General features: G+C 63.0%; 50 protein-coding genes, 1 tRNA gene and 1 pseudogene (2 of these 52 running past the window's edge). 32 read left to right on the top strand and 20 right to left on the bottom strand.

The features are described from left to right. Both E0H22_RS12425 and E0H22_RS12430 read right to left on the bottom strand, forming a co-directional pair. Positions 1–58, bottom strand: partial view of a fatty acid desaturase gene (locus tag E0H22_RS12425; RefSeq protein ID WP_233025932.1) — the 5' portion only. The gene continues 890 nt to the left of window position 1, outside the view; 58 of the gene's 948 nt are visible here — the first part of the coding sequence; it begins with the start codon at positions 56–58; its stop codon lies beyond the left edge, outside the window. Further along, positions 55–1,071, bottom strand: a complete 1,017-nt coding sequence (locus E0H22_RS12430) for an alpha/beta fold hydrolase (protein ID WP_233025933.1) — start codon at positions 1,069–1,071, stop codon at positions 55–57. Before E0H22_RS12430 ends, E0H22_RS12425 begins: the two co-directional genes overlap by 4 nt. A gap of 290 nt (positions 1,072–1,361) precedes the next feature. Between E0H22_RS12430 and E0H22_RS12435 the strand changes: the two genes are divergently transcribed. After that, the gene (locus tag E0H22_RS12435) at positions 1,362–2,186 is read left to right on the top strand and encodes an alpha/beta fold hydrolase (protein WP_233025934.1); all 825 of its coding nucleotides are present in this window, start codon (positions 1,362–1,364) and stop codon (positions 2,184–2,186) included. 107 nt (positions 2,187–2,293) lie between these two features. On the opposite strand, the gene E0H22_RS12440 is transcribed toward E0H22_RS12435, so the two are convergent. The 3 genes from E0H22_RS12440 to purM form a co-directional block, all read right to left on the bottom strand. Continuing rightward, on the bottom strand, positions 2,294–4,753 hold the full coding sequence (locus E0H22_RS12440; RefSeq protein ID WP_233025935.1) for a caspase family protein: 2,460 nt from the start codon (positions 4,751–4,753) through the stop codon (positions 2,294–2,296). Positions 4,754–4,962: 209 nt separating this feature from the next. After that, positions 4,963–5,613 carry a phosphoribosylglycinamide formyltransferase gene (purN, locus tag E0H22_RS12445; protein ID WP_233025936.1) on the bottom strand — a complete coding sequence of 217 codons (651 nt, stop codon included), beginning with the start codon at positions 5,611–5,613 and terminating at the stop codon, positions 4,963–4,965. 8 nt (positions 5,614–5,621) lie between these two features. Then, positions 5,622–6,695 (bottom strand): phosphoribosylformylglycinamidine cyclo-ligase, encoded by a 1,074-nt coding sequence (gene purM, locus E0H22_RS12450; RefSeq protein ID WP_233025937.1) that lies wholly within the window; start codon positions 6,693–6,695, stop codon positions 5,622–5,624. Positions 6,696–6,862: 167 nt separating this feature from the next. Here purM and E0H22_RS12455 point away from each other — a divergent pair, with 167 nt between their 5' ends. From E0H22_RS12455 to E0H22_RS12475, 5 genes are all read left to right on the top strand, one after another. Then, complete coding sequence (locus E0H22_RS12455) at positions 6,863–7,417, top strand: CDP-alcohol phosphatidyltransferase family protein (protein ID WP_233025938.1); 555 nt, start codon at positions 6,863–6,865, stop codon at positions 7,415–7,417. 29 nt (positions 7,418–7,446) lie between these two features. After that, positions 7,447–8,124, top strand: coding sequence for a P-loop NTPase family protein (locus E0H22_RS12460; RefSeq protein WP_233025939.1), 678 nt, complete (start codon positions 7,447–7,449; stop codon positions 8,122–8,124). A gap of 162 nt (positions 8,125–8,286) precedes the next feature. After that, complete coding sequence (locus E0H22_RS12465; protein ID WP_233025940.1) at positions 8,287–10,485, top strand: RNA degradosome polyphosphate kinase; 2,199 nt, start codon at positions 8,287–8,289, stop codon at positions 10,483–10,485. A 12-nt stretch (positions 10,486–10,497) separates the two neighbouring features. Next, positions 10,498–12,003 (top strand): exopolyphosphatase, encoded by a 1,506-nt coding sequence (ppx, locus tag E0H22_RS12470; RefSeq protein ID WP_233025941.1) that lies wholly within the window; start codon positions 10,498–10,500, stop codon positions 12,001–12,003. A gap of 206 nt (positions 12,004–12,209) precedes the next feature. Further along, positions 12,210–12,503 (top strand): hypothetical protein, encoded by a 294-nt coding sequence (locus E0H22_RS12475; RefSeq protein ID WP_233025942.1) that lies wholly within the window; start codon positions 12,210–12,212, stop codon positions 12,501–12,503. Between the two features lie 169 nt (positions 12,504–12,672). Here E0H22_RS12475 and rnd read toward each other — a convergent pair whose 3' ends face one another. The 3 genes from rnd to E0H22_RS12490 all read right to left on the bottom strand — a co-directional run bounded on the left by rnd (position 12,673) and on the right by E0H22_RS12490 (position 17,170). Then, positions 12,673–13,821: a ribonuclease D gene (gene rnd / locus E0H22_RS12480; RefSeq protein WP_233025943.1), complete on the bottom strand. Its 1,149-nt coding sequence runs from the start codon at positions 13,819–13,821 to the stop codon at positions 12,673–12,675. Between the two features lie 100 nt (positions 13,822–13,921). Continuing rightward, positions 13,922–15,397, bottom strand: a complete 1,476-nt coding sequence (locus E0H22_RS12485; RefSeq protein WP_233025944.1) for a protein adenylyltransferase SelO — start codon at positions 15,395–15,397, stop codon at positions 13,922–13,924. Between the two features lie 90 nt (positions 15,398–15,487). Further along, positions 15,488–17,170, bottom strand: coding sequence for a methyl-accepting chemotaxis protein (locus tag E0H22_RS12490; protein ID WP_233025945.1), 1,683 nt, complete (start codon positions 17,168–17,170; stop codon positions 15,488–15,490). A 449-nt stretch (positions 17,171–17,619) separates the two neighbouring features. On the opposite strand from E0H22_RS12490, the gene aspS reads away from it, so the two are divergent. Beyond that, positions 17,620–19,392, top strand: a complete 1,773-nt coding sequence (aspS, locus tag E0H22_RS12495) for an aspartate--tRNA ligase (protein WP_233025946.1) — start codon at positions 17,620–17,622, stop codon at positions 19,390–19,392. 144 nt (positions 19,393–19,536) lie between these two features. Here aspS and E0H22_RS12500 read toward each other — a convergent pair whose 3' ends face one another. Next, on the bottom strand, positions 19,537–21,516 hold the full coding sequence (locus E0H22_RS12500; RefSeq protein WP_233025947.1) for a hypothetical protein: 1,980 nt from the start codon (positions 21,514–21,516) through the stop codon (positions 19,537–19,539). A gap of 334 nt (positions 21,517–21,850) precedes the next feature. Between E0H22_RS12500 and E0H22_RS12505 the strand changes: the two genes are divergently transcribed. Both E0H22_RS12505 and E0H22_RS12510 read left to right on the top strand, forming a co-directional pair. After that, positions 21,851–24,160 (top strand): NADP-dependent malic enzyme, encoded by a 2,310-nt coding sequence (locus E0H22_RS12505; RefSeq protein WP_233025948.1) that lies wholly within the window; start codon positions 21,851–21,853, stop codon positions 24,158–24,160. Between the two features lie 140 nt (positions 24,161–24,300). Then, positions 24,301–24,753, top strand: coding sequence for a DoxX family protein (locus E0H22_RS12510; protein ID WP_233025949.1), 453 nt, complete (start codon positions 24,301–24,303; stop codon positions 24,751–24,753). A 120-nt stretch (positions 24,754–24,873) separates the two neighbouring features. On the opposite strand, the gene E0H22_RS12515 is transcribed toward E0H22_RS12510, so the two are convergent. Together E0H22_RS12515 and E0H22_RS12520 are read right to left on the bottom strand one after the other, a co-directional pair. Further along, positions 24,874–25,428 carry a dihydrofolate reductase gene (locus tag E0H22_RS12515; protein ID WP_233025950.1) on the bottom strand — a complete coding sequence of 185 codons (555 nt, stop codon included), beginning with the start codon at positions 25,426–25,428 and terminating at the stop codon, positions 24,874–24,876. Between the two features lie 14 nt (positions 25,429–25,442). Next, positions 25,443–26,354 (bottom strand): polysaccharide deacetylase family protein, encoded by a 912-nt coding sequence (locus tag E0H22_RS12520; RefSeq protein ID WP_233025951.1) that lies wholly within the window; start codon positions 26,352–26,354, stop codon positions 25,443–25,445. Positions 26,355–27,285: 931 nt separating this feature from the next. Between E0H22_RS12520 and glyA the strand changes: the two genes are divergently transcribed. From glyA to E0H22_RS12580, 12 genes are all read left to right on the top strand, one after another. Continuing rightward, positions 27,286–28,575: a serine hydroxymethyltransferase gene (gene glyA, locus E0H22_RS12525; protein WP_233025952.1), complete on the top strand. Its 1,290-nt coding sequence runs from the start codon at positions 27,286–27,288 to the stop codon at positions 28,573–28,575. A gap of 135 nt (positions 28,576–28,710) precedes the next feature. Beyond that, positions 28,711–29,208, top strand: coding sequence for a transcriptional regulator NrdR (nrdR, locus tag E0H22_RS12530; protein WP_233025953.1), 498 nt, complete (start codon positions 28,711–28,713; stop codon positions 29,206–29,208). Then, positions 29,205–30,365 (top strand): bifunctional diaminohydroxyphosphoribosylaminopyrimidine deaminase/5-amino-6-(5-phosphoribosylamino)uracil reductase RibD, encoded by a 1,161-nt coding sequence (gene ribD, locus E0H22_RS12535; protein WP_233025954.1) that lies wholly within the window; start codon positions 29,205–29,207, stop codon positions 30,363–30,365. The genes nrdR and ribD overlap by 4 nt, the downstream gene beginning before the upstream one ends. Positions 30,366–30,517: 152 nt before the next feature. Next, positions 30,518–31,129 (top strand): riboflavin synthase, encoded by a 612-nt coding sequence (locus E0H22_RS12540; protein ID WP_233025955.1) that lies wholly within the window; start codon positions 30,518–30,520, stop codon positions 31,127–31,129. A 172-nt stretch (positions 31,130–31,301) separates the two neighbouring features. Continuing rightward, positions 31,302–31,793: a 6,7-dimethyl-8-ribityllumazine synthase gene (gene ribH / locus E0H22_RS12545; RefSeq protein WP_233025956.1), complete on the top strand. Its 492-nt coding sequence runs from the start codon at positions 31,302–31,304 to the stop codon at positions 31,791–31,793. A 6-nt stretch (positions 31,794–31,799) separates the two neighbouring features. Beyond that, the gene (gene nusB / locus E0H22_RS12550; protein ID WP_233025957.1) at positions 31,800–32,291 is read left to right on the top strand and encodes a transcription antitermination factor NusB; all 492 of its coding nucleotides are present in this window, start codon (positions 31,800–31,802) and stop codon (positions 32,289–32,291) included. 179 nt (positions 32,292–32,470) lie between these two features. After that, on the top strand, positions 32,471–33,433 hold the full coding sequence (thiL, locus tag E0H22_RS12555; protein WP_233025958.1) for a thiamine-phosphate kinase: 963 nt from the start codon (positions 32,471–32,473) through the stop codon (positions 33,431–33,433). A gap of 244 nt (positions 33,434–33,677) precedes the next feature. After that, on the top strand, positions 33,678–35,798 hold the full coding sequence (locus E0H22_RS12560; protein ID WP_233025959.1) for a sodium-translocating pyrophosphatase: 2,121 nt from the start codon (positions 33,678–33,680) through the stop codon (positions 35,796–35,798). Positions 35,799–35,977: 179 nt separating this feature from the next. Beyond that, the gene (locus E0H22_RS12565; RefSeq protein ID WP_233025960.1) at positions 35,978–36,403 is read left to right on the top strand and encodes a hypothetical protein; all 426 of its coding nucleotides are present in this window, start codon (positions 35,978–35,980) and stop codon (positions 36,401–36,403) included. Between the two features lie 28 nt (positions 36,404–36,431). Further along, positions 36,432–36,965: a hypothetical protein gene (locus E0H22_RS12570; RefSeq protein WP_233025961.1), complete on the top strand. Its 534-nt coding sequence runs from the start codon at positions 36,432–36,434 to the stop codon at positions 36,963–36,965. Positions 36,966–36,986: 21 nt separating this feature from the next. Beyond that, positions 36,987–37,811, top strand: a complete 825-nt coding sequence (locus E0H22_RS12575; RefSeq protein ID WP_233025962.1) for an arylamine N-acetyltransferase family protein — start codon at positions 36,987–36,989, stop codon at positions 37,809–37,811. A gap of 66 nt (positions 37,812–37,877) precedes the next feature. Continuing rightward, complete coding sequence (locus E0H22_RS12580) at positions 37,878–38,033, top strand: hypothetical protein (protein WP_233025963.1); 156 nt, start codon at positions 37,878–37,880, stop codon at positions 38,031–38,033. A 66-nt stretch (positions 38,034–38,099) separates the two neighbouring features. On the opposite strand, the gene E0H22_RS12585 is transcribed toward E0H22_RS12580, so the two are convergent. Next, on the bottom strand, positions 38,100–39,107 hold the full coding sequence (locus E0H22_RS12585) for a Bug family tripartite tricarboxylate transporter substrate binding protein (protein WP_233025964.1): 1,008 nt from the start codon (positions 39,105–39,107) through the stop codon (positions 38,100–38,102). A 231-nt stretch (positions 39,108–39,338) separates the two neighbouring features. Then, complete coding sequence (locus E0H22_RS12590) at positions 39,339–39,809, bottom strand: outer membrane protein assembly factor BamE (protein ID WP_233025965.1); 471 nt, start codon at positions 39,807–39,809, stop codon at positions 39,339–39,341. Between the two features lie 123 nt (positions 39,810–39,932). On the opposite strand from E0H22_RS12590, the gene E0H22_RS12595 reads away from it, so the two are divergent. From E0H22_RS12595 to E0H22_RS12625, 7 genes and pseudogenes are all read left to right on the top strand, one after another. Then, positions 39,933–40,475: a ubiquinol-cytochrome C chaperone family protein gene (locus tag E0H22_RS12595; RefSeq protein ID WP_233025966.1), complete on the top strand. Its 543-nt coding sequence runs from the start codon at positions 39,933–39,935 to the stop codon at positions 40,473–40,475. Further along, positions 40,472–41,071, top strand: coding sequence for a YceD family protein (locus E0H22_RS12600; protein ID WP_233025967.1), 600 nt, complete (start codon positions 40,472–40,474; stop codon positions 41,069–41,071). The genes E0H22_RS12595 and E0H22_RS12600 overlap by 4 nt, the downstream gene beginning before the upstream one ends. 245 nt (positions 41,072–41,316) lie before the next feature. Next, a complete protein-coding gene (gene plsX / locus E0H22_RS12605; protein WP_233025968.1) occupies positions 41,317–42,378 on the top strand; it encodes a phosphate acyltransferase PlsX in 1,062 nt (353 codons plus the stop codon). Beyond that, on the top strand, positions 42,375–43,346 hold the full coding sequence (locus E0H22_RS12610; protein WP_283818824.1) for a beta-ketoacyl-ACP synthase III: 972 nt from the start codon (positions 42,375–42,377) through the stop codon (positions 43,344–43,346). Before plsX ends, E0H22_RS12610 begins: the two co-directional genes overlap by 4 nt. Positions 43,347–43,482: 136 nt before the next feature. Beyond that, complete coding sequence (locus tag E0H22_RS12615; RefSeq protein ID WP_233025969.1) at positions 43,483–43,818, top strand: integration host factor subunit alpha; 336 nt, start codon at positions 43,483–43,485, stop codon at positions 43,816–43,818. A 38-nt stretch (positions 43,819–43,856) separates the two neighbouring features. Beyond that, positions 43,857–44,145: pseudogene (locus tag E0H22_RS12620) on the top strand (MerR family transcriptional regulator); the annotation flags it as partial. A 747-nt stretch (positions 44,146–44,892) separates the two neighbouring features. Next, positions 44,893–44,970: transfer RNA gene (locus E0H22_RS12625), tRNA-Pro, on the top strand. A 286-nt stretch (positions 44,971–45,256) separates the two neighbouring features. On the opposite strand, the gene E0H22_RS12630 is transcribed toward E0H22_RS12625, so the two are convergent. Next, positions 45,257–45,427 carry a hypothetical protein gene (locus E0H22_RS12630; RefSeq protein WP_233025970.1) on the bottom strand — a complete coding sequence of 57 codons (171 nt, stop codon included), beginning with the start codon at positions 45,425–45,427 and terminating at the stop codon, positions 45,257–45,259. Positions 45,428–45,577: 150 nt separating this feature from the next. Here E0H22_RS12630 and E0H22_RS12635 point away from each other — a divergent pair, with 150 nt between their 5' ends. Beyond that, positions 45,578–45,820, top strand: a complete 243-nt coding sequence (locus tag E0H22_RS12635) for a hypothetical protein (protein ID WP_233025971.1) — start codon at positions 45,578–45,580, stop codon at positions 45,818–45,820. Positions 45,821–45,886: 66 nt separating this feature from the next. On the opposite strand, the gene E0H22_RS12640 is transcribed toward E0H22_RS12635, so the two are convergent. From E0H22_RS12640 to E0H22_RS12655, 4 genes are all read right to left on the bottom strand, one after another. Then, the gene (locus E0H22_RS12640; RefSeq protein ID WP_233025972.1) at positions 45,887–46,819 is read right to left on the bottom strand and encodes a glycosyltransferase family 2 protein; all 933 of its coding nucleotides are present in this window, start codon (positions 46,817–46,819) and stop codon (positions 45,887–45,889) included. Then, positions 46,816–48,093: an O-antigen ligase family protein gene (locus tag E0H22_RS12645; RefSeq protein WP_233025973.1), complete on the bottom strand. Its 1,278-nt coding sequence runs from the start codon at positions 48,091–48,093 to the stop codon at positions 46,816–46,818. Before E0H22_RS12645 ends, E0H22_RS12640 begins: the two co-directional genes overlap by 4 nt. Before the next feature lie 178 nt (positions 48,094–48,271). Next, a complete protein-coding gene (locus E0H22_RS12650) occupies positions 48,272–49,810 on the bottom strand; it encodes an undecaprenyl-phosphate glucose phosphotransferase (RefSeq protein ID WP_233025974.1) in 1,539 nt (512 codons plus the stop codon). Between the two features lie 107 nt (positions 49,811–49,917). Next, positions 49,918–51,048: a glycosyltransferase family 4 protein gene (locus tag E0H22_RS12655; RefSeq protein ID WP_233025975.1), complete on the bottom strand. Its 1,131-nt coding sequence runs from the start codon at positions 51,046–51,048 to the stop codon at positions 49,918–49,920. A 225-nt stretch (positions 51,049–51,273) separates the two neighbouring features. On the opposite strand from E0H22_RS12655, the gene E0H22_RS12660 reads away from it, so the two are divergent. Next, positions 51,274–53,655 carry a GumC family protein gene (locus E0H22_RS12660; protein ID WP_233025976.1) on the top strand — a complete coding sequence of 794 codons (2,382 nt, stop codon included), beginning with the start codon at positions 51,274–51,276 and terminating at the stop codon, positions 53,653–53,655. A gap of 25 nt (positions 53,656–53,680) precedes the next feature. Here E0H22_RS12660 and E0H22_RS12665 read toward each other — a convergent pair whose 3' ends face one another. Further along, complete coding sequence (locus tag E0H22_RS12665; RefSeq protein WP_233025977.1) at positions 53,681–54,865, bottom strand: GNAT family N-acetyltransferase; 1,185 nt, start codon at positions 54,863–54,865, stop codon at positions 53,681–53,683. A 106-nt stretch (positions 54,866–54,971) separates the two neighbouring features. Here E0H22_RS12665 and E0H22_RS12670 point away from each other — a divergent pair, with 106 nt between their 5' ends. Then, positions 54,972–55,979: a polysaccharide deacetylase family protein gene (locus tag E0H22_RS12670; protein ID WP_233025978.1), complete on the top strand. Its 1,008-nt coding sequence runs from the start codon at positions 54,972–54,974 to the stop codon at positions 55,977–55,979. Positions 55,980–56,067: 88 nt separating this feature from the next. On the opposite strand, the gene E0H22_RS12675 is transcribed toward E0H22_RS12670, so the two are convergent. Further along, positions 56,068–56,283 carry a DUF2842 domain-containing protein gene (locus E0H22_RS12675; RefSeq protein WP_233026337.1) on the bottom strand — a complete coding sequence of 72 codons (216 nt, stop codon included), beginning with the start codon at positions 56,281–56,283 and terminating at the stop codon, positions 56,068–56,070. Positions 56,284–56,419: 136 nt separating this feature from the next. Here E0H22_RS12675 and E0H22_RS12680 point away from each other — a divergent pair, with 136 nt between their 5' ends. After that, a protein-coding gene (locus E0H22_RS12680) for a COX15/CtaA family protein (RefSeq protein ID WP_233025979.1) crosses the window boundary here: on the top strand, positions 56,420–57,294 show its 5' portion. It continues 217 nt past the right edge of the window; 875 of the gene's 1,092 nt are visible here — the first part of the coding sequence; its start codon is at positions 56,420–56,422; its stop codon lies beyond the right edge, outside the window.

The raw sequence follows: 57,294 nt of genomic DNA on the forward strand, positions 1-57,294 counted from the left end.
GCTGTGCGGGCGTCAGCGCGCGAGCAGGTCTGTCGTGATGGGTGTCGATGCTGCTCATGAGTTCAGGAAAGCCTTGATCCTGGCATTCAGGAACGCCTTGTCGGCAGGATTCTTGATCGGATTGCCTGCACGATGGCCATGCAGGGACGGGATCGGGGAGAGTTCGGCCGTGCGGGCATTGACCAGCAGTGGCAGCTCGGCCTCGTTGTCGCCGACCTGGAAATAATCGTCCGTTGCGCCGGGCATCAGCAGGACCGGGGCCTTGATCGCGGCCATGGCTTTCGCAAAGTCGCCGCCGAACTCGGCGCATTTGCTGATGTCGCCATTCTGCCAGGTCCACAACTGCGCCAGGATATTGTTGGCGTCGCGATGCGCGAAGGCGACGTCCCAGGAACGGCTGAGATAGTCTTCCAGCGAGGTGAATCCGATCTCGCGCCACAGTTCGTCGCGATAGAAGCCGTGGGACATCGCCCAGCCCGCATAGACACGGCCCATGGCGCGCAGACCCCTGGCCGGACGGGTGACGAAACGGCCATCGACGAAGGCCGGATCGGCCGTCAGGGCGGCGCGGACGCTTTCCAGAAACACGGCGTTGAACGGCGAGCAACGCGCGCTGCCGCAGACCACGGCAGCGCGCCCGACCATGTCCGGATAGCGCGCAGCCCAGTGATAAGCCTGCATGCCACCCATCGACCAGCCATAAACCATGGCGAGGCGGGAAATGCCGAAATGCTCGGTCACGAGACGATGCTGAACCGCGTTGGCATCGTGATAGCTGATCTCGGGATAATCGTTGCCCGGTGTGTTCGACGGCGAAGACGACAGGCCGTTGCCGAACAGGTTCGGAATGATGATGAAATAGCGATCGGGATCGAGCGCGGCGCCGGACTCAATCAACCACTCGATGTCGGTGTGCTGTGCTGCAAAGGAGGTCGGATAAAGAATGGCGTTGGATCTGTCGTTGTTCAGCCGGCCATAGGTCTTGTAGGCGAGCTTCAATCCAAAGGCTGTGCCGGATTGCAGTGTGACGGTGCCGGCGTCGAAGACGTCATAGTCGTGTGATGCGCTCATGCGATGAAAATCCGCGCCGATGTCCCGCGCTTGCGCGTCCGGCAATTGAGGTTCGTCATTAAGTGTACTATAAGTACAATAAATTGAAGGTGACAATCCCAAACTGGAGAGTGGGCGCTGCAATTGTGGGCAGCGATGTGCCCGTTCTTTGCGCCGATCATCGGACGGATGTTCAAGGCGCCGTCAAATGCGTAATGTACTGCAAGATGCAGTGACGAGGCGCTCGCCGTAATTCGGTCCTGAGGCAGAGTATTGTCTCTCGCAGTTTCCCACTGGCCAAGGAGCCTCAGATGCCGACGATCACCACCAAGGACGGGACGGAAATCTTCTACAAGGACTGGGGCTCCGGGCAGCCGATCGTCTTTCATCACGGCTGGCCGTTGAGCGCAGATGACTGGGATGCCCAGATGATGTTCTTTCTGAACAACGGCTACCGGGTCGTCGCTCATGACCGCCGCGGTCACGGACGTTCGACCCAGACTGCCACCGGCAATGAGATGGACACCTATGCAGCCGATGTGATCGAACTCGCCGAAGCGCTGGATCTGAAAGACGCCGTGCATATCGGCCACTCCACCGGCGGCGGCGAGGTGGCGCGTTATGTGGCACGCGCGACGAAGGGCCGGGTGGCGAAGGCGGTGCTCATCGGAGCGGTGCCGCCGATCATGGTGAAGACCGCGAACAATCCGGGCGGCCTGCCGATCGAGGTGTTCGACGGCTTCCGCTCTGCGCTGGTGGCCAACCGCGCGCAGTTCTTCGTCGATGTCCCAGCTGGGCCATTTTATGGTTTCAATCGCGCCGGCTCGAAGGTCTCGCAGGGAGTGATCGACAACTGGTGGCGTCAAGGCATGATGGGGGGCGCCAAGGCGCATTACGATTGCATCAAGGCATTTTCCGAGACCGACTTCACCGAGGACCTGAAGACGATCGATGTGCCCGTGCTTGTCATGCATGGCGATGACGACCAGATCGTGCCGATCGCGGATTCGGCCGAGCTGTCGATCAAGCTCCTCAAGCACGGCACGCTGAAAGTCTATCCGGGCTTCCCGCACGGCATGTGCACGACCCATGCGGATGTCATCAATCCTGATCTGCTCGCCTTCGTGCGGAGTTGATCCGGAGCAGTTGTGAGGATGGCGCTCGGCGGTGAAGGCCGAGCGCCACTGTCAGAATGCGGGCGTCAAACCGCTGACGTCCGGGGTGCGGATGTTCCGCGGAGCGATCACTTGCATTGCTGTCCAGGCGCCGGATGGCACGGCTTGCTCGGCGGCGGCGCCGCGCGTGTCACGGGAGCGGGCCGCGGCGGAGCGGCCATCATCGGTCGTGCTGCTGCTACGGGACGTGCCGGTGGCGCTGAAGCCATCGGGCGCGCGGGTGGCGGCATCGGGCGCGCAGGCGGCGGCGCTGGACGGGCGACCGCTTGACGCTGAACCGGGCGTGCGACCGGCGGCGCATTCGTGTGTGCCGATGCAGTCGATGCAGCCGGGCGCTGCTGCGGCGGAGAAACAGGCCGCGCATTGACGCTTGCCGCAGGACGACGGCTGGTGTCATTGCGCGGGGGCTGCGGAGCGCCAGGCGCCGAGGATGCGTGTGAGGGCGTTTGTTGCACCACGGGGTGTTCCGGCGCAGTGGGTTTGTTGCCAGTCAAGGCGGGTTTTGTCGGTGTCTGCTGCGTGGCGGTGGAGCGATCGCCGGCCGTGGGGTGCGTTCCCTGAGCATTCGACGACGCCTTCTGCCCCGGTTGTGGTGGTGCCGCAGCGTTACTGGCGGGGGGCTGCGGAGCGGAATGTCCCGGAGGCTGGGCGTGATCGGTGCCCGGTGGCTTGTTATTTGCGGGCAGCGGTTGCCCGCCGGGAGCGCCGGGCAACGCCGTTCCGAGGGGCTTCGGAGCATTGGGTGTGTTGGCGGTCTGGCCGGCCGGCAGCTGGCCGCCTTGCGTCGTTGCTGCTGCCGGATTTGCATTGGGGCGGGTCGGCGGCTGCAGTGGCTGCGTCGGCTGAGTCAGATTTGCTTTTCGTGCCGCCGATGACGGCAGCGTCGGCGCGAGCAGTGCAGCGCCAGCCGCGGCTCCCGCGACGGCGTGGGAGACTGAGGGCGACGGTCCCGTCGTTGTCGGCGGCGCGCTTGGCGCACCTGGGGCGTTGGGGGCCGCATTGGCAGGCGGTGCTCCCGCGCCGGCCGCCACAGGTGATGGCGCCAGCGCCTGCGCCGGGGTCACGGTTTGCGGTGCGCCGCCCGGACTGGTGATCGTCACCATCTTGGTGTTGTTGTTGATAACCACCGTGTTGTGGATGTTGTTATAGATGATGTTCGGCGGCGGCGGCGCCACATAGGGCGGCGGGCTGTAATAGACCGGCAACGGCACATAGTCGGGGACCGGCAGCACGAATGCGGCGAACACCGGTGGCGGCGGCGCGAGCACGACGAAATCGGGCGGTGGCGGCGGCAACAGGATCACAGGTGGAGGCGGTGGGGGCGCGAAAGCGTAAACGGGATCGTCGAAGACGAGGACCGGCCTCCGGAAATAGACCTCTTCCTCGACCGGCGGCGGTGCGATGTCGTAGCTGATGGCCGTGAAGGTCGGCGGCGGATCGAAGGCAGCCGCGAGCACCGCGAGACGGCGCCGGGCGTCGGCGACATGGGGACCACCGGGATAACGCCGCAGATAGGACCAATAGGCGGGCGGCGTATCGACATTGCGGGTCCGCCGCCAGGTCAGGGCCTCGCGGCGCGCGGCGACGATGGCCCGGACACGCTTGGCCATCACATCGTTCGGATAGGCATCCAGGAAATCGAGATAGCCTTGCATGGTGTCGCGTTCGAGCGCGACGACATAGGCATCCTGGGCACCGAGATCGCGGATCGGCCGGGTTCGGATCGAGGCTACCCGATCGTTGGATGGCGGTGGCGCGGGTGCATCGGCGGCGCGATCGAAGAACACGATCGGCGCTTCCACTTTCGATGCGTGCCACGGGATCTCGCCGCCCTTGGTGGCTTCATTGACGCGCAAGCGCGTTCGCTCGAACACGTCGCCAAGGGAGAGCCCGCCGGTGCGGATCATTTCGGCCAGGGCTTGCGCATAGGCGCCATACGGGCCTTGCTCCGCCGGAGCCACGGTGCCGGGTGCAGCATTGAAGGCGATCAGCATATTCTTGTCGGGCTCGACCAGCGCCAGCCCGCTGGCCAATGCTTCGCCGGACTTCGCGAACGGGCTCGCGCGCGCTGCATCCAGGACGACAATGCCGGCTTTGACCTTCACTGCGGATAGCGGCCGGATGTAATCGGACAAGCGCAGCGCCTCGAGCGGCAGGTCGGTGTCGTGCGCGAGCTTGGCATCGACTGGGACAAAGTAGTTCTCGCCCTCGAGCTGAACACCGTGTCCGCCGAGATAAACGAAGGCGACCGTATCCGGCCCGGAGGCGTTCACTTTGTCGAGAAATTCACGAAAGGTGCGGCGTAACGTGTCTTGATCGAGATCGCGCGCGCCGGTGACGTCGAAGCCCGCCGCCTGCAAGGTCTGAGCGATCAGGCCTGCATCATTGGCGGTCGTCGGCAATGCACCCGATGGATAGGCGGCGTTGCCAATCACGAGGGCGACGCGTTTCTCGACCGGCTGTGCATGGGTCGGCGAGAGTGTCGCCGCTGCGATGAATGTGAGCGCGAGGAAGGCAAGAGCACGCATGATGGCTGCACCAATTCTTGCTGGATGTATTCGCAGTCCAATCGATCTGTGCTGAATAATCGCTGAACGATTACGTCAGAAATACAGCAGCGGCGGTTTTCACCCTGGTCGCCGGGCCCGGGATCAGGCCGCAATCGACCGATCGCCAGAGTTTGACGTGAAGAGACGCCGCGGATCGTATCCGGTCGATATGATTGCTGGGAGCCCGCTCAGATTACCAGCGGTGCGATCAGGCTGTCTTCTGCATCGACGCCGGCGCTGCTCGTCGTGACATCGCCCTTGATATCGATCCCGCCCGTTGCCAGCAGCCGCAGAGCTTGCGGATAGATCTGGTGCTCGACGCCGAGCACACGCGCCGCAAGTGTTTCGGCAGTATCGTCACTGGCAACAGGCACGGCGCCCTGCATCACAATGGGGCCGGCATCGGTTTCCGGAATCACGAAATGCACTGTCGCGCCGGAAATCTTCACGCCGGCGCGCAAAGCCTGGCCGTGTGGATCAAGCCCAGGGAAGGACGGCAGCAACGACGGATGGATGTTGAGCATCCGGCCATACCAGTGCTGGACGAATTCTGCAGTGAACAGCCGCATGAAGCCGGCAAGGCAGATCAGTTCGATGCCATGTTCCTCGAGCGCGGCACTCAGCAGTTTTTCGAATCCAGCGCGGTCCTTGCCGAATGGTTTGCTCTCGATCACCAGGGTCTTGATGCCGTTCGCCTGCGCATTGGCGAGGCCTGGTGCGTCGGCGCGGTTCGAGATCACGAGCGCGATTGTGGCCGGAAAACCACCGGCCGAGGCGGCCTCGATGAGTGCGGACATATTCGAGCCGCGGCCCGAAATCAGAATGGCGACGCGGCGCATCGTGTGTCTCACAGTTTCAGGTCGAGGTGCCCGTCATATACGACGCGTTCGTCGCCCCTGGCTTCGATCACGTCGCCGAGCAGCGCAACGGTCTCGCCACTCTCGCGCAGGATATCCATCACCTGCTGCACAGCCTCGCGCTTGACGATGGCGATCATGCCGATGCCGCAATTGAAGGTGCGCAGGAGCTCTAGCTCGGCGATGTCGCCTTCCGCAGCGAGCCACTTGAAGACAGGCAGCACGTTGAGGGCAGGCAGATCGATGCGGACGCCAAGGTCCTTTGGCAGCACGCGCGGAATGTTGTCGGTAAAACCGCCGCCGGTGATGTGGGCGAGTCCCTTCACGGCACCGGTCTTCCGGATCGCGCGCAGGCAGGATTTGACATAGAGCCGGGTCGGCGTCAGCAGCGCGCCGCCGAGCGTCATCACCGGCGAGAACGGCGCCTTATCGGCATAGGAAAGGCCGGTGCGCTCGACGATCTTGCGAACCAGCGAGAAGCCGTTGGAATGCACGCCCGAGGAGGCCATGCCAATGACGGCATCGCCGGCGGAAATGTCCTTGGTCGGCAGCAGGGTGCCGCGCTCGGCGGCGCCGACCGAGAATCCGGCCAGGTCGTAATCGCCGTCCCTGTAGAGGCCCGGCATTTCCGCGGTTTCGCCGCCGATCAGAGCGCAACCGGATTCGCTGCAGCCTTTGGCGATACCGGCAACGATCGAGGCGGTGGCTTCGGGATCGAGCTTACCGCAGGCGAAGTAGTCGAGGAAGAACAGCGGTTCGGCGCCCTGGACCACGAGGTCGTTGACCGACATGGCGACGAGGTCGATGCCGATACCGTCATGGACACCAGCCTCGATGGCGATCTTCACCTTGGTGCCGACGCCGTCGGTGGCCGCCACCAGCACCGGATCCTTGAAGCCGGCCGCTTTCAGGTCGAACAGCCCGCCAAACCCGCCGATTTCGGCGTCGGCGCCGGGGCGGGCGGTGGCACGCACCAACGGCTTGATGAGGTCGACCAGCCGGTTGCCTGCATCGATATCGACGCCTGCATCCGCGTAAGTGAGGCCTTTTTTCTGGTCGGTCATGCCCGGTATCCTGGCGAAGTGCGAAATTGTGAATTTTCCGCTGGTTACGTCGTAATTTGGCCCCGCGCAATGGCTCGTAAACGCTATCCCGGCTACTATCTAGGCGTTATGCCGGTCAGGGCCGCGGTGCTCGGATTCTGGCACGGGCCGGAGCCGGAACAAGCCAGTTGAGTATCCCCAATATCATTACCTTGGGCCGCATTCTGCTGGTTCCCATCGTCGTCTGGGCGATCGCATCCGGCCAGATGGAGGTGGCATTTGCCGTCTTCGTGATCGCGGGCGTCAGCGATGCCGTGGACGGTTTTCTTGCCAAGCGCTTCAACATGGCCAGCGAACTCGGGGCTTTGCTCGATCCGCTGGCTGACAAGGCCCTTCTGGTCTCGATCTACGTCTCCCTGGGGATATGGGGGGCAGTGCCGCGCTGGCTGGTGATTCTGGTGGTGTCGCGGGATATCATGATCGTGGGCGCGGTGATCGTCTCCTGGCTGTTCGGCAAGCCGATTCCGATGAAGCCGCTGATGGTCTCGAAACTCAATACGGTAGCTCAGGTGGCGTTCGCCGCGCTGGTCCTTGCGGCGCTCGGATTTGGTTTCAATTCGTCACCTTACAATTTGATTTTAATGGGTTTTGTTACCGTCCTGTCGCTCGCCTCCGTCGGCCTTTACCTGGTCGAGTGGGTACGGCACATGAGCACGATCGAGGCGGGCGAGCGCCCTGAGTGACTGCCGGCTCGCCGGCCTGGAGTATTTGCGTGTCTGTCCGCGTTCAACCTCGTCAACTGGCATTTGCGCTGCCCCATGCGGAAAGCCTGTCGCGCGACGATTTTCTTGAGGGGTCGGCCAATGCCGAAGCGCTCGGGCTGATCGATAGCTGGCCGGACTGGCCGAACCGGGTCATGCTGCTGGCTGGGCCGGAAGGTTCCGGCAAAAGCCATCTCGCCTCGATCTGGGCCGAACAGGCTGGAGCGCGTTCGACCATGGCGCATGCCCTGACGGCCGCCACCGTGCCCGGCGCGCTGGCGACCGGTGCGCTGGTGGTGGAAGACCTGACCCCGGACCATTTCGATGAACGGGCGCTGTTCCATCTGCTCAATCTTGCGCGCGAAGATGGTGCTTATGTGCTGATCACGACCCGGATTGTTCCGGTGGCGATGGAGATCGGGCTGCGCGATCTGCGTTCGCGCTTGCGCGCCGTGCCGGTGGTGCAGCTCAATGCGCCCGATGATCTCCTGTTTCGCGCGCTGATCGTTAAATTCTGCGCCGATCGCCAGATGAGCATCGACGAGACCGTCGTCAGTTACATCTCAAGCCGGATCGAGCGATCTTTTGCTGCCGCGCGCCGGACTGTCGAGCTGCTCGACAGCGAGGCGCTGCGGCTTCGGCGTCCCGTCACCCGGGCGCTTGCTGCCGAACTATTGCGCGAATCGTGAGTTTCATATCGGCTATGCGGCTTCGCACCGCAGCGCATATCATGCCTTGACGGCGGCCTGTGTCAGTTTCTGAATGTCATCGAACTGTCATTTAACTAACACATTGTCCGCTGCGTTTAGCTGATACCGCCACATTGCTCGAACTGGATGGATTGCGACCTGATGGACTCCGCGGAAGAGATTGCCATTGAAGAGAAAAAGGGCGAGTCAAAGCCTGTCGAAGCCATCGCATCAGGACCGGAACGTTTCATCAATCGCGAGCTCTCCTGGCTGCACTTCAATCGTCGCGTGCTGGAGGAATCCGTCAATCCAGGCCATCCCGCGCTGGAACGCGTCCGCTTCCTGTCGATCTCGGCAAATAATCTCGATGAATTCTTCATGGTGCGCGTCGCGGGGCTGAAGGCCCAGGTGCGCGAGGGGATCACCGAGCGCAGCCCGGACGGGCTGACACCGGCGGAGCAGCTGGTGCTGATCAACCATTCGGTATCCAAGCTTGCCAACGATCAGCAGGCCATCTGGCGCGAGCAGCGCAGCATGCTTGCCGATGCCAGTATCGTCCTGCTCGATGGAAAGGACGTCACCAGGGCCGAGCGCAGCTGGATTGAGGATCACTTTCTCCACAACATCTTCCCGCTGCTGACCCCATTGGCGATCGATCCCGCGCATCCGTTTCCGTTCATTCCGAACCTCGGCTTCACCATCGCGCTGCATTTGACGCGTGTGGCCGATGGCAAGACGATGAACGCGCTGATCCGCATGCCCGGCAAGATCGACCGTTTCATCCGTCTGCCCAATCCGGGTAAGGAGGGTGAGGTTCGCTTGATCACCCTGGAACAGGCGACGAGCCTGTTCATCGGGCGTCTTTTCCCCGGCTATGTCGTTCAAGGGCAGGGCGCATTCCGCATCATTCGCGACAGCGAGCTGGAAGTCGAAGAAGAGGCCGAAGATCTCGTTCGCCTGTTCGAATCGGCGCTCAAGCGTCGCCGTCGAGGCTCGGTCATCCGGCTTGAGATCGAAGCGGCTATGCCGGTGGAATTGCGCGCCTCGGTGCAGCGTGCCCTGGCAACCTCCGATGACGAAATTCTTCTGGTCGATGGTATTCTGGCCATGAACGAGGTTTCGCAGCTCACACGTCTCGATCGCCCGGATCTGGAATTTGTTCCCTATGTGCCGCGCCATCCCGAGCGTGTGCGCGATCACGGCGGCGATATCTTCGCGGCGATCCGGCAGAAGGATCTCGTCGTCCATCACCCCTATGAGTCCTTTGACGTCGTCGTCCAGTTCCTGCAGCAGGCGGCGCGCGATCCCGACGTCGTCGCCATCAAGCAGACACTGTACCGCACCTCCAACAATTCGCCGATCGTTCGCACGCTGGTCGAGGCGGCCGAAGCCGGCAAGTCGGTGACTGCCCTGGTTGAGCTGCGTGCGCGTTTCGACGAAGAGGCAAATATCCGCTGGGCTCGCGACCTCGAACGGGCCGGCGTGCAGGTGGTCTATGGTTTCCTCGAACTCAAGACGCACGCGAAACTGTCGCTCGTGGTGCGTCGTGAGGGCGGGGCGCTGACGACTTATGTTCATACCGGTACCGGCAACTATCATCCGGTTACAGCGCGCATCTACACCGATCTGTCCTTCTTCACGTCGGACCCGATCATCGGTCGCGACGTCGCGCGCGTCTTCAACTACATCACCGGTTATGCGGAGCCGAGCGACATCGAGAAGATGGCGGTGTCGCCGCTCACATTGCGCAAGCAGATGATCGGTCACATCAAAGCCGAGGCGGAATTCGCACGTGCCGGCAAGCCCGGCGCGATCTGGCTGAAGATGAATGCGCTGGTCGATCCGGGTATCATTGATGCGCTCTACGAGGCCTCGAAAGCCGGCGTTTCGATCGAACTCGTCGTGCGCGGTATCTGCTGCCTGCGCCCTGGCGTGCCCGGACTATCGGAGAACATCCGGGTCAAATCGATCATCGGCCGTTTCCTTGAACATTGCCGCATCTATTGTTTCGGTATGGGCCATGGCCTGCCGAGTCCGAAGGCAGCCGTTTATATCTCGTCCGCTGACATGATGCCGCGCAATCTTGATCGCCGCGTCGAGGTGCTGTGCCCGCTGCAGAATCCGACCGTGCATACGCAGGTTCTCGAACAGATCATGGTGGCCAATCTCAAGGATACCGAACAGAGTTGGCAATTGTTGCCGGATGGATCGTCAACGCGTATGAAGGCAACGAAGGGTGAGGAACCCTTCAATGTGCACAACTACTTCATGACGAATCCGAGTTTGTCCGGCCGTGGAAAGTCGCTTGAGAAATCATCGCCGCGGCGGCTTACACGCCGTTCCGAACGGCACCAGTCGTAAGGAAACGCTGACGTGGTAGCGCGCACGCGCCAACGCGCCTCCAGCGTTGCGGTCATCGATATCGGCTCGAACTCGGTTCGTCTCGTCGTCTATGAATCCCTGGCTCGCAGCCTCGTCACTATCTTCAACGAGAAGGCGCTGTGCGGTCTCGGCCGCGAGGTGCAGAGCACCGGACTGCTTGCCAGAGATGCCGTCGACAAGGCATTGATGGCGCTGCGTCGCTTTCGCGCGTTGTGCAGGATCATGAAAGTCGGACGCGTCTACGCCATCGCGACGGCGGCAGCGCGCGATGCTAGCAATGGCCCTGAGTTCATCGCCGCGGCGGAGAAGATCTGCGGCTGCGAAATCCAGATCATCTCGGGTCCACGTGAAGCAAAACTTTCCGCGCTCGGTGTGATTTCCGGCGTGCACAAGCCGAACGGCCTCGTCGGCGATATGGGTGGCGGTTCGCTCGAACTCATCGATGTACGCGGCAATTCATTGCGGCAGGGCATCACGCTGCCGCTGGGCGGTCTTGCTTTGCAGGATGCTTCGAAGAATTCGCCGAAGCGCGCCGAACGCATCGTCACCAAGGCCTTGGCCGATCTCGAGCAACTGACGGCCTGTGCCGGCCGCAATTTCTATGCGGTGGGAGGCACATGGCGCGCGCTCGCGCGGCTTCACATCCTGCAGAGTGGCTATCCGCTCAAGGTGATGCACGGCTACACGATCCCAGCTGCCGATGCGCTTAGCTTCGTGCGCCGCGTACGTCGTTTTGCGGCGGCCAATGTGCTCGCCGATATCGAGACCATCACCGAGGCGCGGCAACCGCTCCTGGTCTATGCCGCGCTACTGCTCGAGCATATCATTCGTATCGGCAAACCGAAGGCGATCGTGTTCTCGACCTATGGCGTGCGCGAGGGCCTGTTTTACGAGATGCTGTCGCCGGCGCAACGTGCGGAGGACGGTTTGCTCGGCGCGGCCGAGGTCATGAACAGGCTTTATTCTCGCTCGGCGCGCCATGCGCTGGAGCTGAGCGACTGGAGCGATCGTTTCGTTCGTATCGCCAAGCTGCCGGAGACGGACGACGATCGGCGGCTTCGCCGGGCCGCCTGTCTACTCTCGGATATCGGCTGGCGCGTGCATCCCGATCACCGCGGCGAGCAGACGCTGCATCTCATCACCAACGGCAATTTCGGCTCGATCGACCATCACGGCCGTGCTTTCCTCGCACTGTCCGTCTATTACCGCTATGCCGGCTTCAGTGCCGAGAACGAGCCGCCGGAAATCGTGCGCGCGTTGGTGACGCCGGCTCAGGTGGAGCGCGCCCGCGTGCTTGGAGCGCTGTTTCGCGTGGCGCATCTGATTTCTGCAGCGCAGCCGGGCGTTCTGCCAGCTGCACATTTCACCGTACAGGACCGCAAGATGATGCTCGTCTTCGAGCATCGTCTTGTCGATCTGGTTGCCGACCGCGTCGGCAGCCGCTTCAAACAGCTCGCGCGACTGGTGGGCAAGTCCGGATCGATCGTACGGCGATAAGCCTTCAGATAGTGAGCAGTTTTGCACGCTTTGACGAGGCGGCTTCGCGCTCGGCTCGTCAGGTAGCAGTTTCCGTGACAGGTTTTGATAGTAAGGCCGACTGCACCGCGGCGTGACTCCGGGTTGCCGTCCGTATAAGATTCGCGAGTGCGGCCGTTTTGGTCCACGCGGCAAGTGCATGCGATTTTCGGACCAGGAGAGTCGAAATGTCAGCCCTTCTCATGAACCTCATTGTTCAACTCATAGGCGGAGCGATCGGCGGCAACGTGGCCGGTCGTACATCGACGTCCCTCGATCTTGGCGCTATTGGCAATACGATCGCGGGCGCAATAGGCGGTGGCGTTGGCGGTCAGATTCTCGGAATGCTGATTCCGATGCTTTCAAATGCATCGGCGACTACCGATATCGGCTCGTTGATCGGTCAACTTGCCGGCGGCGGTGTCGCAGGCGGCGTGTTGACGGCCATCATCGGAGCAATCAGGAACAAATCGACAGCCTAACCCGATCCGCGTTGCGTTTGGTCGGCGAGCACGGGAGGCAACGCGGTGCGCAAGCGAAGGGTAGGCTTGCCGCCCATGCCGCCCTTCGAGGCTTTGCTGAGCAGTCTGCGATGTTGCAAAAGCTGGCCGGAGAACATTGCGCCGCGTGGGCGACGGGGTCTGAAATGCGCTAGCCGCGATTGACCCCGATCACGCGGCCTTTCTCCATCGCCAGTGCGAGACGGCCATGTTTGAGCGCAAGCGCCGCCTCGCCGAACAATTCGCGGCGCCAGCCATGCAGGGCGCCGACATCGGCATTGTCATCGCCGGCAATCTGTTCGAGATCGTCCACGGTCGCAATCACCTTGCTGGCAACGGCGTGACGTTCGGACGTCATGCGCAGAAGCACTTTCAGCAGCTCAACGGTGGCGGCGCCGTTACCGTTGCCACGCGGCTTTTCCAGCTTCGGTAACGTATGGGGATCGCGGCCGATGCCGCGCTGCACGGCGGCGATGATGTCGCTGCCCCATTTCGAGCGTTCGAAACCTTTCGGCAACGAGCGGAGATTGGCGAGCTTCTCCAGCGTGGTTGGCGCATGGGTGGCGATATCGCCGACGGCGTCGTCCTTGAGCACACGCGAGCGCGGCACGTCGCGGCTCTGTGCTTCCTGCTCGCGCCAGGCGGCGACTTCCATCAGCACCGCAAGTTCTTTCGGCTTCCGCACACGCGTCTTCAGGCGCTCCCAGGCCCGCTCGGGGTGGAAGTCATAAGTCTTCGGCGAAGTGAGGATTTTCATTTCCTCGCTCACCCAGTCGCTGCGCTTGCGTTTCTTCAGATCGGCGTCGAGCTTGGCGAACACGTCGCGCAGATGCGTCACGTCAGATACTGCGTAGTGCAATTGCTCGTCGGTCAGCGGGCGGCGCGACCAGTCGGTGAAACGATGGGTCTTGTCGGGGCGGTGGCCGGTGACGCGCTCGACGAGCTGGTCGTAGGCGATGCTGTCGCCATAGCCGAGCACCATGGCCGCGACCTGCGTGTCGAAGATCGGATGCGGCACCACGCCACTGCGGTGGACCATGATCTCGATATCCTGCCGCGCCGCATGGAAGACCTTCAGCACCGCTTCGTTGTTCATCAGCGCGAAGAACGGCGCGAGATCGATGCCTTCGGCGAGAGTGTCAACGACCACGGCATCGTCGGCGCTGGCCATCTGCACGACGCAGAGAAGGGGATAGTAGGTGGTCTCGCGAAGGAATTCCGTATCGACGGTGATGACGGGATGCTGGGCGAGGCGCTCACAGGCTGCAGCGAGTTGGTCGGTGGTGGTGATCAGTTCCATGGACGGTCCATAACGCGTATCCCATGGCGTTCGTCCCAAAACGCTGGTGTGTCAAGGGAATCCAGCAGATCCGGGGTCTGCCGGAGTATAAATATGGTTATTAGGTACCGCAAAATGTGCGTAACACACGCTCATCCGGCGCCGGCGGACTGCCATATTCCGCCATCTGGGGTTGATCTTCATAAGGTTTTGCCAGCACGGAGACGAGTTCCTCGAACGGAGCGAAGTCGTTGGCAAGGGCCGCCTGAATGGCCGCCTCGATCCGATGATTGCGGGGGATGAAGGCCGGATTGACGGCATTCATGGCCTTGGCGCGGGTAGCGCCGTCCTGGGATTCCCGGCTGAGTCGCTGTCGCCATTGCACTGCCCAGCCGTCGAAGGCGGCGGGATCGGTAAACTCCGCGCGCACGTCGCCATCGTCTTCCGGATCTACGGCAGCAGTGCCAAGACGGCGGAAGGTGTTGGTGAAGTCCGCCTGGTTGGCGGTCATGAGTGCCAGCAGGTCCTGCACCAGCGCGTCGTCATCGGGCTGTGCGGTGAACAGGCCGATCTTTTTGCGAAGGCCACTCTGATAGGCATCGTTGAAAATATCCGTGAACGCGCCGAGCGAATTCTGCGCGATGTCGATCGCGGCTTTCTCGTCGCTGTCGATCAGCGGCAGCAGCGTCTCGGCAAAGCGGGTCAGATTCCACAGCGCGATCCGCGGCTGGTTGGCATAGGCATAGCGGCCCATCTCGTCGATCGAGCTATAGACTGTCGCCGGATTGTACTCGTCCATGAAAGCGCATGGGCCGTAATCGATGGTCTCGCCCGCGATCGAGCAATTGTCAGTGTTCATCACGCCATGGATGAAGCCGACATGCAGCCAACGGGCGACGAGCTCCGCCTGACGCGTGATCACCGCATCGAGCAATGCGCGATAGGGATGCTCGGCCTTTGCGAGGTCGGGATAGTGCCGGTTGATGACATGATCGGCGAGGTGTTTCAGCGCGTCGATATCCTGGCGCGCTGCGAAGAACTGGAATGTGCCGACGCGGATATGGCTCGATGCCACACGCGTCAGAACCGCGCCGGGCAGCATGGTCTCGCGCTGCACTTGCTCGCCTGACGTGACTGCCGCGAGCGAGCGCGTGGTCGGAATGCCGAGCGCATACATCGCCTCGCTGACGATATATTCGCGCAGCACCGGGCCGAGCGCCGCGCGGCCGTCGCCGCGGCGTGAGAACGGCGTCGGACCCGAGCCTTTGAGCTGTACGTCGCGGCGGATGCCGTTCCGGTCGATGACTTCGCCGAGCAGAATGGCACGGCCGTCGCCGAGCTGGGCGACGAAATGGCCGAACTGGTGCCCGGCATAGGCCATGGCGATGGGATCGGCGCCATCGGGCACGCGCTTGCCCGCGAGAACTTCCACGCCTTCGGCGCTGGCGAGCCAGTCGGGGTCGAGACCGAGCTGCTCGGCAAGGACCGTGTTGAGCTTAATCAGCCGCGGTGCCTGCACCGGCGTCGGCGCAACCCGGGCGAAGAAATGGGCGGGCAGCGCTGTGTAGCTGTTGTCGAAGGGAAAGTGGACTTTCATGGCCTCAAGATAGGCCAGAGTGAGGGATTGGCAACCGCGCCATTTGCGTCGGTGTCGTCACCCGCTTTCGCGGGTGACGACAAATCGGTGCTACGCCACGCGAACCGTGTCGAGGAATTTGTCGACTTCGCCCTTCAGGCGATTGCTCTCCAGCGACAGTGACTGCGCTGCAGCAAGAACTTGCGTGGAAGCTGAGCCGGTTTCGCTGGCGCCGCGATTGACCTCAGTAACCTCGTTGGCGACCTGGCCGCTGAGATGTGCGGACTGCTGGACATTGCGCGCGATCTCCTGTGTCGCGGCGCCTTGCTCTTCGACAGCCGCGGCGATGGCCGACGAAACCTCCGAGATCAGCGTGATGGTCGCGCCGATCTCCTTGATGGTCTCGACGGTTTCCGAACTGGCGGCCTGCATGCCCGCGATCTGTGTCGAGATCTCGTCGGTGGCCTTTGCCGTCTGCGAGGCGAGGGCCTTCACTTCGGCCGCGACCACGGCAAAGCCACGTCCGGCTTCACCAGCACGCGCCGCTTCGATGGTTGCGTTGAGCGCCAGCAGGTTGGTCTGTTCGGCCACCGCAGTGATCAGTTTCACCACATCGTCGATACGTGCAGTGGCTTCGGTCAATTTGCCGATGCTGAGATTGGTTTTTTCGGCCTGCTGCACGGCTGTCGCCGCGATGCGGTTGGACTCCTGCACCTGGCGGCCGATCTCGTTGACCGACGAGGTGATTTCCTCGGTGGCGGCAGCCACCGACTGAACGTTCTCCGACACGGTACGCGAAGCTGATGCGGCCGAGCCGGACAGGGTCATGGTCACATCCGACGTTCGGGTCAACGTTGTGGCGGAAGCTTCCAGTTCGGTAGAGGCCGAGGATAACGAGTGCACGAGTTCTCCGATCATCGCCTCGAAATGCCGGGTTGCATTGTTGATCGTTTCGGAGCGGGCCGCCTTGGCCCTTGCTTCCCCAATCGCCGCCTCATCCGCGGAGCGCTTGGCGATCAGCGCATTCTTGAAGATTTGCAGCGCGCTGGCGATGCGGCCGATTTCCGTGCTCTCGCCCTGATGCGGAATGCCGACATCGAGGTCTCCATCGGTGAGCTTTCCCATCGGATTGAGGATCGACGAGATGCCGCCCGCGATGTCGCGCATCAGATAGGCGGCAGCACCGATGCCGGCGATCACGGCTGCTGCGAGAATGCCGATCATCAGCCAGATCGACTTAGCGTAGGTGGCGTCGGCATGCCCACTGGCGGCGCTCGCCCCCGTATCGTTCAAGTCGGTGAGCCTGGCGAGCGTCGCATCCATGGCGCGACCGACCGAAACGACCTTCTTGGCATTGACATCCTTGGCGGCGGCCACGTCGCCCTTGTTCACCAGCGCCTGTACGTCGCTCGCCCCGGCGATGAAATCCTTCCATTCCTTGTCGAGCTGTTGGGCGAGCTCGCGTTCTGCCGGCGACGACACCAGAGGAAGGTAATTTTTGTAAGCCTTGTCGAAGTCGGCTTTGCGGGCGGCGAGGTTCTTGTCGATATCCGGGCGATCGGCGGGGTCGGTGACGATCAAATGGTCGCGTAAGACGGCGCGGAAACGGGCCGACTGGATGCGCATTTCGCCGATCCAGCGAATGCTGGGCAGCCAATTGTCCTTGATGTCGTGGGTCGCGGCGTTCATGGCGCCCATCTGGACGAAGGAGAGACCGCCGATACCCGCCATCGCAGCGAACAGGAAGGCGACAATGACGAAGAGCTTGGTGCTGATGGAATATTTGGCGAGCACGGACGATTTCCCCGGCGTTGGCCGCGCACCTCGGCTGGCCGTCACGGCAATGGAGGAAACGCAGCAGACAATGAATGCAGCAAGTTCCAGCTGAAGAGCCTGCCTTCAAAACGGGCAGGTTTCATGCGGCAGAGACTGAGGGCAGCCGGTCAACGTTCGGTAAACTTTTATGCAAGCTTGCGATAAGTTGTTGAAGTTGGTGCGGAAATACCGCAGCCAACATTTGTTCGACACACAGGTCGATGCTTGGGCGTGTCGTTGAATTTTTATGCATCCTAGGGATGTCGGATACCCAATGTGCCTGCCACATGTCGGGCTTCCGCATTGGTTCGCTCTCGTCCGGTCGCCGCCATTCGGTTGCCGCGCATGGTACGGTCGGGTAAACCCTGCGCTTCGCGCAAAGGCGCGACAGCCGATTCTGACCTTATTACGCACTTTCCAGGACAATCATGCATCGCTACCGGTCTCACACCTGCGGCGCGCTCCGCGACAGCCATATCGATCAGACCGTGCGCCTGTCCGGCTGGTGCCATCGTATCCGCGACCATGGCGGCGTGCTGTTCATCGACCTGCGCGATCATTACGGTTTGACCCAGTGCGTCGCCGATCCGGATTCGCCCGCCTTCAAGACCGCCGAGACGCTGCGCTCGGAATGGGTCGTGCGCATCGACGGCAAGGTCCGTCGCCGTCCGGAAGGAACCGACAATCCGGAACTGCCGACCGGCGCCGTCGAAATCTATATCAGTGACATCGAAGTGCTCGGCCCCGCTGCTGAACTGCCGTTGCCGGTGTTCGGCGATCAGGACTATCCGGAAGACATCCGCCTGAAATACAGGTTCTTGGATCTGCGTCGCGAGAAGCTGCATCAGAACATCATGACGCGCGGCGCTATCATCGACAGCATGCGCCGCCGCATGAAGGAGGGGGGCTTCTTCGAATTCCAGACGCCGATCCTGACGGCCTCGTCGCCGGAAGGCGCGCGCGACTTCCTGGTGCCCAGCCGCATCCATCCCGGCAAGTTCTACGCGCTGCCGCAGGCGCCGCAGCAGTACAAGCAGCTCTTGATGATGTCGGGCTTCGACCGCTACTTCCAGATCGCGCCATGCTTCCGCGACGAGGACCCGCGCGCCGATCGTCTCCCGGGTGAATTCTACCAGCTCGATCTCGAAATGAGCTTCATCGAGCAGGAGGACGTGTTTGCCGCGATGGAGCCGGTCATCACCGGCATCTTCGAGGAATTCGCCAATGGCAAGCCGGTCAGCAAGAACTGGCCGCGCATTCCCTATGCCGAAGCGATCCGGAAGTATGGCAGCGACAAGCCGGACCTGCGCAATCCGCTGGAGATGCAGGATGTCTCCGAGCACTTCCGCGGTTCAGGCTTCAAGGTCTTTGCGCGGATGCTCGAGGATCCGAAGAACCAGGTCTGGGCCATTCCAGGCCCGACCGGCGGCAGCCGTGCATTCTGCGACCGGATGAATTCCTGGGCGCAGGGCGAAGGTCAGCCGGGCCTCGGCTACATCATGTGGCGCGAGAACAATGAAGGCGCTGGTCCGCTCGCGAACAATATCGGCGCGGAGCGCACTGAAGCAATCCGCGCGGCACTCGGCATGAAGGCCGGCGATGCCGCCTTCTTCGTCGCTGGTGATCCCGAGAAGTTCTACAAGTTCGCCGGTCTCGCTCGTAACAAAGTGGCCGACGATCTGAACCTCGCCGACAAGGAGCAGTTCAAGCTCGCCTGGATCGTCGACTTCCCGATGTACGAGTACAACGAGGACGACAAGAAGGTCGACTTCTCGCACAACCCGTTCTCGATGCCGCAGGGGGGGCTCGATGCGTTGCTCAATCAGGATCCGCTGACGATCAAGGCGTTCCAGTACGACATCGCCTGCAACGGCTACGAGATCGCTTCGGGCGGCATTCGTAACCACAAGCCGGAAGCCATGGTGAAGGCGTTCGAGATCGCCGGTTACGGCGAGGAGACGGTGATCGAGCGCTTCGGCGGCATGTATCGCGCCTTCCAGTACGGGGCCCCGCCGCATGGCGGCATGGCCGCCGGTGTCGACCGCATCGTGATGCTGCTGTGCGGCACCAACAATCTGCGCGAAATCTCGCTGTTTCCCATGAACCAGCGTGCGGAAGACCTGCTGATGGGCGCACCGTCGGAAGCGTCGCCCAAGCAACTGCGTGAAGCGCACATCCGGCTGAACCTGCCGGAGAAGTGATCTTTGATATGTGTCCCGGATGCGCTGCAGCGTTTTTTACGCTGCTGCGCAGAGCCGGGACCGTATCAAGCGCCGGAGTTCGTAACGATCCCGGCTCTGCGAAGCGGCACTACGTGCCGCATCGCGTCCGGGACAAGAGCGGCACTATCTGTTCTGGGTATCGATCTCGAACAGCGAGAACGCCGTGACCGGATCGTTCTTCATCAAGTCCATAAATTCCATCACGGGCAGTTTCGCGCGGGGTGTGATTTTCACGGAGAGCGTGCCGTGTGGCCGTTCGATAAAAGCTGCGGCGGCGTCGGCGAGGCGGCTTGCGGCCGGATTGCTATTGCCGGCCGCACGCCCCTTCGTTCTGATCTCGTTCGCGAGGGCGGACCGCGCCTCTTCCGTCGAGACATTCTGTTTGCGGGCATATTGAGCGATTGAAAGATCGACGGCGCCAAGGTCGCGCGCGACGATTTCCACAGGGCCATATTCCATCTGCAGAGCCGCAACCATGGCCTGCTGCGGATTGGTGGTGAACAGATTGCGCGGGACGTTGTTGAGCGAGGTTTGTGCGTTGACGGCGAAGAGCTTGCCGATCTCGAACACGCCAGGCGTCAGCGTGAGCTTCTTCTCGCCCTCATTCCAGGCGAGGCCGATATCGATCGCTGCGGTGGCTTCATCGATGCCGGCATCGCGCAGCAGCGTGAATGGCTCGCCGTCCTTCTCCTCCAGCGGCCCCGTCATATTCAGCTTGAGATTGATCTTGCTCGGGATCGGTCCGACGAACTGACCCCAGCTCAGGCCGGCTTCGTGCAGCGTAATCAGCTTGCCGCTGCTCTTGTGCGGCACCACCATGTCCTTGAGCTCGATACCGTCAAGCGCTTTCAGCAGGCCGACGACGCTGTCGGCGGAAGGCGTCATGCCGGGCACGGTCATTTGCGATGTCTGCCGCATCAGGCCGGGGAAATCGAAGCCCTTGAGCGCGAAACGTCCGATTTTGAACGGGCCTTCCGTCGATTGGCCGTCCAGCCCCTCGACGGCGAATTCGCCGATCTTGCCGCGATCGAGATTGAAGCGCAGGGCCGCGAGCTTGATCGGACCATCAGGTGCCTGGACGGATAGGCCGAGTATCTCGGTATTGTCGATCTGGACACCTTCATAGACGGAAGCGACCGTGTTGATCACGGCGCGCGCCTTGGCGGGATCGACAGGCGTACCTGCTGCAGGGAGTACGGCAAGCAGCTCCTGCATCTTGAACTTGGACGGCTGGACCTTCATGTCGCCCATGCGGATGCCATCGATGCGGAAGGAGGGGCCGTTGTCCGATGTCAGCGTATAGGCGCCGGTGCTGATCTGTCCCTGAATGCGATAGAACTTCTCATCGCTCGCATGGGCGGGATCAAGCACCGTTGCCACCGCAGCGGCATCGAAGTCCTTTGCGGTGATGTCGGCGATTTCACCCGTCATCCGCACTTGTTTGTCGGCTTGTGCAACGGTCATCGCCACATTGACGCGGCCGGCATGGGATGTGGCGATCTTGCCATCCTTGATGTCGCGGATTGCCAGGTCTGAATAGACATAGTCCGTGCCGTTCGGCAGCGCTTTGCCGGTCGCTTTCACCGTGACGGTGGGCGCCGTCATCGCACGTGCCGAGATGGCGGCGAATTGCGTCAGTCCGGCCCGGTACATGTCGAGCGGCGAGGCCAATCCGGCCTGTGCCGGCAAGCGCGTTGGGCCGGAATAATCGTCAATCTCGAAGCGGGGCGCGTTGACGGCGACGTCAAGACCCCCCGACGGCGCGATCGTGCCGCTGGCATCGATATCGGTGAGGACGATGTGATCAGCCGTGAAGGTGGTCGTGCTGCCGGATCCGACACCCGAAGCGCTAAAGCGGCCGACCTTGATGGCGGCCCGTTGCGGTGTCGTAAACTCCACGGCGATATCGGAGAGTGTGACCTGGCGCGTCCACAGGCTGAAGGCGAGGTCGCCATGCTTGGCCTGCGCGCCGGCGGCACGAATCTGCGCGAAGTTCGCTTCGATCTCGTTGGCAATCCGGTGCTTGATATAGGCTTCCGTGCTGAAATAGCCGCCAACAGCAGCAACAGCGGCCGCACCGAGGCCGATGACGATTTTGGACATTGAGGAAAAACTCCGTTAGCGGGCTATGCGACGCTGAAGGGCCTGGCTTCGTCAAGGATCGAGTGCAGCGCGGGAGAGCTGTTGGATACATTTGCGTGTTGCGGCATCAAAGTACCCGTGTTCGACAAAAACAGGCAAGGCAGTCTTTCCTATGACGCTTCATCGGATACCTGGGTTCGAGATCGAAAGCGTGAATTTTTCTGCAGGCGAGGGACCACTGACATGCGTCTGGAAGCGGTTGCGCCAATGCCGTCCGGCGGGATAGACATCGCGCTGAATCCGCCGAACAACCCATTCATCCAGTCCTTCCTGTTTGGCCCCGACCGGAGCGCTTATGTCATCTCCTTCCTCCGAAGAATTGTCGCGCGCGGCGCTCGCTTATCATCGCCAGCCCAAACCGGGTAAGCTCGAGATCCAGGCGACCAAGCCGCTCGCCAATCAGCGCGACCTCGCGCTCGCTTATTCGCCCGGCGTCGCCGCGCCGTGTCTCGCCATCGCCGCCGATCCCAATGAAGCGGCATCGCTGACCTCCCGGGCCAATCTCGTCGCTGTGGTGTCGAACGGCACTGCCGTTCTCGGTCTCGGCAATATCGGCCCGCTGGCCTCGAAGCCTGTCATGGAAGGCAAGGCTGTCCTGTTCAAGAAATTCGCCGGCATCGACGTGTTCGATATCGAAATCGCGGCCGACACCATCGAGCGCGTGGTCGAGACGGTTTCGGCATTGGAGCCGACCTTCGGCGGCATCAATCTCGAAGACATCAAGGGACCGGAGTGCTTCGAGATCGAGGCGCAGCTCAAGGAGCGCATGAAGATCCCGGTCTTCCATGACGACCAGCATGGCACCGCCATCATCGTCGGCGCCGCCATCAAGAATGCTCTGCTGCTCAACGGCAAGAAGATCGAAGACGTCAAGATCGTGTGCTCTGGCGCCGGCGCCGCCGCGATCGCCTGTCTCAATCTGCTTGTCTCGATGGGGGCGCAGAAGAAGAACATCTGGGTCTCCGACATCGACGGCGTGGTGCATGAAGGGCGCAACACCCTGATGGATCGCTGGAAGGCGGTCTACGCACAGAAGACCGACGCCCGCACGCTCGGTGACATCATCGGTGGCGCCGATATCTTCCTCGGCGTGTCTGCGCCCGGCGTGCTGAAGCCGGAGATGGTCAAGGCAATGGCCGACAAGCCGCTGGTGCTGGCGCTGGCCAATCCGGTCCCGGAAATCATGCCCGACGAGGCACGCAAGGCGCGGCCGGACGCGATGATCTGCACGGGGCGCTCGGACTTCCCGAACCAGGTCAACAACGTTCTCTGCTTCCCCTTCATCTTCCGCGGCGCGCTGGATTGCGGCGCCACCGCCATCAACGAGGCGATGAAGATCGCCGCCGTCGACGCCATTGCGCAGCTCGCGCAGGATCCGCCATCGGATGCCGTGACCGCCGGTTTTGAAACCGAAACGCAGGGCTTCGGTCCGGGCTCGCTGATCCCGTCGCCCTTCGATCCGCGCCTGATCCTGCGCATCGCGCCGGCCGTTGCCAAGGCTGCGATGGAGTCGGGCGTCGCGTCGCGTCCGATCGCCAATTTCGAGGAGTATGCTGCAGGCCTCGAACGCTTCGCATTCCGTTCTGGCCTCGTGATGAAGCCGGTGTTCGCCAAGGCGAAGACGCAACCCGTCCGCGTCATCTATGCCGAAGGCGAGGACGAGCGCGTGCTGCGCGCCGTGCAGGTCGTGCTGGAAGAAAAGCTGGCGCGTCCGATCCTCGTCGGTCGTCCGTCCGTGGTGGACGCACGCATCAAGCGGTTCGGTCTGTCGATCAAGGCCGGTCAGGATTTCGACCTCATCAATCCCGAGGACGATCCGCGCTATCGCTCTTACGTTCAATCCTATATCGACGTCGCCGGTCGTCGCGGCGTGACGCCCGATGTGGCGCGCACGGTCGTTCGCACCAATGCGACCGTCATTGCTGCGCTCGCTGTGATCCGCGGTGAAGCCGATGCGATGATTTGCGGTATCGAAGGCCGCTATATGAGCCATCTGCGCCATGTGCGCGAGATCATCGGATTCCTGCCGGGCGTCAGCGATTTCGCAGCGCTCTCTCTCATGATCAGCAGCAAGGGCGCGCATTTTATCGCCGACACGCAGGTGCGCCCCAATCCGAGCGCCGAAGAACTCGCCGAAATTGCTGCGCTTGCGGCCAACCACGTGCAGCGCTTCGCCATGAAGCCGAAGATCGCCTTCGTCTCGCATTCGGATTTCGGCAGCTACGACACGGACTCCTCGCGCAAGATGCGCCGGGCCGCGACGTTGCTCCGCGAAAGGCATCCGGAGATTGAGTCCGATGGTGAAATGCAGGGCGACACCGCACTCTCTGAAGCTGCGCGCAAAATGGTACTGCCGCATTCGAAGCTCGAAGGCGCCGCGAATGTCCTGATCATGCCGACGCTTGATACGGCCAATGTCGCCTATCAGATGATCAAGACACTCGGCGATGCGCTGCCGGTCGGTCCGATCCTGATCGGTCCGGCGCGTCCGGCGCATATCCTGACGCAGGGCGTGACGGCGCGCGGCATTCTCAACATGACTGCTGTGGCCGCTGTCGAAGCGCAGGAACGGGCAGGGCGCTCGCAGGCCAATCTGTTCGGCTGAGCCGGCGAACCATCATTGCGTTGCTGACCACAAATGGATGACTTCGCGAGAAGTCATCCATTTGCGTTTGAAAAAGCGACAAACTTGATCATACTTGTCGCGTTTCGATCCGCAGTCGTTGCAGTTCGTGAGGCTTTCACATGCCGGCGTTTATTACTTTCGGGCGTATCCTGTTTGCGGTGATCTTCATCGCGTCGGGAGCGAGCAAGTTTCTCGATCTCGGCGTGGCGGCAGATGCGATCTCGAACAAGGTTCTGCCCACGCTTCCTGCAGCCGTGTTGCCTTATACCGCGCAGCTCGAACAATTGGCGGGGATGGAACTGAAGCAGATCATGGCGATTGCCACAGCGGCGCTGGAACTGATCGGCGGCATCGCCATCGCACTGAATTTCGGTGCGCGCTTCTTCGCCCTCGTGATGGTGCTGTTCGTGATGGCTGCGACGTTCTACTTCCACGACTTCTGGAATCTCGCAGGTGCCGATGCCAAGGCGCAGATGATCCACGCGCTGAAGAACCTGTCGTTGATCGGCGGGCTGTTCATGATCGCCGGCATCGGCAAAGGGCCGCGACTGGATGCTTATGGCGAAGGGTGATCGAATGTAGGGCGAATGAGCGCAGCGTAATCCGCCGTTCTTCGTCCCACGCAATCGGCAGGCGGATTACGCGGAGTTTATCATCGGGCGCGCTTCGCGCGAGCCGTTGGCTCATCCGCCCTACGAACGCCGCCATGCTGTGACGGTGACTTCATGCTCTGCGTCCAGTATGCGCGTCTCCGCAGCCTTCAGTCCATGGCTTGCCAGCACATCGTGCGGCGATTGCGCGGGGACATTCGGAAAGCAGCCTTGTCCGTTCGGCACGATGACATCAGGTGCTTCTGACAGCCAGAACGTGTCGAAGCGATCCATGAACATGTCGAAGACGGTCGGGCCGCCGATGATCGCGATGGTGCCGCGCGAAATGTCGGCCCGCGCACAGGCCTGCTCGAATGTCGCGCCGGCGGGATTCCACAAGGTCGCCTTGGCGTTGGCCGGATCGCGCGCGACGCCGTCGATCTGCCGTGTCAGCACGATGCGTTTGCGCTGCGGCGAGTTCGGCTGGTCCTCAAAGGAATTGCGGCCGTGCACGATCAGGCTGGTCCGATCGAGGGCTTCATTGAAGAAGTGCTGGTCGCCGGGAAATTTCAGGCTGTCCGGCATCACGCCGCTGGCGTCGGCGAGCATGCCGTTGCCTGAAACGATCACATAACCTTCGAAACGCAACGCTGACATCTGCACTTGCTAGCTTATTCCGGGACCGTCGTCACCACACTGCTGAGCGGACGCGTGCTCACCGTCGGCAGCTTGGCATCCTTGGCGAGCGCTTCGTCATAGGATGCAATCGTCTGCACCGGCGCTTTCGCGCGCATCAGCACGACCTTGTAGCCGCCTGCTTTCAGCCGGCGCAGCAGTTCCGGCAGCGCTTCGGCGGTGGGCTTCTGGAAGTCGTGCATCAGGATGATGCCCTTGCCGAGCCTGTCGAGCTTGGTCATTACATTGGTGATGACCTGCTCGGATTTGCGGGTCTTGAAATCGAAACTGTCGATGTCGCAGGAGAAGATCGCCATGTTGCGCTCGCCGAGATAGGTGACGATTTCGGGCGGGTGCTGCAGGGCCGGCGCGCGGAAGAAGGGGGCGGGGGCGGCGCCCAGCGCCCATTTGACGGCGCTGAACCCCTTTTCGATCTCGTCCTTGCGCTGCTGCTCGGTGAGCTTCTTGCTGGTCAGCGCGATATGCGCCCAGGTGTGGCCGCCGATGGTGTGGCCGGCAGCGGCGACCTGCTTCAGAATCTCGGGATGATAAGTGGCGTGCTTGCCGATCGGGAAGAAGACGGCGCGGACGCATTGGTCGGCCAAAGCCTTCAGCACTGCCGGCGTCGTGGTGGGCCACGGGCCGTCGTCGAAGGTGAGGACCACTTCCTTGTCGCGCAGGAAGTCGAGCTGCTTGAAATGCTCGAAGCCGAAACCGGGGCCGCCGGTGGTGTCGATCTCCACTACGCGGCTGACGCCGAGCGCGTCGGGATTGGCGCAAGCAGGCTTCGCCGCGGTGTTCGGAGCGGGCGCCGGTGCCGGAGCTGCAGCTTTCGGCGCCTGGGCCAGTGCCTGCATCGCCCAGAGCGACATCGCGCTCGCCAAAATCACACCTGCCGCCTTGCGCATGACGTCCCCCGTGCAACGTTCCGGCCGAGAATAGGCTGGCGACAAGTCTAGCGTGATTTTCTGCGTTGGGGTCATGGGACGAGCCTTTTCCCCAGCGTGTTGGAATGGATGTGAATGTCAAACAGCCACGTCCTTCCCGAGATCATGAGGCCTCATTCTCGCGGCGCTTGCGCGTCCGAGGTGTGAGCAGGTCTCCCCTCGAAGACATGAGGGGAGGCGGCACGCCGCAAGGCGCGTGGGGGTGGGACTGACGCGATCGGTTCGCACTGGATCGCCAGTGCTGGCCGGCCGCGCAACGCCTGACGGCGTGCCACCGCGGGACTTTTGGCTGGAGGACCGCTCTGTCGCACACCGGCACGTCCCTTACTCCTTGCCGCAGCAAGTTTCCGAGCCGCTGATCCCGACGGATTTCTCCGCCGTTCGCCTGTGCCGTCGCAGCCGACCTATCGGCTCCCCCTCGTAATGGGGAGGGACGGTGACCCCCGGCCTCCCGAGTCCTGCTTGCGAGGCAGGCCGCGGGCTCCGCATCCTGTCCCGCTCAAAGAACGCCTCATGAGAGCGCCCCCCGCGAACAAGACGGCTGGGATATAGGGCAATGAGAGGAATATTGTCAAGAACAAAGTGAGAACATTTTATCGCGACCGTAGGATGGGTAGAGCGGAGCGAAACCCATCAATCCCGTCGATGCCTCACGCTCCGCCGATGGGTTTCGCTCCAGCGCTGCCGCGCCTTCGCTCTACCCATCCTACGCGCCCGCGCAGCGATCTTGTTTTGCGATCGCCGCATGTTTGCCGGGCCGGCTAAATCTGGTCTCGCCCCGGCAAATCCTTGGACGAGGCGGCCAGATATGGTATCCCGACGCAGTTCCTGCCCACCACCCGAGACCGCTCGCGCTCCGCCATTCTGGCCGCGGCGGTGGAGATATGCCCTGATGACCAGTTCGGCCCGTAACGCCTCGTTCTTCACCGCCTCGCTCACGCAGGCCGATCCGGAAATCGCAGCCGCGATCAAGGGGGAACTTGGCCGCCAGCGCCATGAGATCGAGCTGATCGCCTCGGAAAACATCGTCAGCCGCGCCGTGCTGGAGGCGCAGGGCTCGGTGATGACCAACAAATATGCCGAGGGCTATCCGGGCGCGCGCTACTATGGCGGCTGCGAATTCGTCGATGTCGCCGAGAATCTCGCCATCGAGCGCGCCAAGCAGCTGTTCGGCGCCCAGTTCGCGAACGTCCAGCCGAATTCCGGCAGCCAGATGAACCAGGCCGTGTTCCTGGCGCTGCTGCAGCCGGGCGATACCTTCATGGGCCTCGACCTCGCGGCCGGCGGCCATCTGACGCACGGTTCGCCCGTCAACATGTCCGGCAAGTGGTTCAAGCCGGCGCATTACACCGTGCGCCAGGACGACCAGATCCTCGACATGGATGCCATCGCCAAACAGGCGGAAGAGGTGAAGCCGAAGCTGATCATCGCCGGCGGCTCCGCCTATTCGCGCGCCTGGGACTTCAAGCGTTTTCGCGAGATCGCCGACAGCGTCGGTGCCTATCTGCTCGTCGACATGGCCCACTTCGCCGGTCTCGTCGCCGGCGGCGTGCATGAATCGCCGGTGCCGCATGCGCATGTCACCACCACGACCACGCACAAGTCGCTGCGCGGCCCGCGCGGCGGCCTGATTCTCACCAATGACGAAGCGCTGCACAAGAAGCTGAACTCGGCGATCTTCCCGGGTCTGCAGGGCGGCCCCTTGATGCATGTGATCGCGGCCAAGGCGGTGGCCTTTAAGGAAGCGCTGCAGCCGGAGTTCAAGACCTACGCGGCCAACGTCGTCGCCAATGCCAAGGCGCTGGCCGAGACGCTGAAGTCGCAGGGTTTTGACATTGTTTCGGGCGGCACCGACAACCATCTGATGCTGGTGGACCTGCGGCCGAAGGGCCTCAAGGGCAATGTATCGGAGAAGGCGCTGGTTCGCGCTGGCCTGACCTGCAACAAGAACGGCGTGCCGTTCGATCCGGAAAAGCCGTGGGTCACCTCGGGCATCCGTCTCGGCACCCCCGCTGCGACCACCCGTGGCTTCGGCACCGAAGAGTTCAAGCAGGCCGGCGAGTTCATAGCCGAGGTGCTGAGCGCCGTGGCGCAGTCCGGCGACGGCAGTGCGCCGCTGGTCGAAGCGGCTGTTAAGGAAAAGGTGAAGGCGCTGACGGATCGTTTCCCGATCTATCAGTAAGGAAAGTCGTTTATTGCCGTCATTGCGAGCCCTGACGAATTGCGGAGCAATTCGTTTGGGCGAAGCAATCCAGAAGGTCAAGAAAACTGGATTGCTTCGTCGCTTCGCTCCTCGCAATGACGAGAGGATAGGTTCATGCGCTGCCCGAACTGCAACAGCCTCGATACGCAGGTGAAGGACTCGCGGCCCACCGAAGACTCGTCGGTCATCCGCAGGCGGCGCGTGTGCATCGCCTGCAATTTCCGCTTCACCACCTTCGAGCGCGTGCAGCTGCGTGAGCTCACGGTGATCAAGCGCAACGGACGCCGGGTGCCGTTCGATCGCGACAAGCTGGTGCGCTCGCTGCAGATTTCGTTGCGCAAGCGTCCTGTCGATCCGGAAAAGGTCGAGACCATGGTGTCGGCCATCGTGCGCGAGCTGGAGAGCGGCGGCGAGGCGGAGATTTCGTCCGAGGCGATCGGCGAGATCGTGATGGAGCATCTGCGCGTTCTCGACGACGTCGCCTATGTCCGCTTTGCCTCGGTGTATCGCGATTTTCGCGAGGCGAAGGATTTCCAGGCGTTGCTCGGTGAGCTCCACACCGATGACGCAGTTCTTGATGAAAATGGACAGCCCACGGCCGCAGGAAAATGATCTTCCGTATCCTGGAAGACCAGCATCGCGAAAAACTCGCCGCCGCCAAGGCCGAGGATCTCCGCTACATGCAGCTTGCGCTGACGCTGGGCCGCCGCGGGCAGGGGCGGACATGGCCGAACCCCGCTGTCGGTGCCGTCGTCGTGAAGGACGGCGTGATTCTCGGCCGCGGCTGGACGCAGCCGGGCGGCCGGCCGCATGCGGAGCCGGTGGCGCTGGCGCAGGCCGGTGAAGTCGCACGCGGGGCGACGCTTTATGTCACGCTGGAGCCATGCTCGCATTTTGGCAAATCGCCGCCTTGTGCGGATGCCATCGCCGCTGCCGGCATCGCGCGCGTCGTCGCGGCGGTCGAGGATCCCAATCCCGAAGTTGCCGGGCAGGGCCACGCACGGCTGCGTGCGGCGGGGATCAAGGTCGATGTCGGCCTCTGCGCCGAGGAAGCGGCGCGCGATCACGCCGGGCACTTCCGCCGCATCCGTGACAAGCGCCCGCATGTGGTGCTGAAGCTCGCGGTTTCGCCGGACGGGAAAATCGCGGCCGCCGGGCACAAGCCCGTCGCCGTGACGGGCGAGCGGGTTCGCTCGCGCGTGCATCTGTTGCGCGCGCAATGCGACGCGATCCTTGTCGGCATCGGCACCGTCATCGCCGACGATCCGGAACTGACATGCCGCCTGCCGGGCATGATGAAACGCTCGCCGGTGCGTGTGGTGCTCGATCGTGCGCTGCGCATCTCAGGCAACAGCAAGCTGGTTCATTCCGCCCGCACGGTACCGCTCTGGGTGATGACGTCGGATATCGCCGAGGCGCCGGCCGCGATGGCGCTCGGCGCCGCAGGTGCGCAGGTGCTGCGTGTGCCGGCGGTGACATCGCCGTTGCCGGGGCTGGATTTATCGGCGGTGCTGCATAGCTTGGCCGGGAAGGGCATCACCCGGCTGCTGGTGGAGGGCGGCGCGAAGATCGCGTCGTCTTTCGTGAGCGCCGGCCTCGTCGATGAAATCTGGCTGTTTCAAGGGCCGAACGAGATCGGCGAAGGCGGTGTCAACGCGCTGGACGCATTGCCGCTGAGCGCGATCACCGGGTCGCCGGGGTTCAAGGTGCGTGCTAGCGAGACGATCGAGAACGATACGCTCACGATTTATGAGCGCGCCACGGTTTAGCTGTGCCCCTCATGGTGAGGAGGCGCTTCTTCAGCGCCGTCTCGAACCATGAGATGGCTGGGCGCGGCGCTTGCCGCCATCCTTCGAGACGCGACCAAGTGGTCGCTCCTCAGGATGAGGGCAGGGTGATTTGAGGTAAGAAAGAGACATTCATGTTTACCGGCATTGTCACCGATATCGGCGAGATCGAAAGCCTGAGGCCAGTGGCGCAGGGCCAGCTGCACCGGCTGCGCATTCTCTGCGACTACGACCAGACCACCATCGCCGATGGCGCCTCGATCGCTCATAACGGCGTCTGTCTCACGGTGGTTTCCTCGGGCGTCGCGAACGGCAAGACCTGGTTCGATGTCGATGCCGCGGCGGAGACGCTGGCGCTGACCACGGCCAAACACTGGCAGGTCGGAACCAGGCTCAATCTGGAACGCGCGCTGAAGATCGGCGACGAACTCGGCGGCCATATCGTCGCCGGCCACGTCGACGGTATCGCCACCATCGTGTCGCGCGAGAATCTGCCCGATATGGCGCGGATCACCTTCCGCACCACGCGGGAACTGGCGAAATTCATCGCCACCAAGGGCTCGGTCACACTGGATGGCGTGTCGCTGACGGTGAACACGGTGTCGGACGTGGAGTTCGCCGTGCTGATCATTCCGCACACGCTGAGCGTCACCACGCTGGGCGAGAGCTGGCAGGCGGGTACCGAGGTCAATATTGAAGTAGACCTGATGGCCCGCTATGCGGCGCGGCTGGCGGAGATGGCGTGACCGTAGGGCGGATGAGCGTAGCGTCATCCGCCGGCCGAGCTCAAAGCGGAAACTCCGCGGCGGATTACGGCTTCGCCTCATCCGCCCTACGGCTATAAGTGCTTGGAATCCCAACTTATGCGGCCTAAAAGGCTGCCCGAATGTAAGTCACTACTGACTGGAACGAGACCCGATGGCCGACCCGCGACGTGCCCCCCTGAAGGACCAGACCGACATCACCGGCGCCCATGCGCTGATCGTCGAGGCCCGGTTTTACGACGATATCCAGGACGCCATGCTGGAGGCCGCTATTGCCGAGCTGAAAGCAGCCGGCGTCTCCCATGACGTTCTTACCGTGCCGGGCGCGCTGGAAATCCCCGCCGCCATCGCCATTGCGGTGGATGCTGCCGAAAAGAACGGCAAGCCGTATGACTGCGCAGTGGCGCTGGGCTGCGTGGTGCGCGGCGATACCATCCATTTCGAGATCGTTTCCATCGAGTCCTCGCGCGCGCTGATGGACTATGCGGTGCGCCAGCAGTTCCCGCTCGGCAACGGCATCATCACCGTCAACACCGAGGAACAGGCCTGGGCCCGCGCGAAAGCCTCCGAACTGAACAAGGGCGGCGATGCCGCGCGTGCCGCTCTGGCGATGCTGCGCATCAAGCGCCGTATGGCGAAGGCGTAAGCGACGATGGCGGAGTTCAGGAAGCCGGAGCCCAAAGGCGACCGCAAGGCCAACCGGCGCGGCGCGGCTCGGCTCGCAGCCGTGCAGGCGCTGTACCAGATGGATGTTGGCGGCACCGGCATCAATGAAGTGCTGGCTGAGTTCGAGAGCTTCTGGATCGGCAGCGAGGTCGAGGGCGAGCAGTATCTGCCGGCCGAGGGCGCGTTCTTCCGCGACGTCGTGTCCGGCGTGCTGCGCGACCAGAAGCAGCTCGATCCCCTGATCGACGACGTGCTGTCGCGTGGCTGGCCGCTGGCCCGCGTCGAGGCGATTCTTCGCGCGGTCATGCGGGCCGGGGCCTATGAGCTGCAGCATCGCAAGGACATTCCGGGCCGCGTCATCGTGTCGGAATATGTCGATGTGGCGCATGCGTTCGTGGAGCGCGACGAGACCGGCATGGTGAATGCGGTGTTGGACCAGATCGGGCGGCAGTATCGGCCGGATGAGTTCGCGCGCTGACATAACGCCGTCCCCCTCATGGTGAGGAGGCGCGTAGCGCCGTCTCGAACCATGAGATGGCCGGGCTCTGAGCGTGCGGCCATCCCTTGCGAATGGCTATGCCATTCGCTGGGAGACGCCGCTGCGCGGCTCCTCAGGATGAGGGACGGAGTGTTGGGCTCCAGTCAGAGAGGGCTATCGTGACATCTAACGAAGACTCCCTGATCGCGCGCCACTTCGCTCCGCTGGCCACCGCCCCGGGCGCCTTCGGCCTGCGCGATGATGCGGCGGTGCTGAAGGCGGATGGCGAGGATATCGTCGTCAATACGGACGCCATCGTGGAAGGCGTGCACTTCCTGCCCGACGATCCTCCCGACACCATCGCCCGCAAGGCGCTGCGCACCAATCTCTCCGACCTCGCTGCCAAGGGCGCCGTGCCGGCCGGCTTCGTGCTGACACTGGCGCTGAAGGCGCCGGACGAGGCGTGGCTCGCGGAATTCGCGCGCGGGTTCGGTGAGGACATCGACGCCTTTGGCTGCCCGCTGCTCGGCGGCGACACGGTGTCCACGCCGGGGCCGCTGACGGTCTCCGTCACGGCCTTCGGCCGGATACCGGAAGGGCGGATCGTTCGCCGCGCGGGCGCGGAGGTGGGCGACCGGATCGTGGTCACGGGTACGATCGGCGATGCCGCCCTGGGGCTCGCCGTGCTGCAAGGGCGGCTGGCATCGTCGAACGAGGAGCCGCTGATCAACCGCTATCGCGTGCCGCAGCCGCGAACCGGGCTGGCGCGTGCGGTGCGGGATCACGCGACGGCGTCGATGGACGTGTCGGACGGGCTGGCGGGCGATCTCGGCAAATTGTGCGGGGTGTCGGGTGTCTCGGCGGTGATCGAGGCGGCGCGCGTGCCATTGTCGGCGCCGGCACGCGCGCTGCTGGACGCCGGCATGATCGGTCTCGAAACGCTGGTGGCGGGCGGCGACGACTATGAAATTCTCTGCACCATGCCCGAGGCGCGCGTAGCGTCCTTTATGGCGCAGGCGGAAGAGGCGGGTGTGGCTGCGGCGGTGATTGGCGGGATTGTCGCCGGCGATGCGCCGCCGCGCTTTGTCGATGCGGCGGGTGAGGCGATCGAATTGAAGCGACGCTCCTATAGCCACTTTTGACGTGCGATAGATGCAGCGAACTAACCTCTCCCCGCATCTTGCGCGGGGAGAGGTTATCGAGCGTCACGCCGGCCACTACATCCCTTCCAAATTAGCAGCGTTCTTTCATCGGCCGCCGTTGCACGCCGATACCGATTTTGCCATGCTCGCGATACGAGAGGCCGTCCTCACGTACTCAGGACAGGCCTCCGATCATATGCGCCATCAAACAAGGCGCCGGGCAGGAAGGACTGAGGCAGATTCCATGACAGCATTGTGGGTGATCGTGCTCTGCGGGGCACTGTCGATCGTTTACGCGATCTGGGCGACGGGTTCGGTGTTGAAGGCGGATGCCGGAAATGCGCGAATGCAGGAAATCGCAAGTGCCGTGCGCGAAGGTGCACAGGCCTATTTGCGGCGGCAATATCTCACCATCGGTATCGTCGGCGTCGTGATCTTCGCGCTGCTGGCATATTTTCTGGGCATGCTCGTCGCCATCGGCTTCGCGGTCGGCGCGATCCTCTCCGGTGCGGCCGGCTTTATCGGCATGAACGTGTCGGTGCGCGCCAATGTCCGCACAGCCCAGGCGGCGACCAGTTCGCTGGCCGGCGGCCTCGAACTCGCCTTCAAGGCGGGGGCGATCACCGGCCTGCTGGTGGCCGGCCTCGCCCTGCTCGGGGTGACGCTGTACTTCATGGTTCTCACCCATGGCATGGGTCTTGCCGCCAACAGCCGCACCGTCATCGACGCGCTGGTGGCGCTCGGCTTCGGCGCCTCGCTGATCTCGATCTTCGCCCGTCTCGGCGGCGGCATCTTCACCAAGGGCGCCGATGTCGGCGGCGATCTCGTCGGCAAGGTGGAAGCCGGCATTCCCGAGGACGATCCGCGCAACCCGGCGACCATCGCGGACAACGTGGGCGACAACGTCGGCGACTGCGCCGGCATGGCGGCGGACCTGTTCGAGACCTATGCGGTGACGGCCGTCGCCACCATGGTGCTGGCGGCGATCTTCTTCGCCTCGTCGCCGCTCCTCGTGAACATGATGACGCTGCCGCTGGCTATCGGCGGCATCTGCATCATCACCTCCATCGCCGGCACCTTCTTCGTCAAGCTCGGCGCCAGCCAGTCGATCATGGGGGCGCTGTACAAGGGTCTGATCGCCACCGGCGTGCTGTCGCTCGTGGGGCTTGCGCTCGCCATCGGCTGGCTGACCGGCTTCGGCCCGCTCGAGGGCGCGAAGTATACGGGCTTCGCATTGTTCGAATGCGGCGTGGTCGGCCTCGTCGTCACCGGCCTGATCATCTGGATCACCGAATACTACACCGGCACCGACTATCGCCCGGTGAAGTCCATCGCGCAGTCGTCGGTGACCGGTCACGGCACCAATGTGATCCAGGGGCTCGCGATCTCGATGGAGGCGACGGCCCTGCCGGCCATCGTGATCATCGCCGGCATCCTGATCACCTACAGCCTTGCGGGCCTGTTCGGCATCGCCATTGCCACCACCACCATGCTGGCGCTGGCGGGCATGATCGTGGCGCTCGATGCCTTCGGTCCCGTCACCGACAATGCCGGCGGCATTGCGGAAATGGCAGGCCTGCCGAAGGAGGTGCGCAAATCCACCGACGCGCTGGACGCAGTCGGCAACACCACCAAAGCGGTTACCAAGGGCTATGCGATCGGCTCCGCCGGTCTCGGCGCGCTGGTGCTGTTCGCGGCCTATAACGAGGACCTGAAGTTCTTCATCGCGAATTCCGCGAAGAACCCGTACTTCCAGGGCGTCACGCCGGACTTCTCGCTGAACAATCCTTATGTGGTGGTCGGCCTCTTGTTCGGCGGCCTGTTGCCCTATCTGTTCGGCGCGATGGGCATGACGGCGGTGGGCCGCGCGGCCGGCGCCATCGTCGAGGAAGTGCGGCGCCAGTTCCGCGAAAAGCCCGGCATCATGCAGGGCACCGACAAGCCCGATTACGGCAAGGCGGTGGACCTGCTGACCAAGGCAGCGATCAAGGAAATGATCATTCCCTCGCTGTTGCCGGTGTTGTCGCCGATCGTCGTCTACTTCCTGATCTATGTGATCGCGGGCGGCGGCGCCGCCGGCAAGTCGGCGGCGTTCTCCGCGGTCGGCGCGATGCTGCTTGGCGTCATCGTCACCGGTCTCTTTGTGGCGATCTCGATGACCTCGGGCGGTGGCGCCTGGGATAACGCCAAGAAGTATATCGAGGACGGCCATTTCGGCGGCAAGGGCTCGGATGCGCATAAGGCAGCCGTGACCGGCGACACCGTCGGCGATCCCTACAAGGATACGGCGGGCCCCGCGGTGAATCCGATGATCAAGATCACCAACATCGTGGCACTGCTGTTGCTGGCGATTTTGGCGCATTGATCGCGCGTAGGGCAATGAGCGGAGCGTCATCCGCCGTTCTTCGCCGCATGCCTCGGCCGGCGGATGACGCCTTCGGCTCATCCGCCCTAGGCAGGGCGACTGGACGAGCGTTACGACGAATGCAAAAATCCCGCGGTGAAAGCCGCGGGATTTTCTTTGCCAGCTGAAAGGCGATTGTGATGCATGAGATGCCTCGTCGCGCGTTTGCGATTGCCGCATTGGGTCTCGTTGCAGGTGCAGCGCCGGTTCGCGCAGCCGATCAATGCGCGATCAGCGCTGCCAAAATCGACGCTGCCGGCAGTTATGTCGCCGCCGTCACCGCTGCCGTGAGAACCGAGTTCAGCTGCGAAGGCGCTTATCGCGTCCTCGAACTCTGCCAGCTCGGATCGTCGGGCGACAATGCGCTGTCCGACATCGTGATCGCGAAATGCGAGCCGCGTTTCCTGCCGAAGGCGTCGCCAGCCATCAGGGCTGCCTATGGGAAGGCTCGGGCGAAATGCAGTAAAATCGCCGCAAAGGATGGCACCATGTACCAGGGGCAGGCGGCGGTCTGCGTCGCCCGCGCCGGCCGCGATTTTGCGCGGAAATACGGGACGAAGAGCTAGAAGATACGGCGCGGCAGGAGCGGCATCGATGGCTGATGGCGATCGTTTCTCTTTCGCGATCGACCTCACGCCGGAGGACTATCAGCAATATTTCTCGCTGCTGGCGCAGCGCCAGCACGGCGAGACGTCGACGACCTGGCCTTACGTCGTTGCGATCCTGTCGATATTTCCGGTCGCCATCTTTCTCGGGCAGTATACGCCGGCCACCAAGCTGGGTATCGGCATGAGCTGCGGCGTTGCATTCGCGCTTGGCCTCATCGTGATGATGCGCGTGGTGCGTCTTGAATACGCGATGACGATGCGCCATCTCGGCGCCAGAGGCCCGAAGGAGTGGAAGCGGCTTTCTATCACCATCGATGCAGGTGGCGTCACGGCGGCGGGCGATGATATCTCCATTCGCGGCAATTGGCGCGCGATCCGGGACGTCACCGTGGAGCAGGGTGGGGTCATCATCTGGATGGGTGCGCTGCAGGCAGTGCATATTCCCGCGCGTGCCTTTGCTTCCATCGCCGAACGCGATGCGGTGGTCACTTATCTCTCCGCGCGGCTTGGACCCGCATGACGGAACAATCAGGATCGGCGCATGACGGATGTCTTCAAACTCGACCGCTATCTCGCACGCATCGGCTATGACGGGCCGCTGCAGCCCGATCTCGAAACGCTGACGGCGATTCATACTGCTCATGTCGGCGCGATTCCGTTCGAAGGCCTCAATCCGCTGCTGCGACGTCCTGTTGTCCTCGATCTCGCCTCGTTGCAGGAGAAGCTCGTCGTGCAGCGACGCGGGGGCTATTGCTACGAGCAGAATGCCATCCTGCGCGCTGCGTTGCAGGCTATCGGTTTCAAGGTCACCGGGCTCGGTGGACGCGTGCGCTGGAATGCGCCGCCGGACAGTCCGCTCGGTCCGAAAACCCATATGTTGCTCAGGGTCGACCTGCCGGAGGGGCCTTATCTCGCCGATGTCGGTTTCGGCGCCTGCATGCTCGATGCGCCGCTGCGACTCGCGGTGGATGTCGAGCAGGCCACCGCGATGGGCACCTACAGAATCACGGAAGCCGATGGACGGTTGTGGCTTGCGGCGAAACGCGCCGGCGGCTGGCGCACCATGTATGCGTTCGATCTCATTCCGCAGCTCCAGTCCGATTACGAACTCGGCAACTGGTACACCTCGACCAATCCAGCGGTGCCGTTTCCGACCACGCTGGTGATGGAACGGGTCAAGGATGGACGACGCTACAAGCTGGTCAATCGCCACCTGATCGTCGAGGCGCGCGATGGCGAGCAGGTCTCGACGCGCATGCTGGAGAGTGCGGGGGAGTTACGTCAGGTGCTGGACGAGACGTTTAATGTGGTGTCGCCGGTGCCGGTCGAGGAGCTGTATGCGATCATCAGCCGCGTCGTACCGTAGGGCTGTTGCGGCGGATGACGCCTTCGGTTAATCCGCCCTGCGATCGATCATCACTGCGAGAGAGCCATGTCCCTGTCTTCCGCTAAGAACTATGCATTGCGTGCTGCCAAATCGCAGGACCAGAAGGAAGCCACCGAATTGCTCTCGAAGGCGATCATGGAATTGACGCTGGCGATCGAGGCGCAGGAAGCGAAGATCAAGAAGATCGCCAAGAGCGGATGATGAATCGCGTCATTCCGAATGCGCGTGCGGAAGGCGCGCGTCCCGGAATGACGCATGAGTTGCGCGTCACTTCACCTCCATCTGCAGGCCTTCCTTGTCGATGATCCCCTTGAACTTCAATGCCTCGGCCTCCACGAAGGCCTGATACTGCGCCGGCGTGCCGTAATCGGGCACGGCGCCCATGGCGGCAATGCTTTTCTTGGCGGCGTCGGTGGAGAGCAGAACCTTGATCTGCTCGTTGAGTGCCGTCACTGCCTCGGTCGGTGTGCTCTTCGGGTAGAACGCGCCGAACCAGGTCGAGACATCGAAATTCTTGAGCTCGGGCACGCCGGTCTCGCGCATCGATGGCACATTCGGGCACTGCGCATTGCGTTCCGGCGTCGTTACCGCGAGTGCGTTGAGCTTGCCGTCGAGCACTTGCGGCAGCGAGGGATAGAGATTGTCGCACAGGATCTGTACGTCACCGGCGAGCGCAGCCTGCAGGGCGGGGCCGGCGCCGCGGAACGGCACGTGCTGCATCTTCAGGCCGGTGAGCTGCAGCCACCATGCACCGGTGAGATGCGGACTCTGACCGACGCCCGATGACGCGTAGTTCAGCTTGTCCGGATTGGCCTTGATATAGGCGATCAGCTCGGGGATCGTCTTGATCGGCACGCTCGGATGCGCGCACATGATGTTCGGCAGCTTGATCATGTTGGAGACCGGCTGCAACTGATCCATCTTGTAGGACAGGTTCCTGAAGATGCTGTAGGCGATGGCGTTCGGGCCGGGATTGCCCACCAGTATGGTATGGCCGTCGCCTTTGAGACGCGCGACTTCGGCGACGCCGATGGTGCCGCCGCCGCCGGAACGGTTTTCCACCACGACAGATTGGCCCCAGACCGGCTGCAGATGGGCGGCGAGCATGCGGCCCATCACATCCGTCGAGCCTCCGGCGGCCGCGGGCACGATGATGCGGACGGTTTCGGTTGGCTTCCATGCGCCGGAGCCGAAGCTCGCGCGCGGCAGGATCGCAGCGGTCGACAGCGCGGCGGCGCCGGTGAGAACGCAGCGACGGGTAACCAGTTTGGTCATGAGCGTTTCCTCTCTTGGCGTTATTGCTTTGTTGATTAGCGAAAAGCGTAGTCAGAGCTGTGATCGCAGACAAGTCGCGTTGGCGTGGCGAACAAACAAAAAGCCTCGCAACATGGGCTGCGAGGCTTTCGAATTTCGTAGGGCGGATGAGCGAAGCGTAATCCGCCGGCCGACTATGTGTGGTGAAGAACGGCGGATTACGTTGCGCTCATCCGCCCTACGCGATCGCGACTATCTGAAGCTGACCAATCGGAACAGCGGCGCGAGGTAGCTCATCTCCGAACCGGAGGTCGGCGTGGTGCGGCTGACGAAGTCGAAGATCTTGCCATCCTGCAAGCCGTAATTGGCGAGGCGGGTCACCTTGCGATCCTTGTCGAAATAGACCGCGATGACGCGTTGGTCGGTGACCTTCTGCGGCATGAAGGCGACGGCGCGTTCGGCGCGCTGCGAGATGTAGTAGAACACTTCACCGTTCAGGGTGGCGACGGTGGACGGGGTGCCCATGACGATCAGGACCTGATCCTGGCTGGCGCCGATCGGGATCTGCTCGAGCGCGCCGGTGGGCAGGATGTAGCCCTTCTGGAACTGTTCGGCGCAGGCGCCGAGGGACAGGCAGACGGCGGCGACGGCCACGACCGAGCGGACCCGGCGCCAGTTCAGGCGCGATCCGCGGAAGGCAGTGCTCAGGCTCGAAATGGTCATATCGGAGGAATCCCCATCCTCTTGGCGCTTCCGGGGCTCTTGCATCCCGGAAGGCGTTGACGTACCGGGCAGAACTGCCGAATGCAACATGCGCGTGCCCGACCGGCCCGCAAGGAACCCGTCATGATCTGGCCGTTCAGTCGATTCAGGAAACCCCCGGCGCGGTTGCGCGGCACCATTGAAGCGATCTATGGCATGATCGTGGCGCAGGCCCGAGAACCGTTATTTTACCGAGATTTAGGTGCGCCCGACACGGTCGACGGACGTTTCGACATGCTGCTGTTGCAGCTCTGGCTGGTGCTGCGGCGGCTGGAGCCGAGAAGTGAACTGGCACAAGGGCTTTTTGACAGGTTCTGCGACGATATGGACGACAATCTGCGCGAACTCGGCACCAGCGACCTCAAGGTGCCGCGCAAGATGCGCGAGTTCGGCGGCGCGTTCTACGGCCGCACCAAGGCCTACGACATCGCGATCGCCGAGGGCACCGAGGCGCTGGCGGCGGCCTTGTCGAAGAATATCTATAATGGCGGCGGTATCGCGCATGCGCGGCAGCTCGCCGCTTACGTCGAAGCGGCAGACAATCACCTCGCCGGGCTCGGTCCGGCCACACTGACTTCCGGCGCGTGGCGGTTTCCGTCGCCCGCGGCAACCCTGGTAACGACATGAGTAAATCCGATCGCGGCCCAAAGCCTCCAAAACTCGAGCCGTCGCAGCTTCCGCCGTCGCAACTCCCGCCGCCGCCCTGGAGCGTCCTTGTCCCGGTGGCTGAAATTCCCGATATAGGCCTGTCGCAGACCATCGCGGCGCGGCCGGATGAGCGCAAGGCAATGGCCGATCTCGGCGGGTTGCCGGATATCGCCGCCGTCAAGGCCGAGCTGAGGCTGCTGCCGGTGCCCGGCGGGACGGTGCATGTCACCGGCCGGGTGATCGGAAAGGTGACGCAGACCTGCGTGGTGACGCTGGAGCCGGTCGAGAACGAGGTCGACGAGGCCGTCGATGTGGTGTTCGCGCCTCCGTCGCAGATTCGCGAACTCGCCGAAACCACGGAAGAGGATGACGGCGAGAGCGAGGACGAGCGCCCGGACCCGCCGGAGCCCATCGAGAACGGCGCCATCGATATCGGGAAGCTGGCCACCGATGCGCTGTTCCTGGGCCTCGATCCCTATCCGCGCAAGCCGGGCGCGGTGTTCCAGGATCAGGTCGAGGCGCCGAATCCTGACGAGCATCCGTTCGCAGCGCTCAAGGCACTGAAAAAGGATTAGGGACAATGTCCCAGGTGCGCAGCGGCACTTCACACCGCATCGCGTCCGGGACATATGCTGATTCCCGGTTCCACTCCGCGGCTGGCGGGGGAAAACCGCCCGGTCAAGGTGTTGTGTCAAATGGCGGAAACGCTATTGTCGCGCGCCGAAAACGGGTCCATGCCATCATCTTGCTGCCGCCGGTCGCGGTGGTTCGTCGGCGGCCATGTGAATAAAGCCGCACAAGACAGGTTTCCAGGACGTACATGGCTAAAAAGGTTCGCATCGCGCTCGACGCCATGGGCGGTGATTTCGGCCCATCGGTGGTCATTCCCGGCGCGGCGATTTCGCTGACCCGGCATCCCGACAGCGAATTCGTGCTGGTCGGCGACAGCACGCAAATCGAGAAGGAAATGGCTAACCACCCGGCGCTCAAGAAGGTGTCGCGGGTGATCCATTCCGATGTCGCGGTGTCGATGCACGACAAGCCGAGCCAGGCGCTGCGCCGTGGCCGCAAGGTCTCGTCCATGTGGATGGCGATCGACGCGGTAAAGCATGGCGAGGCCGATGTCGCGGTCTCGGCCGGCAACACCGGCGCGCTGATGGCGATGGCGCGGTTCTGCCTGCGCACGCTGCCGGGCATCGATCGCCCCGCCATCGCGGCGGTGTGGCCGACCATGCGCGGCGACAGCATCGTGCTCGATCTCGGCGCCACCATCGGCGGCGATGCGCATCACCTCAAGTCGCTGGCGATCATGGGCAGCGCCATGGCGCGGGTGATGTTCGATCTCGAGCGCCCGACCGTCGGTCTGCTCAATATCGGCGTCGAGGAAGTGAAGGGCGGCGAGGAGATTCGCGAGGCGGCGGAGCTGCTCCGCTCGGCCGACCTGCCGCAGCTGAAATTTATCGGCTTCGTCGAAGGCGACGGCATCGGCAAGGGCGATGCCGATGTGATCGTTACCGAAGGCTTCTCCGGCAATATCGCGCTCAAGGCGGCAGAGGGCACCGCGCGGCAGCTCGCCGAATATCTGCGCGCCGCCATGAGCCGCACCTGGCGTTCGAGGATCGGCTATCTGTTCGCCAAGAACGCCTTCAAGGCGCTGCGCGACAAGATGGATCCGTCAAAATCCAATGGCGGCGTATTTCTCGGCCTCAACGGCATCGTGGTGAAGAGCCACGGTGGCACCGATGCTGATGGTTTCGCCTATGCGGTCGATGTCGGCTATGACATGGTCCGCTACGACCTGCTCAACAAAATCAATCAAACGCTCGACCGGGATCATGGCGCGTCTGCCGCGCCGGCGGCCGCGCAGGAGGCTGTCTCGTGATACGTTCAGTCGTGCTCGGCTGCGGCTCCTATCTGCCGGAGCGTGTTCTTACCAACACTGAACTGGCGACCAAGGTCGATACGTCGGACGAATGGATCGTCCAGCGTACCGGCATCCAGCAGCGCCATATTGCTGCGGAAGGCGAGTTCACCTCGCATCTTGCGGTCAAGGCGGCGCAGGCGGCGCTGAAGAATGCCGGAATCGATGCGCAGTCCATCGACCTGATCGTGCTGGCCACCTCGACGCCGGACAACACCTTTCCGGCAACGGCGGTGGCAGTTCAGAACGCGCTCGGCATCACTCATGGCGCGGCATTCGACCTTCAGGCGGTGTGTTCGGGCTTCATCTTTGCGCTTACCACGGCCGACAGTCTGCTGCGCACCGGCGCCGGCAAGCGCGCGCTGGTGATCGGCGCCGAGACATTCTCGCGCATTCTCGACTGGACCGATCGTGGCACCTGCGTGCTGTTCGGCGACGGCGCCGGCGCCGTGGTGCTCGAAGCGCAGGAGCAGGCGGGAACCACGGCCGATCGCGGCGTGCTCACCACCCATCTGCGCTCCGATGGCCGGCACAAGGACAAGCTGTTCGTCGATGGCGGCCCATCCTCGACGCAGACGGTCGGCTATCTGCGCATGGAAGGCCGCGAAGTTTTCAAACATGCCGTCGGCATGATCACCGATGTGATCGTCGATGCCTTTGCGGCGACCGGTGCGAGCGCCGAGAGCATCGACTGGTTCGTGCCGCATCAGGCGAACAAGCGCATTATCGACGCTTCCGCGCATAAATTGCATATTGCACCGCAGAAGGTCGTGCTCACCGTGGATCGCCACGGCAACACCTCGGCGGCATCGATTCCGCTGGCGCTATCTGTTGCGGTCAATGACGGACGCATCAAGAAAGGCGACCTGGTTTTGCTCGAAGCCATGGGCGGTGGCTTCACCTGGGGCTCGGCGCTGGTTCGCTGGTGATGGTTGCAAAACCACAACAGCTCAAATTGTCATGATTTTCCATGCGCTTGCGGCGCCCTGCGGTGTTGACCCGGTGGCGTTAACCTCCTAGTTTCCGTGACGAATTTCGGTTCGCCGAGAAGTTTTTGGGGCAGGCATGACGGGCACGGGAAAAACAGTCACACGCGTCGATCTGTGCGAGGCGGTCTATCAAAAGGTAGGCTTGTCGCGCACCGAGTCGTCTGCGTTTGTTGAACTTGTTCTGAAAGAGATCACGGATTGTCTGGAAAAGGGCGAGACAGTGAAACTGTCGTCGTTCGGCTCCTTCATGGTGCGCAGTAAAGGTGAGCGCATCGGGCGCAATCCGAAGACGGGCACGGAAGTGCCGATTTCGCCGCGACGTGTGATGGTGTTCAAGCCGTCTGCAATTCTCAAGCAGCGTATCAACGGCAACACGGCGCCGGCCGGCAACGGCAAAGACCACGACGATTGATGTTATAATCCCGGGGATGAACCACAGGAATCCTGCACTTGGATAAAGCGCCGGATGCGTTTCGGACCATCAGCGAGGTCGCCGACGACCTCGACATTCCGCAGCATGTGCTGCGGTTCTGGGAAACGCGGTTCACTCAAATCAAGCCCATGAAGCGATCCGGCGGCCGGCGATATTATCGCCCGGACGACGTCGATCTGCTGCGCGGTATCCGCCGGCTTCTGTACGGTGAGGGCTACACGATCCGCGGCGTACAGCGGATCCTCAAAGAGAACGGCATCAAGGCGGTGCAGGGACTGGCAGATGAGCAGGCCGCGCCGGGCTTCGCGCCCGTGCGCGCGGGACCGCGGATGTCCTCGGCAGAGCCGATCATGACGCGGCCCGTTGCCAGGCGTCCGGTGGTCGAGGACGAGCCGGAAGAAGAGGTAGAGGGCGAGCTCGAAGAAGAGTTCGAGGACGAAGAGGCCGAGGACGAGGGCGCAGCCGGGGACGCCGAAGAGGAAGAAGCCGGCGAGGACGACTCCGAAGAAGGCGACGAGGAAGAAGAAGCCGAGGAAGCGGACGAAGAAGACGGCGAGGACGATTCCGACGACGAGGCGTCTGATGACGATGCCGAGGAGGAGGAAGCCGAGCCCGAGTCGGCCGCGACCCGCAAGGCGCCGGACGTTGTCGTTCGCCGCGAAACTGACATGCGCCGGCCGGCCGGCCCCGCGCCGGAGGTGCGCACCGACCCTGCCATGCGCACGGCGCCGCGCGTCGAGCCGCGTCTGCAACAAGCCATTGGCCGCACCGATCCGGCGACCATGAGCCGTGCCAATCCGACGCCTCAGCCGCGCGCAAATCCTGCACCGCAGCCGCGCCTGGCGTCGCAACCATCGCCGCAGCCCCGTCCGGCGCGTTCGCTCGACCGCGAGCGATTGGAAGCCGTGCTGGAAGAATTGCTCGCCGCCCGCCGCGCCCTGGACGCGGCGATGAAGGAGGGCGGCAATTAAGCGGGATCATCCCATGGACATGGGAGCGGGTGAGCGTCTGGCGCTTGCACACCGCCCGGAACGACGTTACAGCATGCCTCGGCGGAGCGTAGCGCAGCCCGGTTAGCGCACTAGTCTGGGAGACTAGGGGTCGGAGGTTCGAATCCTCTCGCTCCGACCATTAATTAGCTGAAATAACTGGATAAATGGCGGAAGGCTGCGAGTTGCTCCGGGCCTTTTGTGGCTCGTCACAATGGCGCTCCGGCATTGGAACCGGATATCGGGCGTCCCGAAAAACAAAAATGACCCGGAACCGGAAGGCCCGAGCCATTTTCTGCGCGGGCGTACATCCGGCTCGCGCGAACCTGACCACCACTGTGAGTCGCGATCGTTAATGTGACGTTAGCGCTCGCATAAGAATGTGCGATGACGCGACCGCGTCAGTTCTGTGAGCGCGGATCGCAGGCTCACCCCGTCGGTCCCTCGATCTCCGGATGGTCCTTGTCGGGCAGCACGCCGCTTCCTGGCGTCTTGTGCTTATCGGTCAGATGCGGCTTGTCATGAGCGCCGGCCGGCGGGATCTTATCATCTCGCCCAGGCTGCTTGACGTTGTCGCGATTTTTCGATGCGTCGGTCATGCCCAGCAAACGCGTGTGTCGATGCGCGGTTCCTGTTCCAGCCGGAACGCGTTGTGGCGCTAAATCGGAAGCCGGTGCATCGAACTGGAACCATTGTGACGCTCTCGACTTGTCCTGCCACATTTAGAAAAGAGGAAGGGACATATACCCATGATCAAGAAGCTTGCGATGTTGGCTGCGGCCGGCCTTCTTTATGTCGCGGTGCCGACCGCTCCCGCGTCCGCACAGGGCATCAGCGTGCATGTCGGTGGCGGCCATCACGGCTATCATGGTCCTCGCGGTTATCATCGTGGCCCCGGCTATCGTCACGGCCGCGCGTATTACGCTCCGCGTCATCATCACCGCCACGGCTATTACGGTGGCCCGCGGAAGAAGGTCATCGTGGTGCGCTAACACAGCACCTGGATCAGAAGACGGCCTCGCGAAAGCGGGGCCGTTTTTGTTGGCAGGTCGCCGAGTTCAGTGCCCGATCCAGGGCTCGGACAGATAGCGCAGGAGCTTCGCCTCGCGGCGGCCGCGCGAGACGGTATCGAGGATGAGGCCCGAGAACAGTGAGATCACGGCGACCAGCATGATGCCGGTAGCGAGGATCGCGGTCGGGAATCGCGGCACCAAACCTTCCTCGACATAAGTGAGGAAAAGCGGGATCGACAGGATCACCGACATCGCTGCCAGCGTGATGGCGATGGTGGTGAAGAAGCGCAGAGGCTTTTCCGAGCGATACAGCTTCAGGATGGTGCCGAGAATCCGAAAGCCGTCGCGCCACGTGTTGAGCTTGCTGTGCGAGCCTGCGGGGCGCGAGAAATAGGGCGTCGGCATCTCCGCAACCGGGATCGACAATTCGAGGGCGTGGACGCTGAGTTCGGTCTCGATTTCGAAGCCGTCGGAGAGCAACGGGATCGTCTTGACGAAGCGGCGCGAGAACACGCGATAGCCCGACAGAATATCCTCGAATCCGCGCCCGAAAGTGTCGGCGAGGAAGCGCGTCAGAAGAAAGTTGCCGGTGCGGTGACCGGGGCGATACGCCGCGGCGTCCTGATCGATGCGTTGCGCGACGACCATATCGAGGCGTTCGTCGATCAGTCTGGCGATCATCGCGGGCGCGCTGGCAGCGTCATAGGTCGCATCGCCATCGACCATCACGTAGATGTCGGCCTCCACGTCGGCGAACATCCGGCGCACCACGTGGCCCTTGCCCTGATGCCTTTCGCAGCGGACCTGGGCGCCGGCGGCACCGGCAATGGCCGCGGTGTCGTCGGAGGAGTTGTTGTCATAGACATAGACTTCGGCCATCGGCAGCGCGGCGCGAAAATCGTGCACGACCTGACCGATGGCCGCGGCTTCGTTGAAGCAGGGCACCAGCACGGCGATGCGGATGGAAGGTTCCGTCATCGTGCGGCCCGTCCTTCTGCCTGAGTGATGTCGAATTGCGCCACAAAGCGCGCCGTTGCGGCATGACGCTGGGTCGCGACGAACAGGCCCCACATCAGGCCGAGGATCAGCCAGAAATGGCGCCAGTGATCGGTATCGATGATGAAGCCTTCGCCGATGGTGCCGAGATAGGCGGAGAACACCGCGAGATAGGGGCGTTGCCAGGGCGTGCGCACGAAGATGTAGCGGAAGCCGATCAAGGCGGTCGTGAAGACCAGCGCGGGATAGAACACGCCGGAAATCCAGCCGCCGGACATGAAGGCGTTGAGATAGGAGTTATGCGTGTCTTCCGGGAAGAATTTGCTGAATTGCAGCGGGCCGATGCCAAGGGGCAGATCGAGCGCCATCTGCGCGCCGAGGAGATGACGGCCGAAGCGACCGAACCGGCCTTCGTCATAGCTCTGGTCGAACGAGGCGCGCTGCTGGAACATGTCGCGGATGAAATCGAACTGCAGCAGGATCACGAGCGCCAGCGCGACGGCCGCGACGGCCGCGATGGCCATGATGACGATGCGCGAGCGCTGGCGGTTGGTCTGGCTGGTCAGCATCATCAACAACAGCATGAAGGCTGCGGTGAGGGCGAGCATGCCCCAGGCGGCGCGCGAGAAAGCGAGCAGCAGCGCCAGCGTGATGATGCCGAGCAGCACGATCGAGCGCAGCGTGCGGCCGAGCCCGTCGCTGACGACGCTTTGCAAGCAGAGCAGCGCCGGCAATACGAGGAACGCGCCGAACACGTTGGGGTCCTTGAAGGTGCCCGCGGCGCGGCCATAAAGCGTGAATAGTTCGCCGGGTGTCAGGCGCAGATAGCCGGCGATGCCGGCCAACGAGGCGATCACCGCTCCGGCGATCAGGCCGGAACGCAGATAGTGCAGCCGCGCCGCAGTGTCTTCCGAGACCACGAGGGCGATGAAGAGCGCCGTGACCGCCATGTACCAGGACGTCAGGATCCAGTAGACGACCGGCTGCTGGTCCAGCAACGATACGGCACAGATCGTATAGCCGAGATTGACCGCGAACAGCAGCAGCGCCAGCGGCATGAACGCCATACGCATGCGCAGGCCGCTGGCCGTGAACACCACGACCGACGTCAGTGCGAAGATTTCATAAGGGCTCGGCTCGATGAAGACGATGGCGCCGCCCATGCCCATCAACCACAGCAGCCCATGCTGCAGCGTGGCGACAGCGGGAGCCGTCGGCGCCGCATAGGCGTGATCGCTGGAGGCGTGCAGGGTCATGCGGCGATGTTAGCGGGGGCGGGTTGACGAGAGGTGTAAGAGAACGTTGTCCCGGACGCGGTGCGGCGCGGAATGCCGCTCCGCTGAGTCGGGACCGTTACGGGCTCTGGCGTCTGGAACGGCCCCGGATCTGCGAAGCGATACTGCGTATCGCATCGCGTCCGGGGCAGGCGCGCCGTCAATATGCGTTTTCGTTCTTCGTCAACAGCGAGATCGGGGTGCGGAACAGAATATAGGCGTCGAACAGAACCGACCAGTTCTCGATGTAATAGAGGTCGAACTCGACGCGCTTCTGGATCTTCTCCTCGCTGTCGACTTCGCCGCGCCAACCATTGATCTGAGCCCAACCGGTGATCCCGGGTTTGACGCGGTGGCGGGCGAAATAGCCGTCTACGGCTTCATCGAGCAGCTGGCTCTGCAGCCTCTGCTGGACCGCGTGCGGGCGTGGGCCGACCAGCGAGAGATTGCCCTTGAGCACCACATTGAACAACTGCGGCAACTCGTCGATGCTCGATTTCCTGATAAAGCGGCCGACGCGGGTGACACGCTTGTCGCCTTTGGTCACCACGGTCTTGGCCAGCGGGTCGGCCTGATCGTGATAGAGCGATCGAAACTTGAAGACGTCGATACGCTCGTTGTTGAAGCCGAAACGCTTCTGCCGGAACAGCACCGGGCCGGGACTGTCGAGCTTGATGGCGAGTGCGATCAGCGCCATGAGGGGCAGAGCGCAAAGCAGCGCGATGCCGCCGACCACACGGTCGAACAGCCACTTCATGACCAGATCCCAGTCGGTGATCGGTGCCTCGAAGACGTCGAGGGTCGGCACCTTGCCAAGATAGGAGTATGAGCGGGGACGGAAACGCAGCTTGTTGGTGTGCGCGGACAGGCGGATATCCACCGGCAACACCCACAGCTTCTTCAGCATTTCGAGAATGCGCATTTCTGCGGAAATCGGCAGCGCGAAAAGCACGAGATCGACGCGGGTGCGGCGCGCGAATTCGATGATGTCGTCGATCTTGCCGAGCTTCGGTGCTCCGGCGATGATGTCCATCGAGCGCTTGTCGCTGCGGTCGTCGAACACGCCGAGGATCTGGATGTCGGAATCCTCCTGCGACTGCAACTCCCGGATCAACTGCTCGCCATTGACGTCGGCGCCCACGATGACGGTGCGGCGGGCGAGGCGGCCCTGGTGCGCCCAGCGGATGATCAATATGCGCAGCACGGTGCGCTGTGCGACGAGGGCGGCGAGGCCGACGAGGAAGAACGACGCCAGCCAGACGCGGGATACCGCGCTGCCGAACTTTGCGAAAAACGATACGCCGATGAACAGCAGAAAGACGAACGCCCAGGCGGAGACCATTCGGGTCAACTGCCTCACGCGACCGCGGAACATCTGCAGATTGTAGATATCGGCGGCCTGGAAGCAGGCGACCGCAACGGCCGACATCGCGACGATGCCTGCTGGATATTCCCAGGTGAAACTGGAAGTGGGGGCGACATAGGCGAGATAAAGCGCCGTCCCGACAAGGCTGAGCAGGATGAAATCGATGGCACGGACGGCGCCGCTGATGACCACCGGCGAATAGGCCGAGCGGACTTTCTGCTCGACGACAGCAAGCGCTTCGGGCGTCAACCTGCGGCGGCGTTCGAACTGGCGGGACGGAGATGCGTCCGTCGCAGCAGCATCGATCATTGAGCGAGCGTTGATCGGATCCAAAGCGAACTTCCTACTTATTGTATGGCATGCTCCAGGGAGGGGGAGCATACGTCTTTTCCGCCGAATTAGCGGACAAATCGGAAGAATTCGTTACAGGTTAACGGGGGTTAGTGATTTGCAAACGCTTCGCGGTAACCGGCGATGACGCCTTCCACCATGGCGCCCTGCGAAAAGTGCTGCTGGATGCGCTCACGCAGGATCATGGCGCGCGTGCGTGTGCCATTGAGGTCGTCGAGCGCAATTTTGATCGCGTCGGCCATGGCGGCGGCATTGCTCGGTGGAAACAGCGCCTCCCTGTGCGGACCGAAAATTTCCGGAATGCCGCCGACATCGGCAGCGATCATCGGCACGCCGGCCGCACCGGCTTCGATCACGACATAGGGCATGCTGTCGCCGCGCGACGGGACCACCAGAAGCCGCCCTTTGGAGAAGCCGAAACGCGGCTTCACATGGCCGATGAAGCGGACCGCACTGCCGAGGCCGAGCCGCTCGATCTGGGCTTTGAGGGCGTTGGTCTCTTCGCCGTCGCCGCCAAGGGTGAGGGTGACGGCGCGACCGTCGGCGCGCAGGCGCGCGACAGCGTCGACGAGCAGATCGGCGCCCTTGATGCGGCGGAACTCACCGACATAGCAGATATCGGTGGCGTCCTCGGCAAGCTCGACCGGATCGAATTCACCGGATGTGACACCGTTGAATACGCATTTCACGAGGCCCGACGGCGTACCGATCATGCGCTGATACGTATCGCGGGCGAAGGTGCTTTCGAACAGAAACAGTTCGGTGCGATTCATCAGGCCGCGCTCGAGCCGGCTGTAGAAGGCGCCTTTTGCCGTGTTTTGTGGATAGTGCAGCGAGCCGCCATGCGGCGTGTAGATGCGGATGGTGTCCTTGGCGTGCCCCTTCAAACGCACGAAGGCGCCTGCCTTGGCGCCGTGGCCGTGCAGCACGTCGGGCTTCAACCGGCGCGCGAGGCTCCTGAAGCTGAACCAGACGGAGAGATCGGTTGGATCGGGCTCGCGTTTGATCGGCAGGCGGTGGACGCCGAGCTTCAGGCGCGGTGCGATGTCGGCCAGCGCTACGTCGGCCCGCTCCCCGCCGGTGAGGCTGTCGGCGAGGATGCCGACCTCATGGCCGCGGTCGGCCTGACCGTTGGCGACGTCGATGATGTGGCGAAAGATACCACCGACAGGCGCGCGCACGGCGTGAAGGATGCGAAGCGGCTTGTCCGTGGCAGTCATACGTAAAACCAGCTTTCGCGGGGGAGCGCCGCCCGCCTGGATTCAAAATCGCTGAAGAAATTGAGTTCAATAAGCGTCATCGCGGTTAACAAAGCGTGAGGCTGTCGTTTGCCCCGCCTCTGGCTCCAAGGGGGCGTCAACCTGCGCGATTAACCGGCCGGCAACCTTAATCGCATTTAATCGGCGCCATTGAGTAGGCGCCATGGCGTTCTGTAGGGGTTTGCGATGCGTTGGCCGTTTGGGCGTGCAGGTAAGGATGTTGCGTCGGTTGATCGGGCCGCCAAGGCGACCGGCGCAGAGAAGCCCGCCTCTGTGTTGAAGTCTGCATTCACTCCCAGAATGAAGGAAGCTGTCGTCACCGAGCGCGCGCCGCCGCCTGCGTCGCCGCAGCTTGACGATCTCGATCTCGGTGCGCTTGGCCGGGCGCTGCTGCGCAAGCGGATGTGGGTCATCGTGCCGACGCTGATCGCCGCCATCGGCTCCGCGGTTCTCGTCAATCTGATCACGCCGCGTTACAAGTCCGAAGCGCGCATTCTGATCGATGGCCGCGAAAATATCTTTCTGCGCCCCAATGGCGAGCGCAGCGAGGAACGCAGCACGCTTGATGCGGAAGCTGTCGCCAGCCAGGTGCAGCTGGTGCTGTCGCGCGATCTCGCGCGTGAGGTGATCAGAAAGAACAAGCTGGCCGAGCGCCCGGAGTTCGATCCGGTGCTGAAGGGCGCGCAGCCATGGAAATCGCTGCTGGCGCTGATCGGCGCGGCGCGCGATCCGTTCTCGATGACGCCGGAAGAGCGTGTGCTGGATTCCTATTATGAACGGCTGACGGCCTTCGCGGTCGACAGGTCGCGTGTCATCGTTGTGGAATTCCAGTCGATCGATCCCGACCTTGCCGCCAAGGTCGCCGACTCCATCGCCGATGGCTATCTCGTCATGCAGCAGGCGGCACGCCAGCAGCAGGCAAAGGCGGCCGGGCAGTGGCTTTCGGGCGAGATCGACGACCTCCGCAAGAAGGTCAATGATGCGGAATCGCGCGCCGAGGATTTCCGCTCGAAATCGAGCCTGTTCATCGGTACCAACAACACTTCGCTGTCGAACCAGCAGCTTGGCGAGATCAACAGCCAGCTTAACAACGCACGCGCCTTGAAGTCGGACGCCGAATCCAAGGCGCGGCTGATCAAGGAAATGCTGCAGGGTGGCAAACCGATCGAATTTTCCGAAGTGCTGAATTCCGACCTGATCCGCCGTCTTTCCGAGCAGCGCGTGACGCTGCGGGCGCAGCTGGCCGAACAATCCTCGACTTTGCTCGATGCGCACCCGCGCATCAAGGAACTGCGCGCGCAGCTCGGCGATCTCGACAAGCAACTGCGCGATGAGGCGGCAAAATTGTCGCGGTCTTTCGAGAACGACGCGCGCGTCGCCGCCGGCCGCGTGGACGGTCTCTCCAACAGCCTCGAACAATTGAAGCGCCAGGCGTCGAGCAGCAACGGTCAGGACGTGCAGCTGCGCGCACTGGAGCGCGAGGCCAAGGCGCAGCGCGACCTGCTGGAATCCTACCTCGCAAAATACCGCGAAGCGACGACGCGCGAAAACATCGATGGTGCGCCCACCGACGGCCGTATCATCTCGCGTGCGATCGTTTCCAACACGCCGGCCTATCCGAAGAAGCTGCCGGTCGTGCTGATCGCCACGCTGGCGACGCTGCTCCTCACGGCAGGTAGCATCGTCACCGGCGAATTGCTGCGGATGACTGCGCCGCAGGGACCGGGGGCCGGTGCCGTGCGGGTAATGCAGGCTTCGCGCCGCGTCGAACCTGAGATGCAAATGCAGGCGGAGCCGGTTACGCCCTATGTGCCGGAATCGCCGGCCGTGGCCGCGTCGGGGCCTGCGCCGGTCTTCGCGCCCGCATCCGTTGCTGCAGCTCCAATCGCCGCGCCAGAGACGGAGGCTGCTCCAGCTCCGGCGCCGCTGCGCGACAGCCATCCCGAGCTCGCTGCCGGAGTGACCGAGATCGAGCAACTGGCCCGCGATATCCGTTCTGCCGGCCCCGCCGCGCGGAAGATCACCATTCTCGGCACTGGCCACAATGACAGCATTTCGCTGACCGCGCTGACACTGGCGCGCATTCTGGCGCGCGATGCCAAGGTCGTTCTGGTAGACCTGTCCGCCTCGTCGCCGACATTGAAAGCGGTTTCGAGCGATCCTTCCGCGCCCGGCCTTGCAGATCTCATGCTCGGCGAGGCCTCGTTCGGTCATGTCATCACCAAGGACCGTATGTCCGCGCTGCATATGGTGATGGCAGGCCGCGCCAGCGCCGACCGCTCATTGCTGCGGTCACCGCGCCTGGTCATGGCGCTGGATGCGCTGCTGCGTGTCTACGATCATGTGCTGCTCGATGCCGGCACCGCGGCCGACCTGCCGGCCGGCCTGCTGACCGCGCAAGCCCGCGCGATCGTGGTGCCGGAATCCACCATGGGCATGGAAGCCCGCGCGCGCATGGCGGAGGAGCTTCGGGCCGTGGGCTTCGGCGATGTCCGCATGCTGCGCTCGGTGGCGGAAGCACCGGGTGGCGATGAGCCGAAAGGGCATGGCCCGCGGGTTGCCGCCTGAAGGCTATCTCACTGTTTGCAAGGGATCAGCGGTGAAACGCGCTGCGCAGTCTCTGCGCCATCTGCAGCAGCGCCGGTGACTGTTTGACCATCCGCTTGGCATGCGCCACCGACGACAGGCCAAGCGCACCCAGGCGCCCGCGCGTGGTCAGCGGGATGTAGCTGTCGAAGATGATCTCGTCGTCCTTGCAGAACATCCGCTTGTAGTCGCCTTCGCCGATGCCGAGATCCAGCGACCGGATGCCGCGCTCGGCATAATGGTCGACGATGCTGCGCATCAGGATCAGGCCCGGGCTGTATTTCGCATTCGCGGACATGGTGTAGGTGTTGAACATCATCGAGAAGCGATGCTCGTCGGTGACGCCGGCATACATGGCGATCACTTCCTCGTCGCAGACGAGAGCATGGATATCGATAGCGTAGCCGCCGGCACGCGGCGTGGCGCAGGCCTCGCGTAGAAAGGCCTCGATGCCGGGTTCGGCGAATACGTCGGGCAGGCCTTGTTCGGCCATGCGCAGCGGCTTCACCGCAAAGAACATGTCGAGCACGCGCGTGACCTCGGCAGGCGTCGTCGCATGCATGTAACCGTAACCGGGCAGGCCCTTGTATTTGGCCTCCTTGGTCTTCAGCCGCTTGCGCATCGAGTTCGATACGCGGTCGGTCGGCGCCGCATCGGGCGCCATGATCAGCACCGGGCATTCGTTGGCGGACGGCTGATGCGGCAGCAGCGCCAGCGGGTTGGCGATGCCGCGCCACGTCTGCGGCTGCTGGAGCAAGGCCAGGACATCGATTTTGTCCGAGCCGGCCTGAATTCCCTTGAGCAACACGTCGATATCGGTGCGGGTTGCGGTCTCCGCGAAATCCCGGCGCCATAGCGGCATGTTGAAGGTGACATGCTTGCCGCCGGGGAAGCTCGCGACACGCATGCCGTTTTCGCGGCCGATCACGAGCGGGAGCAACAAAAGCGGCTGTTGCTCGGCGTCACGGGCGACCACGATGAAGGGCTGCGCGCCTTCCGCCTTGCCGGCGTGCTTCTGCCAGGCGACCAGAAAATCGAAGCGCTGATAGGGCGTCGCGAAATGCGAGGGGGTCTCGAACTGCCGCCAGATCGGTTCGGCGCTTGCGAAGTCGGAAAAAATATCGACCTGCGCGATGCGGGGCGCACCGGGGCGTGCCGCGATTGGTTTATCCATTGCCGCAGCCATGGTCATTGCGATGCCCTGTCGGGATTTTTCCGTTGGGAGCGAAGCTTTGCAAAGAAATCTCAACAAACGGTAAGGAATATGGCGGTGCGGGGATCGCCGCAGGGAGAGTGCGGTGTCGCTGGGGACGGATTGGACGGCGCTGAAGCTGGAAGTGGCCTATGCAAGTGGTGCGTGGCGCCTGCTGGAGCGGTCGCGTGGCGGCGCTGGTATCATCCTCAAATTCACTCGCGTACGGCCGGCACGATCCGCTGCGTTTCAGCCTCTGCGGGCGCAGGAGATTACCCCGCAGTTCCTGCACCGGCTGATCATCAAGTTGAAGGGGTGGCCGTTCGACATCGTTTCCATGGATGAAGCCTGTCGCCGCGTACAGACGCCGCCGGCCGGTCGCCGTTTCGTCGCGCTGACTTTTGATGGGGGAACGCGCGATTTCATTGAATTCGCGTGGCCGCTGCTGTCCGGCCATCAGGTGCCGTTCACCGTCTATCTACCTGCGGCATTTCCCGACGGATTGGGGCGGATGTGGTGGTTGGCGCTGGAGCAGGTGGTTGGGCGGCATGATCGCATCAACGTGATCATTGACGATGTCAGGCGCTATTTCGAAACCGCGGATATCGCTGGCAAAGTTCATGCGCATCACTACCTCAATGGCTGGTTGCGTAGCCTGCCGCAGCGCGAACTCGATCATGCGATCGACGATCTCTGCCTGCGCTACGATGTAGATCTTGCCGCGCTGTCACGTGCTGTTGCGATGACGTGGGATGACGTGGCGATCTTCGCCGGCGATCCGCTGGCGACGATCGGCACCAGCACGCTGAATTATCCTGTCCTCGCGCATCTCGACGAAGCTGCGGCCACGCGCGAGATGGCGATGGGGCAAGCGGTGGCTGCAGCGGCTCTGCCCGAGCCGCCGCGGCACTTTGCATTTCCGTTCGGGGACGCGGCATCGTTTTCGTTACGCGATGTCTCCGTCGCCAGAGAGCAGGGCTTTGTCAGCGCAGCGACGTCGGTGCCGGGTGTCGTTCGGGCGGGGGCGGAACTGCACGCATTGCCGCGGCTGGCATGGGATGGCCGGCGGACCTCGCTGCGCGTGCTCAGGGCAATGATGAGCGGTTTGCTGTAGGACGGATGAGGCGAAGCCGTAATCTGCCGGGGAGTTTCCATTTTGAACCCGGCCGGCGGATTACGCTTCGCTCATCCGCCCTACGGCCTCATTCTTGTTCCGGATCGGGCCGCTGCATCCAGCTCACGATCGGCATCGCCGGCAGTACCCAGCCGATACCTGCCACCACATAGAAAATCGCCTGTCGCCAGCCGGAGGCGGCGAGCCATGGCATCTGTGCCATGGCCATGCCGAGCAGCGACCACACCACCACGAGAATCAGGAGCAGGATGGTTCCGAGGAATTTGCGCGTGCGGATTTTCATGAAGGCCGGGGCAGGGTGGACAAAGTGCCTAACTTTGCAGGGCGGGGCGGGCGGACTATAAGGGGCGCGAAAATCCGTTAAAAGTGCTGTTTTGCAAAGCGCGGCCTGAAAGTACCGAGATCGATTGCCAAATCCCATGGCTGCCATTTCCCAAATCCGCGACAAGGAATTGCGCCCGGTGCGCTGGTGGCTGATGGCGGTCGCGGCGATGATCGTCGCCATGGTGATGGTCGGCGGCGCCACGCGGCTGACGGAATCCGGACTGTCCATCGTGGAATGGAAACCGGTCACCGGCGCGCTCCCGCCGCTGACCGACGCGCATTGGCACGAGGCCTTCGAGGCCTACAAGAAAATCCCGCAATATCGCGAGCTCAATCACGGCATGAGCCTCGCCGAATTCAAGACCATCTTCTGGTGGGAATGGAGCCATCGGTTGCTCGGCCGCACCATCGGCATGGTGTTCCTGCTGCCGTTCCTGTTCTTCCTGTGGCGCGGCATGGTGCCATCCCAACTGAAAAAGCCGCTATGGGTGATCTTCGCGCTTGGCGGGTTGCAGGGCTTTGTCGGCTGGTGGATGGTGGCCTCGGGCCTCACGCATCGCGTCGAGGTCTCGCAATATCGCCTCGCGGTGCATCTGATGCTCGCGCTGATCATCTTCGCCGCCGTCGTGTGGGTAATCAGGCGGATGAGTGCCGGCGCGACGGGGCTCGCATCGATGCGGCTGCGCGTGACGAGCTGGGTGCTGCTCGGGCTTACTTTCCTGCAGATCTATTTCGGTGCGCTGGTCGCGGGGCTGCGCGCCGGGCGTGTCTTCAATACCTGGCCGGACATCGACGGCGCGTTCATTCCGTCGGCGTCGCGTCTGTTCTTCGAAGACCCGTGGTGGCGCAATATGTTCGACAACGCGCTGACCGTGCAGTTTCAGCACCGCATGACGGCCTATCTGCTGTTCGCCGTGGCAATCTGGCACGCGCTGGACACGCTGCTGGCGCGGGCTGAGCGCTCGGTCGT

The sequence above is a fragment of the Rhodopseudomonas boonkerdii genome, from assembly GCF_021184025.1.
In the GTDB taxonomy this organism is placed as follows: domain Bacteria; phylum Pseudomonadota; class Alphaproteobacteria; order Rhizobiales; family Xanthobacteraceae; genus Tardiphaga; species Tardiphaga boonkerdii.

Coding starts and splice junctions, on each gene's coding strand:
- E0H22_RS12430 (WP_233025933.1), bottom strand. CDS start 1,071: ATGAGCGCATCACACGACTATGACGTCTTCGACGCCGGCACCGTCACA.
- E0H22_RS12435 (WP_233025934.1), top strand. CDS start 1,362: ATGCCGACGATCACCACCAAGGACGGGACGGAAATCTTCTACAAGGAC.
- E0H22_RS12440 (WP_233025935.1), bottom strand. CDS start 4,753: ATGCGTGCTCTTGCCTTCCTCGCGCTCACATTCATCGCAGCGGCGACA.
- purN (WP_233025936.1), bottom strand. CDS start 5,613: ATGCGCCGCGTCGCCATTCTGATTTCGGGCCGCGGCTCGAATATGTCC.
- purM (WP_233025937.1), bottom strand. CDS start 6,695: ATGACCGACCAGAAAAAAGGCCTCACTTACGCGGATGCAGGCGTCGAT.
- E0H22_RS12465 (WP_233025940.1), top strand. CDS start 8,287: ATGGACTCCGCGGAAGAGATTGCCATTGAAGAGAAAAAGGGCGAGTCA.
- E0H22_RS12475 (WP_233025942.1), top strand. CDS start 12,210: ATGTCAGCCCTTCTCATGAACCTCATTGTTCAACTCATAGGCGGAGCG.
- rnd (WP_233025943.1), bottom strand. CDS start 13,821: ATGGAACTGATCACCACCACCGACCAACTCGCTGCAGCCTGTGAGCGC.
- E0H22_RS12485 (WP_233025944.1), bottom strand. CDS start 15,397: ATGAAAGTCCACTTTCCCTTCGACAACAGCTACACAGCGCTGCCCGCC.
- aspS (WP_233025946.1), top strand. CDS start 17,620: ATGCATCGCTACCGGTCTCACACCTGCGGCGCGCTCCGCGACAGCCAT.
- E0H22_RS12500 (WP_233025947.1), bottom strand. CDS start 21,516: ATGTCCAAAATCGTCATCGGCCTCGGTGCGGCCGCTGTTGCTGCTGTT.
- E0H22_RS12505 (WP_233025948.1), top strand. CDS start 21,851: ATGTCATCTCCTTCCTCCGAAGAATTGTCGCGCGCGGCGCTCGCTTAT.
- E0H22_RS12510 (WP_233025949.1), top strand. CDS start 24,301: ATGCCGGCGTTTATTACTTTCGGGCGTATCCTGTTTGCGGTGATCTTC.
- E0H22_RS12515 (WP_233025950.1), bottom strand. CDS start 25,428: ATGTCAGCGTTGCGTTTCGAAGGTTATGTGATCGTTTCAGGCAACGGC.
- E0H22_RS12520 (WP_233025951.1), bottom strand. CDS start 26,354: ATGCGCAAGGCGGCAGGTGTGATTTTGGCGAGCGCGATGTCGCTCTGG.
- glyA (WP_233025952.1), top strand. CDS start 27,286: ATGACCAGTTCGGCCCGTAACGCCTCGTTCTTCACCGCCTCGCTCACG.
- nrdR (WP_233025953.1), top strand. CDS start 28,711: ATGCGCTGCCCGAACTGCAACAGCCTCGATACGCAGGTGAAGGACTCG.
- ribD (WP_233025954.1), top strand. CDS start 29,205: ATGATCTTCCGTATCCTGGAAGACCAGCATCGCGAAAAACTCGCCGCC.
- E0H22_RS12540 (WP_233025955.1), top strand. CDS start 30,518: ATGTTTACCGGCATTGTCACCGATATCGGCGAGATCGAAAGCCTGAGG.
- ribH (WP_233025956.1), top strand. CDS start 31,302: ATGGCCGACCCGCGACGTGCCCCCCTGAAGGACCAGACCGACATCACC.
- nusB (WP_233025957.1), top strand. CDS start 31,800: ATGGCGGAGTTCAGGAAGCCGGAGCCCAAAGGCGACCGCAAGGCCAAC.
- E0H22_RS12560 (WP_233025959.1), top strand. CDS start 33,678: ATGACAGCATTGTGGGTGATCGTGCTCTGCGGGGCACTGTCGATCGTT.
- E0H22_RS12565 (WP_233025960.1), top strand. CDS start 35,978: ATGCATGAGATGCCTCGTCGCGCGTTTGCGATTGCCGCATTGGGTCTC.
- E0H22_RS12570 (WP_233025961.1), top strand. CDS start 36,432: ATGGCTGATGGCGATCGTTTCTCTTTCGCGATCGACCTCACGCCGGAG.
- E0H22_RS12575 (WP_233025962.1), top strand. CDS start 36,987: ATGACGGATGTCTTCAAACTCGACCGCTATCTCGCACGCATCGGCTAT.
- E0H22_RS12580 (WP_233025963.1), top strand. CDS start 37,878: ATGTCCCTGTCTTCCGCTAAGAACTATGCATTGCGTGCTGCCAAATCG.
- E0H22_RS12585 (WP_233025964.1), bottom strand. CDS start 39,107: ATGACCAAACTGGTTACCCGTCGCTGCGTTCTCACCGGCGCCGCCGCG.
- E0H22_RS12590 (WP_233025965.1), bottom strand. CDS start 39,809: ATGACCATTTCGAGCCTGAGCACTGCCTTCCGCGGATCGCGCCTGAAC.
- E0H22_RS12595 (WP_233025966.1), top strand. CDS start 39,933: ATGATCTGGCCGTTCAGTCGATTCAGGAAACCCCCGGCGCGGTTGCGC.
- E0H22_RS12600 (WP_233025967.1), top strand. CDS start 40,472: ATGAGTAAATCCGATCGCGGCCCAAAGCCTCCAAAACTCGAGCCGTCG.
- plsX (WP_233025968.1), top strand. CDS start 41,317: ATGGCTAAAAAGGTTCGCATCGCGCTCGACGCCATGGGCGGTGATTTC.
- E0H22_RS12615 (WP_233025969.1), top strand. CDS start 43,483: ATGACGGGCACGGGAAAAACAGTCACACGCGTCGATCTGTGCGAGGCG.
- E0H22_RS12630 (WP_233025970.1), bottom strand. CDS start 45,427: ATGACCGACGCATCGAAAAATCGCGACAACGTCAAGCAGCCTGGGCGA.
- E0H22_RS12635 (WP_233025971.1), top strand. CDS start 45,578: ATGATCAAGAAGCTTGCGATGTTGGCTGCGGCCGGCCTTCTTTATGTC.
- E0H22_RS12640 (WP_233025972.1), bottom strand. CDS start 46,819: ATGACGGAACCTTCCATCCGCATCGCCGTGCTGGTGCCCTGCTTCAAC.
- E0H22_RS12645 (WP_233025973.1), bottom strand. CDS start 48,093: ATGACCCTGCACGCCTCCAGCGATCACGCCTATGCGGCGCCGACGGCT.
- E0H22_RS12655 (WP_233025975.1), bottom strand. CDS start 51,048: ATGACTGCCACGGACAAGCCGCTTCGCATCCTTCACGCCGTGCGCGCG.
- E0H22_RS12660 (WP_233025976.1), top strand. CDS start 51,274: ATGCGTTGGCCGTTTGGGCGTGCAGGTAAGGATGTTGCGTCGGTTGAT.
- E0H22_RS12665 (WP_233025977.1), bottom strand. CDS start 54,865: ATGACCATGGCTGCGGCAATGGATAAACCAATCGCGGCACGCCCCGGT.
- E0H22_RS12675 (WP_233026337.1), bottom strand. CDS start 56,283: ATGAAAATCCGCACGCGCAAATTCCTCGGAACCATCCTGCTCCTGATT.